Origin of the sequence: Paenibacillus tyrphae, from assembly GCF_027925525.1 — a bacterium.
Taxonomy (GTDB): Bacteria; Bacillota; Bacilli; order Paenibacillales; family NBRC-103111; genus Paenibacillus_G; species Paenibacillus_G tyrfis_B.
The window spans coordinates 1-56,977 of the sequence record NZ_BSDJ01000044.1 but is presented as its reverse complement, the minus strand read 5'-3'; the positions used below and the strand labels follow the sequence as shown (position 1 = coordinate 56,977).

44 protein-coding genes are annotated in these 56,977 nt (G+C 56.5%); 18 read left to right on the top strand and 26 right to left on the bottom strand.

The features are described from left to right. Nucleotides 1-320 precede the first annotated feature (320 nt). Together QMG93_RS32455 and QMG93_RS32450 are read right to left on the bottom strand one after the other, a co-directional pair. On the bottom strand, nucleotides 321-1,190 hold the full coding sequence (locus tag QMG93_RS32455) for a cation diffusion facilitator family transporter (RefSeq protein ID WP_281943954.1): 870 nt from the start codon (nucleotides 1,188-1,190) through the stop codon (nucleotides 321-323). Nucleotides 1,191-1,446: 256 nt separating this feature from the next. Next, the gene (locus QMG93_RS32450; protein ID WP_281943952.1) at nucleotides 1,447-1,872 is read right to left on the bottom strand and encodes a hypothetical protein; all 426 of its coding nucleotides are present in this window, start codon (nucleotides 1,870-1,872) and stop codon (nucleotides 1,447-1,449) included. 171 nt (nucleotides 1,873-2,043) lie between these two features. Between QMG93_RS32450 and QMG93_RS32445 the strand changes: the two genes are divergently transcribed. Next, the gene (locus tag QMG93_RS32445; RefSeq protein ID WP_281943950.1) at nucleotides 2,044-2,379 is read left to right on the top strand and encodes a hypothetical protein; all 336 of its coding nucleotides are present in this window, start codon (nucleotides 2,044-2,046) and stop codon (nucleotides 2,377-2,379) included. 92 nt (nucleotides 2,380-2,471) lie between these two features. Here QMG93_RS32445 and QMG93_RS32440 read toward each other — a convergent pair whose 3' ends face one another. Further along, nucleotides 2,472-2,963 (bottom strand): NUDIX hydrolase, encoded by a 492-nt coding sequence (locus QMG93_RS32440; protein WP_281943948.1) that lies wholly within the window; start codon nucleotides 2,961-2,963, stop codon nucleotides 2,472-2,474. A gap of 250 nt (nucleotides 2,964-3,213) precedes the next feature. On the opposite strand from QMG93_RS32440, the gene QMG93_RS32435 reads away from it, so the two are divergent. The 3 genes from QMG93_RS32435 (at nucleotide 3,214) to QMG93_RS32425 (ending at nucleotide 5,715) form a co-directional block, all read left to right on the top strand. After that, on the top strand, nucleotides 3,214-4,170 hold the full coding sequence (locus QMG93_RS32435; RefSeq protein WP_010500558.1) for an aldolase catalytic domain-containing protein: 957 nt from the start codon (nucleotides 3,214-3,216) through the stop codon (nucleotides 4,168-4,170). Nucleotides 4,171-4,293: 123 nt separating this feature from the next. Further along, entirely contained in the window at nucleotides 4,294-4,836 is a 543-nt protein-coding gene (locus QMG93_RS32430; protein ID WP_281943945.1) for an MOSC domain-containing protein, read from the top strand. Between the two features lie 54 nt (nucleotides 4,837-4,890). Beyond that, nucleotides 4,891-5,715 (top strand): SPL family radical SAM protein, encoded by an 825-nt coding sequence (locus QMG93_RS32425; protein WP_281943943.1) that lies wholly within the window; start codon nucleotides 4,891-4,893, stop codon nucleotides 5,713-5,715. A 70-nt stretch (nucleotides 5,716-5,785) separates the two neighbouring features. Here QMG93_RS32425 and QMG93_RS32420 read toward each other — a convergent pair whose 3' ends face one another. From QMG93_RS32420 to QMG93_RS32390, 7 genes are all read right to left on the bottom strand, one after another. Then, nucleotides 5,786-6,682, bottom strand: a complete 897-nt coding sequence (locus tag QMG93_RS32420) for a sugar phosphate isomerase/epimerase family protein (protein WP_281943941.1) — start codon at nucleotides 6,680-6,682, stop codon at nucleotides 5,786-5,788. Continuing rightward, nucleotides 6,679-7,647 carry a Gfo/Idh/MocA family protein gene (locus tag QMG93_RS32415; protein ID WP_281943939.1) on the bottom strand — a complete coding sequence of 323 codons (969 nt, stop codon included), beginning with the start codon at nucleotides 7,645-7,647 and terminating at the stop codon, nucleotides 6,679-6,681. Before QMG93_RS32415 ends, QMG93_RS32420 begins: the two co-directional genes overlap by 4 nt. Before the next feature lie 42 nt (nucleotides 7,648-7,689). Beyond that, on the bottom strand, nucleotides 7,690-10,719 hold the full coding sequence (locus QMG93_RS32410) for a DNRLRE domain-containing protein (RefSeq protein ID WP_281943936.1): 3,030 nt from the start codon (nucleotides 10,717-10,719) through the stop codon (nucleotides 7,690-7,692). A gap of 57 nt (nucleotides 10,720-10,776) precedes the next feature. Beyond that, nucleotides 10,777-11,802, bottom strand: a complete 1,026-nt coding sequence (locus QMG93_RS32405; RefSeq protein ID WP_281943934.1) for a Gfo/Idh/MocA family protein — start codon at nucleotides 11,800-11,802, stop codon at nucleotides 10,777-10,779. Nucleotides 11,803-11,830: 28 nt separating this feature from the next. Beyond that, entirely contained in the window at nucleotides 11,831-13,372 is a 1,542-nt protein-coding gene (locus QMG93_RS32400) for an extracellular solute-binding protein (protein ID WP_281943932.1), read from the bottom strand. An 88-nt stretch (nucleotides 13,373-13,460) separates the two neighbouring features. Further along, entirely contained in the window at nucleotides 13,461-14,324 is an 864-nt protein-coding gene (locus tag QMG93_RS32395; protein WP_281943930.1) for a carbohydrate ABC transporter permease, read from the bottom strand. A gap of 11 nt (nucleotides 14,325-14,335) precedes the next feature. Then, nucleotides 14,336-15,313, bottom strand: a complete 978-nt coding sequence (locus QMG93_RS32390) for an ABC transporter permease (RefSeq protein WP_281943958.1) — start codon at nucleotides 15,311-15,313, stop codon at nucleotides 14,336-14,338. A 235-nt stretch (nucleotides 15,314-15,548) separates the two neighbouring features. Here QMG93_RS32390 and QMG93_RS32385 point away from each other — a divergent pair, with 235 nt between their 5' ends. Next, nucleotides 15,549-17,795, top strand: coding sequence for a helix-turn-helix transcriptional regulator (locus tag QMG93_RS32385; RefSeq protein WP_281943928.1), 2,247 nt, complete (start codon nucleotides 15,549-15,551; stop codon nucleotides 17,793-17,795). A gap of 142 nt (nucleotides 17,796-17,937) precedes the next feature. Here the strand turns inward: QMG93_RS32385 and QMG93_RS32380 are convergent, their stop codons facing one another. Then, the gene (locus QMG93_RS32380; RefSeq protein ID WP_281943926.1) at nucleotides 17,938-19,341 is read right to left on the bottom strand and encodes an NAD-dependent malic enzyme; all 1,404 of its coding nucleotides are present in this window, start codon (nucleotides 19,339-19,341) and stop codon (nucleotides 17,938-17,940) included. 131 nt (nucleotides 19,342-19,472) lie between these two features. Then, a complete protein-coding gene (locus QMG93_RS32375) occupies nucleotides 19,473-20,519 on the bottom strand; it encodes a redoxin domain-containing protein (protein WP_281943924.1) in 1,047 nt (348 codons plus the stop codon). A gap of 159 nt (nucleotides 20,520-20,678) precedes the next feature. Here QMG93_RS32375 and QMG93_RS32370 point away from each other — a divergent pair, with 159 nt between their 5' ends. Next, nucleotides 20,679-21,512: a C40 family peptidase gene (locus QMG93_RS32370; RefSeq protein ID WP_281943922.1), complete on the top strand. Its 834-nt coding sequence runs from the start codon at nucleotides 20,679-20,681 to the stop codon at nucleotides 21,510-21,512. Between the two features lie 647 nt (nucleotides 21,513-22,159). Here QMG93_RS32370 and QMG93_RS32365 read toward each other — a convergent pair. From QMG93_RS32365 to QMG93_RS32340, 6 genes are all read right to left on the bottom strand, one after another. Then, the gene (locus QMG93_RS32365; RefSeq protein WP_281943920.1) at nucleotides 22,160-23,629 is read right to left on the bottom strand and encodes an ABC transporter substrate-binding protein; all 1,470 of its coding nucleotides are present in this window, start codon (nucleotides 23,627-23,629) and stop codon (nucleotides 22,160-22,162) included. Between the two features lie 23 nt (nucleotides 23,630-23,652). Further along, nucleotides 23,653-24,597, bottom strand: a complete 945-nt coding sequence (locus QMG93_RS32360) for a carbohydrate ABC transporter permease (protein WP_281943918.1) — start codon at nucleotides 24,595-24,597, stop codon at nucleotides 23,653-23,655. Nucleotides 24,598-24,629: 32 nt separating this feature from the next. Beyond that, the gene (locus tag QMG93_RS32355; RefSeq protein WP_413789365.1) at nucleotides 24,630-25,559 is read right to left on the bottom strand and encodes an ABC transporter permease; all 930 of its coding nucleotides are present in this window, start codon (nucleotides 25,557-25,559) and stop codon (nucleotides 24,630-24,632) included. A 155-nt stretch (nucleotides 25,560-25,714) separates the two neighbouring features. Next, complete coding sequence (locus QMG93_RS32350) at nucleotides 25,715-27,316, bottom strand: response regulator transcription factor (protein ID WP_281943914.1); 1,602 nt, start codon at nucleotides 27,314-27,316, stop codon at nucleotides 25,715-25,717. Then, on the bottom strand, nucleotides 27,294-29,147 hold the full coding sequence (locus QMG93_RS32345; protein ID WP_281943912.1) for a sensor histidine kinase: 1,854 nt from the start codon (nucleotides 29,145-29,147) through the stop codon (nucleotides 27,294-27,296). Before QMG93_RS32345 ends, QMG93_RS32350 begins: the two co-directional genes overlap by 23 nt. A gap of 170 nt (nucleotides 29,148-29,317) precedes the next feature. Then, nucleotides 29,318-31,981, bottom strand: coding sequence for an endo-beta-N-acetylglucosaminidase (locus tag QMG93_RS32340; protein ID WP_281943910.1), 2,664 nt, complete (start codon nucleotides 31,979-31,981; stop codon nucleotides 29,318-29,320). A 432-nt stretch (nucleotides 31,982-32,413) separates the two neighbouring features. Between QMG93_RS32340 and QMG93_RS32335 the strand changes: the two genes are divergently transcribed. From QMG93_RS32335 to QMG93_RS32310, 6 genes are all read left to right on the top strand, one after another. Further along, a complete protein-coding gene (locus QMG93_RS32335; protein WP_281943908.1) occupies nucleotides 32,414-34,030 on the top strand; it encodes a transporter substrate-binding domain-containing protein in 1,617 nt (538 codons plus the stop codon). Then, entirely contained in the window at nucleotides 34,023-35,381 is a 1,359-nt protein-coding gene (locus tag QMG93_RS32330) for a sigma-54-dependent transcriptional regulator (RefSeq protein ID WP_281943907.1), read from the top strand. The genes QMG93_RS32335 and QMG93_RS32330 overlap by 8 nt, the downstream gene beginning before the upstream one ends. A 411-nt stretch (nucleotides 35,382-35,792) precedes the next feature. After that, entirely contained in the window at nucleotides 35,793-36,611 is an 819-nt protein-coding gene (locus tag QMG93_RS32325; protein WP_281943906.1) for a transporter substrate-binding domain-containing protein, read from the top strand. A gap of 38 nt (nucleotides 36,612-36,649) precedes the next feature. Beyond that, the gene (locus QMG93_RS32320) at nucleotides 36,650-37,327 is read left to right on the top strand and encodes an amino acid ABC transporter permease (RefSeq protein ID WP_251598878.1); all 678 of its coding nucleotides are present in this window, start codon (nucleotides 36,650-36,652) and stop codon (nucleotides 37,325-37,327) included. After that, nucleotides 37,324-38,094 carry an amino acid ABC transporter ATP-binding protein gene (locus tag QMG93_RS32315; RefSeq protein WP_216796114.1) on the top strand — a complete coding sequence of 257 codons (771 nt, stop codon included), beginning with the start codon at nucleotides 37,324-37,326 and terminating at the stop codon, nucleotides 38,092-38,094. Before QMG93_RS32320 ends, QMG93_RS32315 begins: the two co-directional genes overlap by 4 nt. Before the next feature lie 38 nt (nucleotides 38,095-38,132). Then, nucleotides 38,133-39,113 carry an agmatinase family protein gene (locus tag QMG93_RS32310; protein WP_281943901.1) on the top strand — a complete coding sequence of 327 codons (981 nt, stop codon included), beginning with the start codon at nucleotides 38,133-38,135 and terminating at the stop codon, nucleotides 39,111-39,113. A gap of 122 nt (nucleotides 39,114-39,235) precedes the next feature. On the opposite strand, the gene QMG93_RS32305 is transcribed toward QMG93_RS32310, so the two are convergent. Beyond that, nucleotides 39,236-39,991 carry a J domain-containing protein gene (locus tag QMG93_RS32305; protein WP_281943899.1) on the bottom strand — a complete coding sequence of 252 codons (756 nt, stop codon included), beginning with the start codon at nucleotides 39,989-39,991 and terminating at the stop codon, nucleotides 39,236-39,238. Nucleotides 39,992-40,019: 28 nt separating this feature from the next. Continuing rightward, nucleotides 40,020-40,667: a helix-turn-helix transcriptional regulator gene (locus tag QMG93_RS32300; RefSeq protein ID WP_281943897.1), complete on the bottom strand. Its 648-nt coding sequence runs from the start codon at nucleotides 40,665-40,667 to the stop codon at nucleotides 40,020-40,022. A gap of 211 nt (nucleotides 40,668-40,878) precedes the next feature. Here QMG93_RS32300 and QMG93_RS32295 point away from each other — a divergent pair, with 211 nt between their 5' ends. The 4 genes from QMG93_RS32295 to QMG93_RS32280 all read left to right on the top strand — a co-directional run bounded on the left by QMG93_RS32295 (nucleotide 40,879) and on the right by QMG93_RS32280 (nucleotide 49,206). Then, nucleotides 40,879-43,455: a LuxR C-terminal-related transcriptional regulator gene (locus tag QMG93_RS32295; RefSeq protein WP_281943895.1), complete on the top strand. Its 2,577-nt coding sequence runs from the start codon at nucleotides 40,879-40,881 to the stop codon at nucleotides 43,453-43,455. A gap of 134 nt (nucleotides 43,456-43,589) precedes the next feature. Next, on the top strand, nucleotides 43,590-47,393 hold the full coding sequence (locus tag QMG93_RS32290) for an immunoglobulin-like domain-containing protein (protein ID WP_281943893.1): 3,804 nt from the start codon (nucleotides 43,590-43,592) through the stop codon (nucleotides 47,391-47,393). Nucleotides 47,394-47,523: 130 nt separating this feature from the next. Then, a complete protein-coding gene (locus tag QMG93_RS32285; protein ID WP_281943891.1) occupies nucleotides 47,524-48,435 on the top strand; it encodes a TIM barrel protein in 912 nt (303 codons plus the stop codon). An 84-nt stretch (nucleotides 48,436-48,519) separates the two neighbouring features. After that, complete coding sequence (locus QMG93_RS32280; RefSeq protein WP_281943889.1) at nucleotides 48,520-49,206, top strand: class I SAM-dependent methyltransferase; 687 nt, start codon at nucleotides 48,520-48,522, stop codon at nucleotides 49,204-49,206. 78 nt (nucleotides 49,207-49,284) lie between these two features. Here QMG93_RS32280 and QMG93_RS32275 read toward each other — a convergent pair whose 3' ends face one another. The 6 genes from QMG93_RS32275 to coxB all read right to left on the bottom strand — a co-directional run bounded on the left by QMG93_RS32275 (nucleotide 49,285) and on the right by coxB (nucleotide 54,606). After that, the gene (locus tag QMG93_RS32275) at nucleotides 49,285-49,746 is read right to left on the bottom strand and encodes a DUF420 domain-containing protein (RefSeq protein ID WP_281943887.1); all 462 of its coding nucleotides are present in this window, start codon (nucleotides 49,744-49,746) and stop codon (nucleotides 49,285-49,287) included. A gap of 46 nt (nucleotides 49,747-49,792) precedes the next feature. Continuing rightward, complete coding sequence (locus QMG93_RS32270) at nucleotides 49,793-50,662, bottom strand: cytochrome c oxidase assembly protein (RefSeq protein WP_281943885.1); 870 nt, start codon at nucleotides 50,660-50,662, stop codon at nucleotides 49,793-49,795. Nucleotides 50,663-50,782: 120 nt separating this feature from the next. Further along, nucleotides 50,783-51,097: a cytochrome C oxidase subunit IV family protein gene (locus tag QMG93_RS32265; protein ID WP_281943882.1), complete on the bottom strand. Its 315-nt coding sequence runs from the start codon at nucleotides 51,095-51,097 to the stop codon at nucleotides 50,783-50,785. Then, the gene (locus tag QMG93_RS32260) at nucleotides 51,098-51,721 is read right to left on the bottom strand and encodes a cytochrome (ubi)quinol oxidase subunit III (protein ID WP_281943879.1); all 624 of its coding nucleotides are present in this window, start codon (nucleotides 51,719-51,721) and stop codon (nucleotides 51,098-51,100) included. Then, complete coding sequence (ctaD, locus tag QMG93_RS32255) at nucleotides 51,718-53,529, bottom strand: cytochrome c oxidase subunit I (protein ID WP_174807020.1); 1,812 nt, start codon at nucleotides 53,527-53,529, stop codon at nucleotides 51,718-51,720. Before ctaD ends, QMG93_RS32260 begins: the two co-directional genes overlap by 4 nt. A gap of 69 nt (nucleotides 53,530-53,598) precedes the next feature. Next, complete coding sequence (gene coxB / locus QMG93_RS32250) at nucleotides 53,599-54,606, bottom strand: cytochrome c oxidase subunit II (protein ID WP_029191919.1); 1,008 nt, start codon at nucleotides 54,604-54,606, stop codon at nucleotides 53,599-53,601. Nucleotides 54,607-54,900: 294 nt separating this feature from the next. Here coxB and QMG93_RS32245 point away from each other — a divergent pair, with 294 nt between their 5' ends. Both QMG93_RS32245 and QMG93_RS32240 read left to right on the top strand, forming a co-directional pair. Further along, a complete protein-coding gene (locus QMG93_RS32245) occupies nucleotides 54,901-55,614 on the top strand; it encodes a YhcN/YlaJ family sporulation lipoprotein (protein WP_281943876.1) in 714 nt (237 codons plus the stop codon). A gap of 153 nt (nucleotides 55,615-55,767) precedes the next feature. After that, nucleotides 55,768-56,977: DEAD/DEAH box helicase (locus QMG93_RS32240; protein ID WP_281943874.1), on the top strand; the 1,210-nt coding region annotated here is incomplete at its 3' end.

The following is a 56,977-nucleotide window of genomic DNA, read 5'->3' as shown; positions in this document are numbered from 1 at the left end:
AAAGAAAGAGGGTGGCCCGGAGGCCATCCTCTTTCGGTTTATGATGAGCGGCTTGTCGACAGGTTACAGTTCAGTCAGCGCTTGAACCACCAAGTAAGGCACCATCCCGATGGCGATAAGACCGAACAGAAACCCTTTTGCGATGGACTTTAAAGCATGTTTCATGATGTTTTCCTCCCTACTCTCTTTTTATCTGTGTCTAATTTGTGACTTGCTTTCATTGTAATTTTCAATTGTTACGAATTTATGACGCTAACCTGAAACGAACGTAAAATTCAACAAAAAACGGGGGTCCCTTTTGTGAAAAGGAACTCCCGTGTCTATTCGACGTAAGGCTCGATATGAACGTGCACGTTTCCAATCTGATGCTCCTCCAGCATCCGCTTCTCGATCTCATCGCTGATCTCGTGACTTTCGCCGACGGACAGCTCGGCGCTGACCTCTACGACGACATCCAGCAGCACGCTGCTGCCGTGTACCCGGGCCCGGATGTCCTTGATCCGCTCTACGCCGGGCGTCTGGTGCACCGTCTGCCGGAACACCTTCAGCTTCTTGTCGTCGAACCCGTCGGTAAGCGCGTGGGCGGCATCGATGAATACGTCCCAGGCTGTCTTGCAAATGACCAAGCCGACGGCGAGCGCCGCGGCCGCATCCAGGATCGGATAGCCGAAGCTAGACCCGATGATGCCTACGGCCGCCCCGATGCTGACGAGCGCATCCGACCGGTTATCGTAGGCCGCCGCTTTCAACGACTGGCTGTTTAACCGTTTCGCCAAACGGCTGTTATATGTGTATACCCCCCACATGACGACCGCACACCCGAGGGCAATCCATGCGGCCAGCAAATCCGGAGCCTGACGGTCTGTTACGAAAAAACTCTTGCACGCCTGCAGCACGACTTGAATCCCGGCGGCGGCCATAATAAACGACGCGACGAGCGAGGCGATCGTCTCGGCCCGTCTGTGCCCGTAAGGGTGGTCCCGATCCGGCGGCTTGCGAGAGATGCGCAGTCCGATCAGCACGGCGAGCGATACGATAATATCGGTCGAGTTATTGATTCCGTCGGCGGTGAGCGCCTCGGAGCCGGTCGTATACCCCATGCCGATCTTAAAAGCGGCAAGCAGGATATACGCGACGATGCTGACCCACGCGCCCTTTTCGCCTTCTTTTAACGGATCATGCGTTTCCACGGCGGTTCCCCTCCATTGCTCTTGCCAAAATCACCTTGATTAAAGTCAGGCTCATCATATCAGACGAAAACCGTGTGGGTCTAGAGAAACAGTGTTTTACCCGCCAATAAAAATAGGTCCCGTGCAACTTTGTTTTACCGGTCAAAGGATGTGAGGAACGGCCAACAAAAAAGGACCGGACCAAAAAAAGAAACAGCGGCCCGCGTCTCGCTGGGTACCGCTGTCCGGACGCGGCGCCGAAGCCGCCGCTTGCCGCTTAGAAACGCAGGCCGGCATCGAAGCCGTTATAGTTGTCGCCCGACGGATCGAACGGCACGTCTTCGTCATTATATGCGCCGCTGGATCGGTTGACATAATCCGATGCGGACACGGCCGGTTCGCTTTCGGTCCAATCGTCGTTCACGAAATGCGCCGGAATCGGGATCAGGCTGTCTGGGTCGTAAGCCATGGCGAAAGCGGCGGTTTCGCTCAGCGAGCCTTCCGCTTCGATCAAACGGCCCCCATAGGCCTGGACAATTTCGAGCGCGGACGTCAGATCGTGCCGGTCTACGATGACATGCAGAGTCGGCTGCTTCAGGTTCGTATGCGGGCTCACACGGTACCCGAGCTCCTCCAGCATATTCTGGGCCAAAGCGGCCGCATTCTGAGAATCGAATTGAAACAAAATCGGTGTGCTGCTCATAAGGTTCCCTCCGCTTGTCGGTAATAGGTTCACGTTTGCTCCTAGTTTGCCCCGATAAAGGATGCTTATTCCAAGCGCGGCACATACTCCCTCACCCGCAGGCATAGGATGATAGCGAAACCGCTCCCTTATCCGACTTCGCCAAATTCTGACCCGAAAGAGGTGCACACCATGTATAACGGACCGCCCGAAAGCCCCGAGCCGGACGACGTACGTTCGAGCCAATGGATTGCCGCTGCGGCGTATTTGATATTTTTCGTACCGCTGCTTGCCGCTCCAAAATCGAGATTTGCCATGTACCACGCCAATCAGGGGCTGGTGCTGCTCTTGACCTCGATCGCCGCAAATCTGGTGCTCGGGCTGCTGCCGCTGATCGGGCTGCTGCTCGTGCCGCTGGCCAATCTCGGCCTGCTCGTCCTATTCATTATGGGCATTCTGAACGCTGTGAACGGGTGGATGAAGCCGCTGCCGCTCATCGGCGGCCTGAGCTTGATCAGGACGCCTTAGCGCGCGGGCACGCCAAAAAGACGTTCCGCCTCCTTCTTTTGAAGTAAGGAAGCGGAACGTCTTTACTTTTGTCAAAAATCGGCGCGTCATTGTTAGCGCACAACCTCTTGCAGCGGCCGCCGTTCGACGGTCAGCAGCTTTCCCTCGCGGAAAAAGCAGCGGTGCTCCGCACAAGGCTCTCCGGCCAGCATCGCCGGAAGAAAATGCCGGACATGCTGCACCACGCCGTTATTTTCCGGGTCGATCACCCATTCGACCGGTTTCCATGCCAGGATACCCTCGGGCGTCTCCATCGGCAAATCCGGCAGCGCATCACCCGGAGCCTCTCCGATAAAAGCGTACATCCCCCCGACATCACGGCCGTCCACCTCCCACGTCACGGTCCCGCCGAAGCGCACGGCCTCCACTTCGAGCCGGAGCCCGGTCTCTTCTTCAATTTCTCGCATGACGCTCGCCAGCGGCGTTTCTCCCGGCTCCAGCTTTCCGCCGACCCCATTCCACAGCCCGAGCAGCGGCGCTTTCCCACGGTTCAGCATGAGCAAACGATCGCCGCTGCGAATAAAAGCAATATTGAATTTCAGCATGTCTCACCCTCCTGTCCCGCAAAATCCGCAAGTTTATCTCCATTATAATGCAAGTTTCCACAAAAGCCCGGAAAATCCTGCAACTTTTGCTTATTTTCGGCGAAAACGAGATTGCCAACAGTACGGGGAATTTGTTATCATTGACAAGTGGCGAGCCATATGTAATATTAATTATAAAAACGTATGCTTTACTGCTTAAAAGCTTAAAAGCCACGAAGCGTTCGCCTATTTTGGAGAGGAGTCAATCATTATGGTCAGGGAAAACCACAATATTTTGGACTGCACCATCCGCGACGGCGGTTTGGTCAACAACTGGGATTTTAGCGTCGAGTTTGTCAAAGACATGTATTACGGTCTGAGCGAAGCCGGCGTCGAATATATGGAGATCGGTTATAAAAACTCGGCTAAGCTGCTGAAAGGCGCTGAAGCGGGGCCTTGGCGCTTTTTGAACGAGGATTTCCTGAAGGAAGTCATCCCGCAAAAGACCGACACCAAGCTGTCTGCGCTGGTCGATATCGGACGCGTTGACGAGAAGGACATTCTCCCCCGGGAAAACAGTCTGCTCGACCTGATCCGCGTAGCAACCTACATTAAAGATGTGGATAAAGCGCTCGATCTGGTGCAAAAATTCCACGACTACGGCTATGAAACGACGATCAACATTATGGCGCTCTCCCACGTGATGGAGAACGATCTGAACGAAGCGTTCGAAGAAATCGCCAAGAGTCCGGTCGATGTCGTGTACATCGTCGATTCGTACGGCAGCATGGACTACCGGGACGTCGAATATCTCGTCTCCAAATTCCAGCGTCTTCTGCCCAATAAGAAGCTCGGCCTGCATATGCACAACAACATGCAGCTCGCCTTCTCCAATACGATCATGGGCGCCACCAAAGGCGTCGAGTTCCTTGACACATCCGTATACGGCATGGGACGAGCTGCCGGCAACTGCCCGACGGAGCTGATCGTCAGCCATTTGAAAAATCCGAAGTACGACGTTCGTCCGATCCTCGGCATCATTGAGAAGCATATGATCACCATGCGCGAGAAGTGGGAGTGGGGCTACATTATTCCTTACATGATCGCCGGCGTATTGAACGATCATCCGCGTTCGGCCATGGCGGTCCGCACCAGCGACAAAAAGGACAAGTTCGTGGAATTCTACGACAAAATGACATCCCCTGAAGCGATGCCGGCCGGCGAGTAATTCGGCACCGCTTGCGGTTCACACAGCAAAACCCGGTTTCCCTTGGCGGAAGCCGGGTTTCTTGTCTGTTCGCACGCCATTCTGGTAAGCTTAACCATGTACGGAAAGGGGAAATACGCTATTATGAAAACTTTTGAAGCCCGGGTCAAAGCCGTGCTGGCCGCCCGCGATCCGCATACGTTCGTCACCGCGCGGGAAAGCTCCGTCACCGTGGATCTTGCCGGCATTCCCGGCGACCGGCATTACGGACTCACGCGGCCTGCCGACAGCCGGCAGCGGTTTTATCCGCGCGGCACCGACATTGCCAACCGGAGACAGATCAGCATCGTCTCCGTCGAGGAATTGGCCCAGATCGCCGAGCGGCTTGGGCTGCCCGAAGTGCTCCCGGAGTGGCTCGGCGCCAATCTGCTGTTGGAGGGATATCCCTCCCTCACGCTGCTGCCGCAGGGCGCACGCCTGCTGTTCCCTGCCGGAACGGGCTTGATCGGCGAAGGCGAGAACCTGCCCTGCACGGGGCCGGGCGAAATGATCGCCGAAGCGACAGGCCATGCTGCGGCAGCTACCCGCTTCACGGCTGCCGCGAAGAAGCGGCGCGGCATCGTCTGCTCCGTCGAGCGCATAGGCACGATCGCAGAAGGCGATACCGTGCGGATTATGATCGAGTAACCGGGGCAGGACCCGGTCGATTTCACATTTTACAAGCGAAGCGAGGTGCGGGAGGTGCTTCCGACCGTTACGATCAAAGCCCCCAAGCAGCTGCTTAATCCAGCCACCGGTTACTTGACGGGCTATACGCATACGCTCAATCCTTACTCCGGCTGTGCCTTCGCCTGCACCTACTGCTACGTGCGCGAGATGCCGGTGGCGAAGTTTCGCCCGGAGCCTTGGGGAAGCTGGGTCGACGTAAAATCGTCGGCTGCGGAGCTGCTCGCCAAAGAACTCGTCCGGGCGAAGCGCAAGGGCCCTGTCTCCATCTTTATGTCTTCCAGCACGGACCCATACCAGCCGGTCGAATACCGGACCGGGCTGACCCGTTCGCTGCTCGAAACGATGGCGGAAGGAGACGCGCCCGACTTTGTGCTGCTGCAAACGCGCAGCCCGCTCGTCACCCGGGATATCGATCTGCTCCAGCGGCTCGGATCGCGCGTGCGTATCAGCCTCACGATCGAGACCGACCTGGAATCGGTCCGCAAGGCGTTCTCGCCCGCCGCGCCGCCGATCCCCGCCCGGCTGCGGGCACTGCGCAAGCTCGTCGAAGCGGGCGTTCCCGCGCAAGCGGCCGTTTCGCCCGTGCTGCCGAGCAGCGACGGCTTTGCGCAAGCGCTGCGGGATACCGGCGTGACGCGGCTCGTCGTCGACGATTTCTTCATGGGCGACGGCAGTCTCGGACGGCGCACGGAGCGCCTCGGCATCCGGCGCATTTACGAGTCGCTCGGTCTGGAGGCTTGGTATGACCGTGACGCTTACCGGCAAGTACTGGAGCAGCTGAAACGGCATTTTTCGGAAGAGCGGATTTTGGTCAGTCAAGCGGGCTTTTTGCCGTAAGAAGCAGGAGTCCGTTTATGGAAAAAAGGGAGGCATCGATTAACCCGATGCCTCCCTTTTATAATGCGGTTTACGATCTCCGCTTCTCCGCTGCCGGACGAATACTCTCCATTAAACGGAGCAAGCTGTCCATGCACTCCCGCGACGCCTCTTCTCCGCCTTCCGAGAAGGCGCTGCCGGAAGGACGCTTGAGCTGCTCCTCCGTAAGCTGCGAGCGCAAGCGGTAATGCGTCTCGACGACCAGATAGCCGTCGTAGCCGTCCGCCAGCAAGCGCAGCAGCAGCGCCCGGTAATCCACTTCGCCCTCCCCGATTGCGACACTTTGAACGCCATCCGCCGTCCGCACCGCATCCTTCAAATGAATATGACAGATCTGCCCGCGCAAATGCTCGTAGCCGTCCGGATAAGGTACTTCGCCGTCCGGGTCCCATAAGTCGTTGCCCGGGTCGTACAGCGCCCGAAGGTGCGGGGAGGCCACCGCATCGAGCAGCCGCCGCACTTTGGCGCCGTTCGTCGCATAGACGGCGGGGTCGAATTCGAGCGCGTAGACAAGCCCTGCCGCTTCCATCAACCCGACGATTCCTTGCAGCCGTTCCGCGATACGCGGGAGCGCTTCATCGAACGGGCCATGCGCCCAGAAGCTGAAGCCCCGGACATAACGGCAGCCGAAGCGGCGGGCCAGTTCCGCATATCGCTGCAGAATGCCGAGATGCTCCTCGATCTGCGCCTCGTCGTCCAGCTCGCATTTGAACACCGGCGAAGACAAGCCGCATACGGTGAGACCCACTTCCCGCAGCCTCGTCGCGAGCGCATCGATTCGCTCGTCCGGCAGCTTGTAAAGCGGCTGATCGTCGACGGAGCGCAGCTCGACGGCTTCCAGCTTATAGTCGCGGCAAAAGCGGATCACCGCCTCGATATCCTGCGACACCTCGTCGGTCAACACAGCCAACCGAAACGGCCATGTCATGACGGGGTGCCCCCTTCCCGAGCAACGGCCGTTTGACCGGATGCCGGGGAAACGCCGAGCGACACCGCCCGGCCCGTGACGCGGCTTTCGTTGGCGGCTTCCATGAAGCGGACGACCTCCAGCGTCTCGCGCAGATCGATCGCCGGACGGCCGCCGGTAAACCAGCGGACGATGCTTTCGAGCAGGAGCGCATAGTACGGCTTGTCGGACGCATAGACGTCGGCGTACAGCGTCTGCTTCTCGCGATGCACCCACGCGCCGAACCTCCGGTTGCCCCGGCGATTCCCGCGGATCGTGCCGATGCGGCCGTCCGCCCAGGTGCCAACGATGAGATCGTGGTCGTCGTTCGTATACGCCTGGACCCGGATGCAGCCCGTCCCCATGACGGCGTACAGCATATCGGCCGTATGCACGCCATACCAGAACAGCCCCGGCTGGGTCGACTGCAGGTCCATCGGGCCGTAGCAGTCCGCGCCGATGATGGCACCGCCCTCCTCCGAAGCGACCGCCTCCGTCAACGTTTGCGCGAAGCGGACGGCGGAGCAGCTCATGACCTCGACACCGTGCTGCTCGGCAACGCGCGCGATTTCTTCGGCATCCCGCGAGCTAACCGCTAACGGCTTATCGATAAACACGGGCTTGCCATAGGGCGCAATGTGGCGAAACTGCTCCAGATGCACCCGCCCGTCCACGGATTCGAGCAGAATCGCATCGCAGCGCTCCGCGACCGCTTCCGGCGTATCCGCGATCTCCACGCCGTACTTGCTCCGCAGCGTCTCCGTGAAGCCTTCCACCCGGCCGGCGCTCAGCTCGAAATCGGGCGAGCCGCCCGGAAATGCCACCGTTACCCGGGCTCCCGGGACGTGATGCTGATGATTCGGGTCGTTTAGCAATTCCGTAAAATCGACAGCATGCGACGTATCCAAGCCGATCATGCCGATGCGAAGTACAGAGTTCATTTGCATATGCCTCCTGTTCTTGGGCTTGCGAGCCTTGCACGGTATAGGTTAAGGATTAATAATGACATACGGCTGATGCTCCATATGCTCTTTCGAGTGAAGCTGCACCAGCGAGTTCTTCGTATTCATGTCTGCCAAGCGGAATGTCGCTATCCCGTCCGTCCGGCTCTGAAGGAACGAGGTGACATCGATGCCATACCAGCCGCTTTGCACGACCTGCAATGTGCCTATGCTTACCGCAGTACCGCCCGGACGATTGTTCCAATTCACCGCCTCCTTGCTCCAGCCGTCCGCTGTCAGCCCCTGTACCGTGACCGGCACGGCAACAGCCGGAGCCGCATGAACGTACACATACAGCTTGGCGGAATGCACAGGCTCCGGGTACGCCCCGAAATTGAATTTCATCAGCGCCAACCTGTCGCCTCCCCCAGCCGCCCTCGGGGCATCGATGATATCCAGCAGCTCGGTGGACCCGTAATTTTCGGCCGGAGCGTTCTCAAAGACATATGCGTCAGCAACCGGACGTAACATGTTGCTGCCAACTGCCGCGCGGTTGACCGTTATCGTATAGCTGTCCGTCGTTCCGTCAGGTCCGGCGGTCCGGACCGTGATGCGATTCGCGCCAGGCTGCAAAGCCACCTCTGCGGGAGCCCCCGGAGTCACCAGCGCTCCGTTCACGAGCACGGCGGTGTTCGCCGCTTCCGGACGGGCCGTCACGGCAAGCCGGTACGTATCGGCAGACACCGTGACGGTATATTGGAGCCGATCCGGCGTAAAGGCTGGCTCCAGCGCGCCCGCGCTGAGGCTTAGACCCTGCAGGCGGACCCGTGGGTACAGCGCCGCCGTATGCGGCGCATCGTACGCCTGCGCCCAGTAGTAGCCGGCTGCCGTGATGCGGCGAGGCTCGAACCCAACCTGCGCGGCCTGCGGCAGCGCCTCGGAGGCAAGCGTGATGGCGCCGCCGGTCGCAAGGCCGCCCGTATACTTGCCACCGGCATAGGTGAAGCGGCCGTACACCTCCGCCGTCACGGGCTGTCCCGTCGCCTTATCGACGACTTGCAGCGCTGCGCTGGCGCCGTTCCCGCTGCGCACGATCTGCAGCTCCGAGACGATCATCGGCTTAAGCGCCGTCGTTCTGGTCGTCGCCTGCGTCTCCGCCGAAGCCGGGCCGATGTTGCCCCGGACATCCATAGCTGCGACTTTATAATAGTACGTCGTATTCGGCAGCAGCCCGGTATCCTTGAAGGATAAGCTTCTTGCAGTGCCGACCGCGGTCGCGGCTCCGGCCGTAAAGCCCGGCTGCTTGCTCCGGTAAACGACGTATTTGTCCACCTCGGTATTGTCGAACGCCATCCCGTAGGATAGTTGAACGGTGCTGTAGTCCGTCGCAGTCGCCACAGGATTGCGGGAGACGGCGGTCGGCGGCTCCGTATCAGCAGGCGGCTGCCAGAACACGGCTCCCGGCCCCCAATGCGACGGCAGGGCGCGCAGCGAGTCATAATGGTGCATCGCGATGCCGCCAAAGCCCGGCTTGTTTTCGAACGCCGCATACACTTTGTCGAGCTCCGCTTCCATCGCCGTCCGGCCTTCCTCACGGAACGTGATCGTCTCCGGATCGCCGCTATTGGCGATATCGAGCGTCTCGACGCCGATGACGACGGAGTTCGGCTTGCCGATTTTCGCGGCGTAGGCAATTTCGCCTTCTGCGCCTGCAATGATGCCTGCGGTCCCGTCGGCCGTATCGCGGTAATCCATGATCGAGATATAATCGGAAATGTCCTGAATATGCTCAGACAGCCATTTCGTTGCGCCGTTCCATTCGATATTCTTGGACTCGTTCGACGAGTCGTACCACTTCGGTATGGCCGGACCGATCGGCAGATCGATTCCTGCGGCATTGCGCCGGTCCGCCATCTTTTTCGACAGGTCCAAATATTGCTTCTGAAGCGAAGGATACTGTTCTTTGAAATCCGGCGAGATGTACGGCTCGATGTCGGCGTTCACGCCATCGAAGCGCGCGCCTGCCGGGGAAGCGATGTTGTAGTTGATAATCTTCTCCAACTGGCGCAGCGCCAACGGATGATATTCGGTATAAGCGCCCATATATGCCGGTGACGTGCCTCCTGCGATACAAGCGAATACCTGGTATCCCCGGGCATGCGCCCAAGTCAGAAAATCGCGGACCGCTTCCCGGTTATCCTCCAGTATGTCGATCCCGCCATAAGAGCCTACCGCGATATAAAATACGGTTACCGGATCGGAGCCGAACGTCGCCGTATCCTTGGCCATCGCGTCGAGCACGGTGCGCGAGCCCGGATTCAGCAGCAGATTGTACGAAGCCGGCTCCCAGATCCATATGGCGCGATCCTGCTTTTCTACCGTGACTGGCTCGCGCGTCCCCGCGCCCACCTGCGCGTAGGTCGTCATGCTGAAGCCCGTATTGCCGCGGTCGTCCACCGCTTTCGCCTCGATGCTGCTCGTCCGTTCGCCGATGTCCTGCGTCTGCCACATATATTGATAATGGTCCCCTTTACGATCCGCCGCCTGCCACGGTCCGCCGTTCATGCGGACATCAACGCGCTGCACCGCGTTTGGAGAATCCACGGATATTTGGACCGGCACCTCCCCCGTGAGCCCCTTCCCTTCCTTCGGATTGACGATCCGGACAACCGGAGCGGTCCGAGCCGGATTGCTCGCTTGCAGCGTTAGCGTTCGGCTCCAAACCCCGTAGCGTGTATTCACGTCAAGTCCTTTGGCGATGATCCGAACCGGACCGTTAAACGCCGACGTATCCAGATCGTAATACCAGCTGCCGCTGTCGTCCCCGTCCGGGTCTTCCTTGCGTACCTCGGCCTGCCTCTTCCCATCAATCAATAGAACAAGATCGTACACGTCCTGATACGTGCCTGAAATCCGTATCGTCCCCGAGCCGACCGGCGTGCCGTCGACAGGCGAGTCGATGGTGACGGCCGCTGCCGCAAGCGCCCGGGGAACGGTCCCCGGCGCGCCGAAGACGGACCACAGCCCCAAGAGCAGCAGCCAAACCGCAAAATGCAAGCGAATACGACGTTTCCACATCCCGATCACCAGCTCCTATATGTGAAGTCGCCTTCCCGAAACAAAAGAAACGAAAAGCTACAGCTTTACTTCCTGCCTTGTTCGTGCAGATTCATAGATTGCCAGAATCAGGTCGACCGCCTTACGGCCCTCCTCGCCCGGAATAAGCGGATCGCGGTCTTCCCGGATCGCGCCGATCATGTCGTCCACGAGAATATAGTGGCCGTCGCCTGAAATCGCTCTCGGATCGCTGCTGCCTTCCGCCTTTCCCGCCGTCTGTGGAGCTTCTTCGTCGCTTCCAGCGAATTTCCATACCTTAAACCCGCTGTCGGCAAAAACGATTGAGCCCAGCTCGCCGTGAATTTCCGCCCGCATCTCCGTGCCCGGATAGACGGACGTCGTGCCTTGAATGACGCCGAACGCGCCGTTTTTATATTTGACTGTAGCGACTGCCGTATCTTCCACTTCGATATCGCGCACCAGCGGAGCGGCGTAGGCGAAAACGGATTCAACGTCGCCCATCAGCGACAGCAGCAGGTCGATGCCGTGCACCCCCTGGTTCATCAGCGCGCCTCCGCCGTCGACCGCCCAAGTGCCCCGCCAATCGGCGCTGCGGTAGTATTCGGGGCTCCGGTAATATTTCATGTATACGTCGCCAAGCACCAGCTTGCCGAGCTTTCCTTCGCGGATCGCGCGCCCGACGATCGCCGCCTGCTGCGTCGTCCGCTTCTGGAAGACGGTGCCCAGCTTGACGCCGTGCTTGCGGCACGCAGCGATCATCTCGTCCATTTTCTCCCGCCGGATTTCGAGCGGCTTCTCGCAGAGCACGTGCTTGCCCGCCTGCGCGGCCGCAATCGTCACGTCGCCATGCAGCCCGCTCGGCACGCAGACGCAGATGACGTCAATGTCGTCCTGCTTCAGCATCCGCTCGTAATCGCCGAACACTTGCCCGATGCCATGCTCGGCGGCGAACGCCCTGCCGCGGTCGGCATCTTTTTCAGCGATGGCGACGAGCTCCGCTTCGGGATGCGCGGCAATCGCTTTCGCGTGATTCACGGCGATAACGCCCGTGCCCACCAGAGCAAATCGAATATTTCGTTTCATCGGATACTCCTCCATCGTTTAAACCGGATTATTTTTTGGGCGCAGCCGCATCGAGCCGCTGGTATGCTTGCTTGTACAGATCGACCAGCTTTTGCGTCCCGAGCCCGTTCAGCTCCTGCACATATTTATCCCACTCGGCCAAATTCCGGGAGCCGGTCACAAATTTGGCGAAGCTTTCCTCGCGATATTTCTTGACCGCTTCTCCGGTCACCGACAGCGTTTCCAGCTCTTTCTCCGTGAAGGCCGGTCTAGGCTGCATCGCCGGAGGATCGTACTGCCGCGCCTCCTGATACGCTTTCTGCAGATCGGGGGTGAACAGCGACAGATGCGAGTCGAAATCGATCCACGTGTACGTACCGCTCGTGGCGAGCCCCGTCTTCTTGCGCATTTCGGTCAGGTCGGTGAATTCCGGCTTGAACTTCTTTTTGCCGCCGTCCGTCATATACGTTTCGCCTTCCTTCCCCCAGCTGGCCAACGTGCGCCCTTCTTCGCTGTAGAAGAAATCCATATACTTCATGACGTCTTTCACTTTCTTAGAGGTGGACGATACGGTCAGACCGCCTTCCAGAAAATGCATGTACGGGTTGTACTGTTTGCCACCTGCAATCCCCGTCGGCGGAGCCATAAACTGCAGGTTGTACTGCGGGTTCTCCTTACGCATCGCGTTGTTGAAAAAGTCGATCCGGCTGATGTAGTCGATCGTAATAAACGACTTGTTCGTCGACATCATGTCTTGCCACTGCTTCGTCTGCACCGTCAGAAAATCAGGCTGGATCAAGCCTTCCTTGTTGAATTTATGGAACGTTTCGAGCATTTTCTTGTAGTTATCTTCGGCCGGCCCGTATTTCCACGCTTTGGCGTCGAAATCGTAATAGACGTCTTCGCCGGTCTGGAAATTAGCCGTGAAGTGCGCCATCATCTCGTCGGGAATTTGCCCGAACCGGAACGACAGCGGATAGCTGTCCGGGTACGCTTCCTTCAGCTTCTTGAGCACCGTATACAGCTCGTCGTACGTTTTCGGCGGCGTCAAATTGTGCTTTTTGAACACGTCCTCCCGGTACATCCAAATCATCCGGTTCGTTTCCCCAAAGCCTTGGTTCGGGAACATGTACATCTTCCCGTCCGCCGCCACGGCTGCCTTCGCCTCCTCCGGGTATTTCTCCATCCATTTCTTGAGGTTCGGCATGACGTCCAGATGATCCAAAATGTTGACAAGCGCGCCCTGCTGGCCGTATTTGTTCGATTCCTTCTTCCGGTTCGGCATATAGAGCAGGTCGGGCATATTGCCGGAGGCGACGACCAGGCTGAGCGAATCGCTCAATTTGCCGGAGGGCAGTTGCACCTCCAGGCGGGCGCCCGTCTTCTCTTCGATCATGTTCCAGATCGGCCAGTCCTTGCTGTATGGGAACGTCGCGTTATTGTCCAGCAGCGCGGTGAACGTTTTTTTACCAGGCGGCTGTTGGCCCCCTTCGGCGTCCGCCGCCGGCGGTTTTCCCGATTCCGAACCGCTGCAGCCGGCGGCCGTGACCGCAAGGATCGCAGCGAGCGTGAGAAGCGCACTTTTTTTCATGGAAAAGCTTCCTCCCCTTTGTGTGCGTATAATGTCTTGCCGTGCTATTTGGGCTTTCTTGGCCTAACCATTCGCCGCACGATGGCCGTTACCCTTTTACCGCCCCGATCATGACGCCCTTGACGAAATACTTCTGGATGAACGGATAGATGAGCAGAATCGGCACGGTCGATACCATAATAGTGGCGAATTTAAGCGAATCCTCGACGATCAGGTTATCACCTCCAATGCTGGTGACTTCGCCGGAATTGACCGCCCCTGCGAGGATCAGATTGCGCAGCAGCACCTGCAGCGGGAACAAGTCGGGCTGGCGCAGGTACAGCAGCGGCAAGTAAAAGTTGTTCCACAGCGCCACCGCGTAGAACAAGCCGATGGTCGCGAACACCGCTTTGGACAGCGGCAGCACGATCCGCACGAAGACGCCAATATCGGTCAGACCGTCCATCCGGCCCGACTCCTCAAGCTCCTTCGGCATACCGCTGAAAAACGTCCGCATGATGATCAGGTTCCACGTGTTGACCGCCCCCGGCAGCACCATCGCCCAGATCGTATCGACGAGCCCGAGCTCGCGGACGACAAGAAACGTCGGAATCATCCCGCCACTGAAAAACATCGTGAACACGATCATGAGCGTAAAGCCCCGTTGGAACACCATATCCTTGCGGGACAGCGCATAAGCGCCCATGGACGTGACGACGAGCGATACGGCCGTTCCCAAGGTTACGTACAAAATCGTATTTCTGTACGCGCTCCAAATCTGCTTGTCGCGGAAGACGACCTCGTACATGTTGAGATTGAGCCCTTTGGGCCAAAGGAACACTTCGTTTTTCATCACGTAAATGTCCTTGCTCAGCGATACGGCCGCCATGTATACGAACGGATACAGCGTGGCCGCCGCCACCCCGAGCAGCAGAACGATATTGACCGCGTCGAACCAGCCCCACCTGCGCATGCTTCCCCCTCCTACCATAAGCTGTGCTCGCTGATTTTGCGGCTGATGTAATTCGCCGAGCAGATGAAGATCAAGCTGATGACCCCCATGAACAGGTCGATGGCCGAAGCATAGCTGAAGTTGCCTTGAACGAGCCCGACCCGGTATACATAAGTGCCGATAATGTCCGCCGTCTCGTATACCGCGGGATTATACATAAGGAACACTTTCTCAAAGCCGATCTCCAGCACTTTCCCTACGTTCAGAATGAATACGATTACAATCGCCGGTGCGATGCCGGGCAGCGTGACGTGCCACATTTTGCTCCAGCGTCCCGCTCCGTCGATGCCGGCAGCCTCATACAGCCCCGGGTCCACGGAAGTCAACGCGGCGAGATAGATGATCGTCTCCCACCCGATATGCTGCCAAATTTCCGACAGCACGTAGATCGAGCGGAACATGCCGGGCTCCATCATGAAGTTGACCGGCTCGAAGCCGAGCGCGCGAATCCAGTGATTGATCACGCCGCCTGTCGGCGACAGAAACATAATGACCATGCTAGCTACGATGACGTTCGAGATGAAATGCGGCAAATAGCTGACGGTCTGTACGAACCGTTTGAATACGGCATTTTTCAGCTCGTGCAGCATGAGGGCGAGAACGATCGGCGCCGGAAATCCGAATACCAGCTTATACAGCCCGAGCAAAAACGTATTGCGCAGCAGTTTGAAAAAATCGGGGTTGCTCAAAAACATCTCGTAGTATTTGAAGCCGACCCATTCGCTCGCCCAAATGCCTTTGAACACGTTATAATTTTGAAACGTGATGATTAAACCGAACATCGGAGCGTAGCGGAACACCAGAAAATAAATCAAGCACGGTAAAAACAGCAGCCATAAATATTTGGTCCGGTGCCACGTCCGGATCGCGCGGCTGCTTAACCTTTTATTCGCATTCGTCGCCGGCTGCCGGACCGTCAGCTTCATTCCCGCCGTCTCCTCCATTCCCATACTCATCCCCTCTGTCTCGGTAGTTTGCCGGCTTGCCCTGCCCGAGCTCCGGTGTCAGCGTTAGCATAGCAAAGCGGCAGGCCGCTGCGAAATCCTCCAGATTGCCGGGGGATCGACTTTTGTTCGGAAATGTGACAGGATGCATACGAACCTGAAAAAATGAGTATTGGGATCGGATCAACCGAGCCTTTATAATTGAGACATAGTTCCGCAGCACGAAAAAGGAGGGCCATCCATGCGCATCGCCTGGCCGGAGAAGTGGAGGACGAATTCCTTGTTTGCCCGGCTGCTTGTGAGTTTTCTTGCTATCATCCTGCTACTGGCCGCCTTCAACTTCGGGTCGTTTCTTTATCTCAAGGGCAAAATCCACGACGAAATCGTCAAATACAACAGCTTGAATATGAAGCACACGATGGAAAGCTACGAAACGCATTTCAAGCTGACGATCGATATGCTGCTCAGCCTGAACCAGAACAACGAGCTGACCGCCAACCTGAACGTGCTCCGCCAGCTGCCGCAAACGGCAGGGTCTGAGAAGACGGTCAACCTGCACGCGGAAATTAAGGCGCTGATGGCCAATCCGCTCATGTTTTATGAGAATATCGTGTTTTATTTCAAAAACGGAGACTTCGTACTGGAAAAAGAAGGGACAAGCCGCGTGGAGGACATGTTCGGTAAGTTTTACCGATCGCCCGCCTACCCGCCCGATTATTGGAGGGGACAGTTCGCAGAGCCGTATTTTTACCGCATTCATCCGGCAGCCGTATTTTCGCAGAAATATATGAATCTGGAGCAGAGCCTCGGGCGGCTCATCCCGGTCTCGGTCAAAAATGCGCTGTACCGTGACGTGCTCTTTCTCGTCTTCCTGGATGGCGATAAGATGGCGCGGACGCTCCATTACTCGCTGGATAACCCGTTCTTCATTCTGGACGAGCAGCAGAAGCTGATTTACGCCTCCGATCCGGACGCGGCTGCTGCGGCCAAGCTGCTGACGTTTACGGAAGACGCGAGCGAGATGAAGCTGGGAGATCATTACTTGTTCCAGCAAAAAGGAAAGCACACCGGGTTCCGGTACGTCACGATGGTGCCGATCGAAAGCATCTCGTCCGAGCTGCTGCGGCTCAATCTGATTCTGATCTCGCTGCTCGCCGTCACGATCGGGATTAGTGTCGTCACGTCGGTGCTGTTCAGCGTGCGCTTGAACTATCCGGTTCAGCGTCTGCTCCGCACGGTCCATCAATACAACGATCCGGGAGCGTCCGCCGATTTCCGTATCCGTGAATTCGAGCTGATCGGCGAACAGATCGGCAGGATGCGCCGCGACTTGTCGGACAAAAATTCGCTGCTGCGATACTACGCATTTACCGACAAGCTGAAGCGGATTCATACGAAGCATCCGGATTTGAACGATACATCGTTTATTCAAAAGCCGTTTACGCTGATCTTGTTCCAGCTTCGTTTCTTGCCGCGGTTTATGGAGGAGACGAGCCTCGAACGCGAGCGAGCGACCTACTTTATCCGGGAATATATCGAGTCTTATGTAAAGCGCTCTCATTCGGATGCGCTGACGTTCCAGATCGACAAGGATCAAATCTTGACGCTGGCGTTCAGCGAGCACGGACAGCCGGTCGCAGACGATTGTCTGGCCGGCTTGAAGGAAGTGTTCGACTACGACAAGGATTGGTGTCATTTTACGATTGCGGTCAGCGGCCCCTCCCTGCCGGCGTCGGAGTTCGCCGCCGCTTACGAGCGGGCGCTGATGCTGGCAGGAGAGCGCCAGCCGCTGGAGGAGACGCAGATCATCCGCCAATCGGCCGTTCGTCCGCCGTATCGGCTGACGGCGATGCAGGAGCAGGAGCTGCAGACGAAGGTGCGCTCCGGCAGCTTCGAGCCGCTGCGTCAGTGGACTTTACAGCAGCTTGAGGCGCTGCGCGGGCGTGAAGCGACAGTCCCGGAGCTGCGGCGGCTTCTGCAGCAGACCGCAGGGCTAGCGCTGAAGGCCGTCGAAGCGGCGGGGCTGCCACTGCAGGCGATGCCCGCCGAGCGGGAGCTGCTCGCGGACATCGAGCAGTGCTTCACGTACGCGGAGGCGCAGTCGCTGCTGGAACGCCTGCTCGGCCAAGCAGCCGAGGCGATCGCCGCCTCTAGCGAGAATAAAGACCCGGTGATCGAGTTCGTTAAGCGATATACGGAGGAGCATTTGAGCGAGGACGTCTCGCTCGATCTGATCGCCGACAAACTGAATCTTTCCCGGGGATATGTATCGACGTATTTCAAGGAGAAGACCGGCATGAATTTCAGCGATTACCTGCACCATGTGCGCATCCGTCACGCGCAAGAGCTGCTGCTCGATCTCGAGCTGAAAATCCAGGATATCGCGCTGCGGCTCGGCTACCAGAACGTCAATTCGTTCATCCGCATGTTCAAGCGCTACTCCGGCATGACGCCGGGAGAATACCGCAAGAAGCAGTGCGGAGCGTAAGCTGTGAGACGTAAGCAGGCTGTAGTCGGCGCGAACGCAGCGAACGAGCAGTAAAAAAAGAAGCGAGTCCCCGCATAGAGGAACTCGCTTCTTTTGCTATGATCAGCTATCTTGCTATCCTGCCGTTCGCGTCTACCCGCTCTTACCGGAAATCCGGCGGAATCCGGCGGGCGGTGCCGGTCAAGATCGCCGCTTCGATAATCGCGTGGCGAACTTTCTTCACGACATGCTCGTTGAAAATACTCGGGATAATGTACTGCTCGTTCAGCTCCGCATCCGTGACGACGGAAGCGATGGCGCGTGCCGCGGCAAGCTTCATCGGCTCGTTGATGTTGCGGGCCCGGCAATCGAGCGCCCCGCGGAAAATGCCCGGAAATACCAGGACGTTGTTGATCTGGTTCGGATAGTCGCTCCGACCTGTAGCAAATACGCGCACATGCGGCAGCGCTTCTTCCGGAGCGATCTCCGGCGTCGGATTCGCCATCGCGAAGACGATGCTGTCCGGCGCCATGGTTTGGACGTCTTGTCCGTTCAAGAGGCCGCCGCGGGATACGCCGATGAAGACGTCCGCGCCGCGGATCACTTCTTTCAATGTGCCCGGCTCGGCTTCCACCTGCGGCTGGTCGGCCAGCCACTGCCACATCGGATACTCGTAGGTGCCGCCGCGGACAATCGCGCCCTCGCGGTCGACCGGCACCAGCTTCGTAACGCCTGCGGCCAGCAGCATTTTGCAGATGGATACGCCTGCGGCGCCGATGCCGTTCACGACGACGCGCACGTTCTCGATCCGCTTGCCGACGACCTTCAGCGCGTTGAGCAGTCCCGCGATAACGACGACGGCCGTGCCGTGCTGATCGTCATGGAATACCGGGATGTCGAGCTCTTCGTTAAGCCGGCTCTCGATCTCGAAGCAGCGCGGCGAGCTGATGTCTTCCAGGTTAATGCCGCCGAAGATCGGGCTGATCGCCTTGATCGTGCGGATAATTTCTTCCGTGTCCTTCGTATCGAGACAGATCGGGAAAGCGTCGACGCCAGCGAGCTGCTTGAACAGCATCGCTTTTCCTTCCATGACCGGCGCGGCCGCATGCGGACCGATATCGCCCAGACCGAGCACGGCGGTCCCGTCGGTGATGACCGCTACGGTATTCCGTTTGATCGTCAGCGAATACGCTTTCCTCGGATTTTCATGAATTGCCGTACATACCCGTGCAACTCCCGGCGTGTAAACCCGGGACAAGTCGTCACGGTTTTTGATCGGAAGGTTCGGTTGAACGGATACTTTACCGCCCAAATGCACAAGGAACGTGCGGTCGGAGACGTTGATCAGCTTGATGCCTTCGTGCTGCTTTAGCGCTTCCACCACTTGCGATTCCACGGATTCCGCAACATCCACAGTGATGTCCCGGATTGAGGAATCCTTACCCGGCCGAATCACGTCGATCGAAGTGATGTCTCCTCCGGATTTGCTGATTGCGGCGGCTACATCCCCGAACGTGACCTTCTCGTGGTCTAATTCCACACGCAAGATAATACTCGTCTGTGCCATGCTGTTATCCTTCCTTTTATATAAAATGATGTATCGAACCTAGTAATATGACCTGCAATAATCACATGTTATCACGACATTTATTTTTCGCGCAAATGAAAAACTCTATAATCCCCTATTAAATTCTTTTTTCACCCGCCCCTCTTCGCTTTCCCGATGGCTTGCTCCAGCATCTCCTTATTCATAGGCCCGGGATGCTTCTCCCGGATCGTTCCTTGCGCGTCGATGACGAACGTGGCCGGATAAGCGTTCACGCGGTATGCCTTGCCGACTTCGCCTTGACGGTCCAGCACGATCGGGAACGTAAGGGCCCATTCCTTGACCCATGCGCGCACGACCGGCTCGCTGACCTCCGTCGATGTAGCATTAACGCCGAGAATCGTCACGCCATTGCTTTCCTGCTCCGTATGCACCTGCTGCATATGCGGCATTTCCGCCTGGCACGGCGGACACCACGTCGCCCAGAAATTAAGCACGACCGTCCGCCCCCGGTAATCGGACAGTTTGACCGTTTGGCCGTCAAGCAATGGCAGCTCGAAGTCCGGCGCCTGCTGACCGATTTTGAGACCGATGTTCGCCCCCGCTTCAACCGTACCTGTCGAAGGCTTGTCCCACACATTGGCGGCCAGCGACGCGATCAGCGCATACCCGACGACGAAGACGACCGTCCGCTGGAGGAGCGGCTGCCACTCCCTCTTCGTTTTGGACACGAACCAGAAGACCGTTAGGCCCGCCGCGAGCAATGCTTTGAGTCCCCAAGTGATGCGGCTCTCCTCTTCCGTAAAAAAAATCAGCGCCGCGTAGACGGCGTACCCCCCCATAACCGAGACAAGCACCGAATCCATATAAACGGCTGCATTCAATTTGGCCTTTTTGGCGCTCCACCATACATAGACGCCGGACAGCAGCGTCGCCAGCCAGACGCCTTTGTCGCCGCCGCTGAAATAGAGCAGCGACATCGGGCTTGCCAGCACGCTCCCCGGATCGAAGACAAGGATACTCAGCTTCCAGCTGACCACCCATATAAGAAGCGCGTTCGATACGATCGCGCCGAACGTTCCTCCGATGGAAGAACCTTTTAACCGCAGCCTCGAAATGACGTAACCCGCCGCAACTGCCGCAATGACGACCAGCATGCTTTTTTGCAGGATGAATGGCCCCCATGTCCACGTTTCCATTGTTTGCTCACCGTTCTCTCGTCAAATGTCCTGCTTTCATTGTGGGGCGGCGGCCGGACGTTGTCAAATGGTGTCCCAGCTTGTGGAACCGGGCGATTTCCGTCCATGGATTCCCAGGCTTGTACATAAAACAACTAGAACTGCAGGAGGGATTTCCACTTGAAAAAGCAACTTACCGCACTGTTACTCGCCACTACCGTCACGTTCAGCGTTGGAGCTTTGACAGCCGAACAAGCCCTTGCCGCGTCGAATGCCACTATTGTCAGCGGCGTGAATTTCCGCAAGGCGCCGAATACGGGTTCAGCCACCTACGGCCTTCTAAAAACAGGTGAAAAAGTAGACATTCTCGATAAGGTTAATAATTATTGGTATAAAGTTCGCGACGATCAAGGCAGAGTCGGCTACATCTCCACAAGCAGCAAATACGTCCGCACCGACGGTTCCGGCGGAAGCTCGTCCAACGGAGGCGGCACGTCTAATGGCGGCAGCACGTCCAATACCGGAGGCTCGTCCAATAGCGGCAGTACATCCAAGCCGAGTACGGGCAATAACAGTGAGCTCGTTAACAAGGTTATTGCCGCAGGCAAAAAATATATGGGCACTCCCTACGAATTCGGCTCAAGCCGTTCGAACACCAGTACGTTCGATTGCTCCGACTTCACCCGCCAGGCGTTCAAGGAAGGCGCAGGCATCACGCTGCCCAGCGACTCGCGCGGACAAGCCTCTTACGTCAAGTCTCTCGGCGGCACGACAACGGACTGGCACAATCTGAAGCCGGGCGATCTGATGTTCTTCATGGATTATAAAGGAACGAAAGCGTCGGCCTACCCGTCGGATAAGTCAAACCAGCGCATCTCCCATGTGGGCATTTACCTCGGCGACGGTAAAATACTGCATACGTTTTCGAAAGCATCGGGCGGCGTACGCATCGACTCGATTGCGGGCAAGCACTGGGAACACCGCTTCGTCTTCGGCGGAAGCGCGTTGAAATAAGCGTTTATGTAAAGCTCCGGTCCTCCTTATCAAGGGTGGCCGGAGCTTTTTTTATGCCGAGCCATTGCGGGGCCCGTCGGAGCCCTTCCATGAGCCGAATCAGAAATTAGAGGAACTGTAATGCCCTATCGCCAAGAATTTACCAGTCTGTACAGGAATAGCGCATCCCTAGTGCTCTAAAGCTCCCATTTGGGTAGGTACGAACATTTTTCGACACACTTAAATGATCTCAGTTCCTCTATACTTCGAAAATTGCACCAACATTAAGCTTAGCTCATCGTAGTTCCTTTATTTTTCAAGCTTGGTCCGGTCACGGCTTATCTGTTCCGAGTCTGATCGGAGCCTCGTCCGAGTTCACGCATGTCGGCACCGGATCTCATGTCCGGGTTCGTGCCTGATCCGCGCCGGATGCTGCGTCCGAGTTCACACCTGGTTCGAGCTAGATGTCATGTCCAGGTCTGGGCCTGTCCGCACCAGATGAGTCCATGTCTGGTCCGCGCCTGTCCGCACTGGATACCATGTTCAAATCTGCCACATTCCCCCTGTCGCCTCGGCTGCGGGATACGTCTCCCCTCTTCCCTCACGGCAGCTCATAACAAAGCCGCCCCCGCGCAATGCCTGCGTCAGAGACGGCCGTTTCTCTACATTTATTTCTTCGCTCTCCACGCGTCGAGCTGCTTCTGCGCCTCGTCCATCACTTTGTTGATACCGGCGGCTTTCAACTTGTCGATCGCTTTGGGCAGCACCTCTGACGGCTCGACGGAGCCGGTCTCCAGCGCTTTCTTGAACTCCTCCGATACGCTCTTGACGGCGGCAAGCTCGTTCTCCACCTTCGAGGAGTCGAACTGGAAGCCGAGCAGCGGCGCGTTCTTGGCCGATTTGTTGAACTTGTCGTACTGCTCCCACTTGTCGGCCGGGTCTTTCGGGAACCGGTTCAGCAGGAACATGTTGCCGAGCGTAAACGACGGCATGGAGTAACCGGAATCCGGGGTCAGCTCGATGACGCCTTCGGAAACTTTTTTATAGTGCGTGCCTTCGAGGCCGTAGTTTACCAAATTCCGCAAATACGCGTCCGAGTTCAGCAGGTTCAAAAACTCCATCGCTTTCTCAGGATGCTTGGAATTCGCAGAGATTGCCATCATGGAGCCGGTCACCGACCAGTTGAACACAATCGGCTCGTGAATCGGCTTCGAGACGATCTCGTATTTAAAGCCTTCCGACCATAAATTGTCCGCGAACGGGACCGTATGCGCTTTGTCGACGAGCCATTTGCCGGTTTTCTCGTGATCGTTGCCTGTTTTGGTCGCGACGTCGGGCGGCAAATAGCCCGCCTTGTAGTATTTGCGCATCGTTTCGCTCATTTGACGGTACTCGGGCGTCTCGAATACGTTGACGATCTTGTAATCCTGCGTATCGAGCCGTACTCCGAACGGGATGCCCTGTACGACGGAATCGAACGGAACGAACGGGTCAACGTTGCTTGGAATCGGGTATACGCCCGGTTCGTTTTCCTTCATCGTCTTGAGCAGCGGCTCCAAACTTTCCAGCGAACTTACGTTCGATAGGTCCATTTTGTATTTGTCGATGTACTGCTTATTGAACCGCCATACCGCCTGCGCAGGCAGCTCCTTGTTCGTCGGCACCCCGTAGTTGTGTCCGTTCACCTTGGAGCCTTCGAGGAACGAAGGGTGTACGGCCTTCTTGATGCCCTGCCCGTATTTGTCCAGCAGGCCGTCCATCTCGTAAAATGCCCCTTTGCGGGCGTTCTGCACGTAGTCGAAGGCCCACGAGCTCGTAAACGCGATGTCGTAAGGCTCGCCGGATACGGAGATGACCTGCATCTTCTGCGAGTAGTCGCCCCAATCGATCATCTTCATTTTCACAGTGGCGTTGATCTTCTCTTTCGTATATTTGCTGACAGCCTCCATCACTTTGTCGGCATCCTTTTGCGGTCCGCCGATCGTGTACCAGATCAGCTCGACAGGCTGGCCGTCTGCTTTTCCGGCGCCTGCTCCTTCTTGGGCAGGGTTGCCTGCACCGCCGGAGCACCCAGCGGCCAGCGCGGACAGCATCAGCACCGAGGCGAGCCCGGCGGCGAGTCGTTTCCGTTTGAACATGCAGCATTCCTCCTTGTACGATGTTATTCTTTGACCGCTCCGATCGTCAGCCCCTGCACGAAATACCGTTGAAAGAACGGATAAGCGAGCACGATCGGACCGGTGGCCAGGACGACCATGGCCATTCTCGAAGACTCCTGCGGCAGCGACTTGGCGATTTCGAAGCGCTGGGTGGCGTCGCTGAGATTGGAGTTTTGCACGATAAACTGAATGTTGCTCTCGATCTTCATCAGCAGCGACTGCAGCGGAAGCAGATTCGGGCTGTCGATGTACAGCAGCGCGTTGAACCAATCGTTCCAGTAACCGAGCGTGCTGAACAGGCCGATCGTCGCCAATCCCGGCAGCGAGATGGGCAGCACCAAATGCGTGAACACCTTCCATTCGCCCGCCCCGTCGATTCGGCCGGATTCAATGATCGCATCGGGAATCATCTGCTTGAAAAATGTGCGCATGATCAAGATCGAGAAAGCGCTGACGCACGTAGGCAAAATAAGCGCCCACACCGTATCCTTCAAATGCAGCACCTGTGTCGTCACGATGTAGGAAGGCACCAGCCCGCCGTTAAACAGCATCGTAAAGAAGGCGAAAAACGCAAAGGCGTTCCGGTACGCGAAATTGTTTCTGGACAGTGCATAAGCGTACAACGCAACGGTCAGCACGCTGAGCAGCGTTCCGACGACGGTAACGAAGAGCGTCACCCCATAGGACCGGAACAGCTGACCTCCGGTTCGAAAAAGGTACCGGTACGCCTCGAAGCTCCACATCTCCGGAAACACCTGATAGCCGTTGTTCGCCAACGCTTGCTCATCCGTCAGCGAGATGATGACGACGAAGACGAACGGAAATACGCAGGCAATGGCAAACCCGCCGGCGATTGCGTGGCATACGCCGTTCCAGAACGGCGACAGCTTCGTAAAGTCCCGGCTCTTCTTCCGCACGGCAGCGGTAGGCGCATTCGGACTTGGCAAGCCGACTCCCCCTTTCCTTTTCGTCGAAGTGGTTAAAATAAAGCGTTCTCTTTGTTGATCCGCTTCACGACAGCGTTGGTCACTAGCACCAAAACGAGTCCGACCACCGATTGATACAACCCGGCCGCCGTGCTCATGCCGATATTGCCCGTCACCTTCAGTCCCCGGTACACGTATGTATCGATAACGTTGGTCACAGGGAACAGCGCGCCCGTATTGCGCGGCACCTGATAGAACAAGCCGAAGTCCGCGCGGAAAATGCCGCCGATCGCCAGCACCGTCAGGATGATGATCATCGGCCGGATAAAGGGCAAGGTAATGCTCCAAATCTGCTGCCATTTGCCTGCGCCGTCGATCATCGCGGCTTCGTAATACGACTTGTCGATGCCGATGATGGCCGCCAGGTAGACGACGCTGGAATAACCGACACCCTTCCACAGGTTGACAAGCACGAGAATGTAAGGCCAATAGGCCGGCTCCGCGTACCAAGAGACGCGCTCCATGCCGAGCGCCGTCAGCGCCTGATTCAGCACCCCGCGATCCACGCTCAGGAAGCTGAACAAGAAATAGCTGACGATGACCCAGGACAAAAAGTAAGGCAGGAACATGCCGGTCTGGTAAATTTTCGCCCACCGGCGGCTGACGATTTCATGCAAAATAACGGCCATAATCACCGATAAAACCGTGCCCAGCACGATAAACGCAAAATTGTACAGCAACGTATTGCGCACGATGATGTAAGCGTCTTCGGATTGAAATAAAAATTCGAAGTTTTTGAAGCCGGTCCACTTGCTCCGCCATATGCTCGCCAGAAAGCCGTCCCGGTCGAAACGGTATTCCTTGAAGGCTATGATCGCCCCCGGCATCGGCAAATAGCTGAACAGCAGGAAATAGACGGCTCCCGGCAGCACCATGAGCAAAAAGGTTTTGTTGCGGTTAAGCTTCTTGAGTGTACGTCCAATGGTTCCCACAGCTTTTCACCCCCGTTCTTTTGCGTCCGCAAGCTCCATTTCAGAAAACGCATACATCTCTTTCTTTTCTAACTTTACCCAATGCGGAGCGCGGCAGAAAGTTAAGAAACTATAGAACGGGTGGAGAAACTATAGAAACGTTTTCATCAGTCTCCCAGCTTGCTCCAATTGCGGTATTCCGTCGGCGAGAAGCCGTAATATTTGCGGAACTGCTTGTAAAAATAGCTCGTATCCGTATACCCGACCCGGGCGGAAATATCGCTCGTTTTCAGATTCGATTCGACGAGCAGCGCCTTCGCTTGGGCAAGCCGGTACTTGTTCACGTAATCGGAGAATGTCTCCCCCGTCTCCTTATGGAAAAGCTGGCCCAAATAAACCGGGTTCATGTGAAAGGCCTGGCTTAACGTCTTCAAAGACAGCTCATCCCCATAGCGGCGCTCGACCTCGCGCAGCACCTGCCGGATGACGGGGCTGTACTCCCGCTCCGCCGCATCGGACGCGAAAAGCACACGGTCGACGAAGCGTTCGACCAGTTCCTCCAGCTCCTGCATCGTCTGCGGCTTGACGACCTGCGAGAACAAATGCTTGTAATCGCCGATGGCGCCTTCATGCTCCTGCCGCATCAGATTCGCATGATGCACGGCGGCCGCAAGCACGGCCATCGCCGTGTTCTGGACATCGGACGGTGCGAGCCCTTCCGTCTCCCGGAGACGCGCGAACGCTTCCCCGACCCAAGCGAGCGCCTCGTCCTTCTTCCCGGCCGACAGCAGCTTGCAGAAATGGGCCAGCTCCGCCTGCGCAGGCGCCGCAGGTTCCGCCGCTGCGGGTAGAGTGGGCGCTTCGTAGACAAGTGGCCCGTCGTGCGGCGCGAGCACATAGTAGTCCTGCATCCGCTTGGCGGTGCGGTAGCTGCGATGGGCCGACGCCTCGCCCTTGGACGCTTCGCCGACCGTCACCAGCAGCGGCAGGCCCCACCGCTCGCGGATGGCGGCTTGAAGCTCCGTCATGAAGCGGACGAAGCCGGTCCGGTCCGCATCGACATCATTCAGCCCCGCGAGCAGCACAAGATCCCCTTCGAGATCGGCGAACACGGCCTGCTCCGGGCCGTAAGACTGCGCAGTCCGCTGGCAATACGTCCTTACGGCGGCAATCGTCTCCGCGCGGGACGACACCTCGGCGGTCTCCGCCTGCTCCTGATCGAATAACAGCTTGACGATGCCTGCTACATACCCCGGCAGGCCCAGCCGGATGCCGAGCAGTTCCTCGCGGTTTCTCAGCTCCTCCGGCTCGATGGCCGCCGTGACCCAGCGGTACAAGAGATTGTCGCGGATAATTTCCAGATGCCGCTTAATGCTTTCTTCCTTGTAGACGGACTGCTCGATTTTGGCAACGGTGGCGGTCAGTGTCCGGATCAATTCTTCCGTATTGACCGGCTTCAGCAAATAATTTTCGATGCCGAGCGTGACGCCTTCTTTCACATAGTCGAAATCGTTGTACCCGCTTAAAATAATGAATTTCACGTCCGGCTGCAGCTCTCTTACGCTGCGAATCAGATCCAGGCCGTTCATATAGGGCATCTGGATGTCGGTAATCAAAATATCGATCGGCTCGCCGGTCAAAGCTTCGAGCGCTTCCGCCCCGTCCCCAGCCTTGCCGACAATCTGCAGCCCGTGCCGCTCCCAGTCGATCAAATAAGCGAGTCCCTCCATGATAAACGGCTCGTCGTCAACCAGAAATACGCGATACATACTCGTTCCCCCTTACGCTTCCCGGAATCGTGATCGTCACCGTCGACCCTTCGCCGGAACGACTGTCGACCCGCAAGCCGTATACTTGCCCGAAGCTGTGCTTCAGCCGCTCGTTCACGTTCGTCAGACCGATGGACGCGCCGGACGGTTGCGGCGGATGCGCCAAATCTCGCTGCAGCTGCGCCAGCCGCTCCGGCACGATGCCCGAGCCGTTGTCGGCAACGGCGATGCGGACGTCGGAGCCTTCGGTCCAGCCGCGGATGAGAATCCGGCGCTCCCGGCCGTCCGGAGCAGCGCCATGGAAGGCATGGCGGATGCAGTTTTCGACGATCGGCTGGAGTGTCAGCTTCAGAATCGTACAACGGCCCACGGCTTCGTCGACCGCAATCTCATAGTCAAACCGGTTCGGATAGCGAGCCCGCAGCAGGTTCAAATACAGCCGGCACAGCTGGACCTCGTCCTGAACGGTGACCATCGTCTCGTGCTTGATCAGATTCTGGAACAGCGCGCCCAAGCTGTAGATCATATCCCCGACATCCCGGTTGCCGTCCATCACCGCTTTGAGCCGGATCGCCTCCAGTGTGTTATACAGAAAATGAGGCTGGATCTGCGCCTGCAACGCCAGCAGCTCCGCCTGCCGCTGCTTGATCTCGGACAAGTATACCCGCTGGATGTGCTCTTGCAGCGTTTCGCACATTTTGTTGAAGCTGGTGGCGATGTGGAACAGCTCGTCTTCCTTCTGCACGGTTACGCGAACCGAGAGGTCCCCATCCTGCAGCTTGCGCATGGCGCGAATGACCGTCTGCGTGCGGCGCGAGAAATTGATCATCAGCAAATACGACAGCAGCACGGCGGCGGCTACACACAAGCCTGTACCTGCGATCACCGTTCGCTTCATCCCCTGAAGCCCTTCGCTTACCTTCGCTACCGGCACGATGCTCGCGAGTACGACGCCGCCTTGGTTCAACGTCTTCATCTGCACATAGGCCGGCTCGTCCAGCGCAATCGGGTCCGATTGGTCCCGCAGGGCGTGCATGTATGGGTAGCTCTGTCCCGTATAGCGCCGGGAGGAGTCGTACAGCACGGTCCCGTCCGCCGTCAGCAGAAGCAGCTCCCCCTTGAAATCGCTCCGATCGTTCTGCACGATCCGGTCCATGCCGGTCCATTTCCAATCGACAAGCAGGGTGCCGTGATTCTGCAAGGTAATCGGATCGTTAATGTCGTTAGCCATCGTAAACATGCGGTTGCGGTCCCCGTCCGCTCCCGGCTCGAACGACGGCGGCGGCGCAAAGGACCTGGTCTGACGGATACGGCGGATCGGATCGGCAACTTTCGGATTTTCCGGTCCCGGATAGACGAAGCCCTGTTCCTCCAGCCCGCGGTACGCGTACAGGAAGCCCTTGACGCTGCTGTATAACCAGATCGTCTGAATTTCCCGGTCGAAGGTCAGCGATTGGAAATACGAATCCATGTTTTTGTCGACAAAACCGGCATTGTCCGCAAAACGGTCCAGCCGGTAACGAAGATAATCGGAAAAATCGTTGTTGAGAAAAAACAGCACGTCCCGAAGCAGCCGCTCGTCCTTGTACAATTGGAACACCATCTGCTGACCGGCCTCATACCTGCGCTCCACCTCGTGCGTCGCCCGCTCCAGCACCTGCTTTGCCGCTTCCAGCTCCTTGCGCGTCGATTGCTCGGCGGTGTTGCGGTAAATCAGAACGGCGAGCGCCGTCAAGGAGACGACGATAATGAGTGAATACAGCAGCAAAATTTTGTTGAACAGCTTCTTCTCGATATGATTTTTGTAAAACGTTCGGACCCCCGAAACCATAACTGCTCCTCCTTCCGCATCCGATTTTCCCCATAGGTCATATGTATTCGCAGCCGTCTGGAATTATCGTTTTCGGCCTTCGCGGCTACGAACGCCAACGTGCTTCGGAAAGGGGCAAAAAGACCGCCTGTCTCCTTATCCGCAGATAAGGTAGACAAGCGGCCTCCGTGCTATTTTGCCAATCCGTTCACTTCGAACTCGTAAATACGAGCGGCCGTATCGCCGCCTTGCGTGGCCTTATCGATGGTCAGCTTCACGTATCTCGCCTTCGTCAGCGCGATTGGATGCTTGCTCTCCGCGGCCGTATTGCCTTGAACCTGAACGACGTCGCTCCAAGTGCTGCCGTCATTGCTGACTTGGATGTGGAAATCACGGGTATTGAACGCAGCCGCTTCGCTGCCCGCTTCCGCATGCTTCACGACGAACTCGCTGATCGTGTAGCTCGCGCCCAGATCGACCGACAGCCAGTGCGGTCCGCTGCCGAGCGCGCACCACTTGCTGTTGCCCGTCACCTTGCCGTCGAAGGCGTAGGCTGCCGCTTCGTTCGGTCCGCAAGCGCCGTCCGCCGTCGCCGGCTTGTTCAGGGCGAGATTTTTCACCCCGCCGGCAGCGTCCTTGGTCACGGTGATGAACGCTTCTTTGGTTACGATGCTGTCGCCAACCGAGTTCTTCGCTGTCAGCGTCACGCTATACGTTCCTTCGGCGGCATAGGTGACGACCGGCTGCTTCTCGGTGCTTGTGGACGGCGTTCCGCCCGGGAACGACCATACCCGCTGCTCCGTCACCTCGGACGATTGGTCGATGAACGTCACCGGCTGTCCCGGTGCGACGAGCGTCTTATCCGCCGCGAACGCCGCTACCGGTTTCGGGTATGCCGGCCAGGTCACCACGGTCTGCGCCGCTTTGCCGCGCCGTCCGTCCGCGCTGAGCGCGACGACTTCCAGCTTCGTCTGCGCTTCCGGCCCGATCCGGCGCAGCATCGGCACGTAGTACACCCGGTTCGGAGTGACGCCGAGCAGCTCCTTGCTGCCGTCCGGCTTCACCCGGTACACCTCGAAGTAGCGGACCGGACGATCCGTCGCCGACCATTCCAAACGGGCATCGCCGTAGATGCCGTCCTTGAACTCCGCTTCCCTCACATTCAAACCGCGTACCTCGGGTACCGGGTTCGGATCGTCTTTGGTGTTATAGACGGAGAGCTGCCCGATGTTGACCGAGAAATCCGAAATCGTCTGCTTCGCGTCCGCATACAGAGAGATAGCGGCGATCCGCTTGCCGCGGTACGGATTCAGATTGAACGTCTGCGTATCCCACGTTCCGGGATGCAGGCCGCCCGCGTCAAGGAATACGAACTTGTCGGGCTGATCGGTGAACGACAGCCCCACCTTCAGGTCCGCGTGCTTCGTCTGCGTCTTGAAAGTAAGCGACAGCTTCGTATTCTGCTCTACGAGCAGGTCCGTCTTGTACAGCTTAAGATTTGTAGCGTTCTGCGGACTGAGCGTTCCCGCCAGCTTCAAGGAGCTGCCGCCATAATAAGCGGTCGTGAAGTCGAAGCTCGGCTTCAACGCTTCCCCTTTGCTTTCCGCAATCCAGCGCCACGTCGGTAGCACATCCTGCAAGCTCCGGTTATTCCACGGCGTCGTCCGTACGACTTCCCCGTTCACGGCGAACAGCTGCCCGTTGCCCGTATTGAAGTTCGTCGTAAACGGCAGGTCGTTCACCGGCGACTGTTCTACGACATAGTGCGCGATGCCCTTCCAATCGGCCGTGCCGGACGTATTGGCCGGGTTGCCGGTCGGGCCGACCCAGAATTTATTTTCCTTCGCGTAAAATTGCTCTTGATTTTCCGACGAGTTGAATGCCCAGTCCGGGCGGTAAATGCCGAGCGATGTAACCGCTTTCTTGCCCTCGGGAAAAATCGCGTTCCAGCTAATTTTCGTATCGTAGCCCTTCGCTTCGACATCGATGCCCGTGAACAGCTCGTACGGGCTGCGGCCCAAACTCTTGGCCTTGCTCGCGGACGGTTCCAGCGAACGCCACCAGAAATTCAGGAACATGCTGTCGGAGCGGCGTTCGCTGCCCTGCTGCAGGAACATTTGGTTGCGGTCCGTCAGCGCGTTCTGCCAATCGATCGATCCGCTGGATGTCATCGAGTCGTACCACATGATCTGCATCCCTGCCGGCTTCTTCGCTTGCAGGTAAGCAAGGAACTTCTGCATCGTCGCGGCATCTTCCGGCGTAGCGCCTTCCGTCTCCTGGTTAATAAACCAGCCGTCGAAGCCATAATAGTTCGCCACTTCGAGCAGCTTATCCGCTACAGGGAACGAACCGTCCGGGTTTTGCCGGATCGTCTGCTTCACCCATTCGAACTTGCCCCCGTATACGCTTGGCGGGAAAAAGACGGTGCCCAGCACCGGAACGCCGTTCTTATGGGCCGCATCCGTTACGTCCGCGCTCGGCGGCACGATGATGCCTTCGCCCGACGATCCGCCCCAATAGACCAGCTTGTCGACGTACGCCCAGTAACCGAACGTATTCGCATCGAATTTCTCCGACCCTTGCGACGGCACGCCGCTGGTTTGCCGGTTCATCGCCGAAAGCGCTGCCACTTTAGGCTCGACCGTAGCGTGCTTGTTAACCTGATATCCTGTGAAGCGGTCCTGCAAAGCAATCGTGCTGCGGTTGAACTCCGCGTCCTTATCTCCCTGCGGCGTCCAGCGGAGCAGATCCTCCGGGAACCAGTAGGACGAGTGCGGCTGCGCCGCTTGAGCGCCCGCGGCAAACACCAGGCATGAGAACATGAACAGTAGAAGACCGGTCCATCGTTTTTTCATCGTGTTTCCTCCCGTTTGGTTAAATTTCGGACTGTCCGGCATCCGTTCCGGGCATCCCCCTCCACCCTTCAGAGGATACGGACACGCTCCATATTCCATGAAAGCGCATCCTTCCATCCCATTGTATGGAAAAACATAGCGCTTCCAAAAGTGGAATTATTAAAGATCCAGTGGACGAAATGAAGAAACTTGATCGATGAGCCGCTTTTGGAGATATAATACTAGGTAAAAGTCCGGCGAATAACAGCGGAGCGAGCGGAATCGTTCTGGAGAAGCGTAAGCGGTCGCCTTTGTCCCCGGATTCTAACCGCTGAAGGTATTATCCAATTTAAGAATCCGGGGACAAGAGCGATCGGAAGAATGATCCGCTCGCGCAGCGGCCTTTTATTCGCCGCACTTTGACCCCCTCTCGGCAGAAAGGATCGAACATCTATGAAGCTTGTCAGACTTGCCGCCTTTATTCCGATACTCTCCGTTCTGCTCCTATCCGTCATGCTCCCCGGAGCCGCCGCCGTCGATATCGTTCCTTCGGAGCCGCGCAAGGTGATGCGTGTTGCCGGAGACAACAATTTTCCGCCATTCGAATTTGTCGCCAACGGCACGTTTCAGGGATTTAACGTGGATATGTTGAATGCGCTCTCGCTCGAAACCGGCATTTCGTTCGAATTTTATCCTATGCCCTGGAGCGAAGCGATTAAAGCGCTGGAAAGCGGCAAGGTGGATGCCATTCAAGGCATGAAGTACAGCCAGGAGCGGGCCCAGAGCTACCGCTTCTCCGAGCCGTATTTTACAAGCTCGCAGGGTATCTTCGTGCGCAAGGACTCGTATTCCGTCCATTCGCTGACCGACCTGCAGAACCGCAAAATCGCCGTGCAGGAAGGCGACATCAGCAGCGAAGCGATGCAGCGCATTCCGAACGCCACCGTGCTCGCGGCGGAAAATCAGGAGGAAGCGATCCGGCTTCTGCTCGGCGGTCAAGTGGACGCTTTTATCGGCAACCAGATCACCGGCCAGTACGTGCTGCAAAAAAACCGCCAGCAGGACCAGGTGAAGCTGGTCGGCGATCCGATTGCTCCGACGGACTACGGCCTTGTCGTGCTTAAGAAGAACGAAACATTGCTCGGCGAAATCAATCACGGGCTGCGCGAGCTGAAATCGAACGGCACCTATGCCAAAATCGAACGAAAATGGTTCGGCGAATATATTTATCCGTCCGCTCCGCGGCTGAAGGAGCTTCTGTCCTACGTCGTGGCGGGACTTGTCATTACGGCAGCCGTCCTGCTGCTGATCCTATGGTGGAACTTCACGCTCAAGCGGGAATTGAAGAAACGGCTGGACGCCTACAAGAAGACGCTGGACGAGCTGGCCCGGCGGGACCGGCTGCAATCGCTCGGCCAACTGGTCGCGGGCATCGCCCATGAAATCCGCAATCCGATCACTTCGATTTTATCGTATTCCCAGGCGCTGCCCTTCAAGTACGACAACAAGGAGTACCGCGAATTTTTCACGATGCACGTCACCGAGGAAGTGATGCGGCTGAACCGGATCGTGACGGAGCTGCTGGACTTCGCCCGCGAGAAGCCGCCAGAGAAAACGCTGTTCAAGCTGGAGGAACAGGTGCGGGCCGTCGCTTTGTTTTTTCATAACCTTTTCGAGGAAAGACACATTGTCGTGCAGCTTGATGTGCCGGATTCCGCATACGTGTGGGCGGATGCCCAGCAAATCAAGCAGGTGCTGATCAACTTGATCCGCAACGCCATCGACGCGATGCCGGGCGGCGGAACGCTCCGCATCGCCGCGCAGGTGCAGCAGCCGTTCGTCATTCTAGAGATCGAGGATACCGGGGAAGGGATCGATGCGGACGATTTGCCGAAAATTTTCGAGCCGTTCTTCACCAAAAAAGCGGGCGGCGTCGGTCTCGGGCTGTCGATCAGCTATCAGTTGGTGCGGGATAACCGCGGGGAAATCGAAGTGACGAGCGAGAAAGGAGCCGGGACCCGAATCGTATTGAAACTACCGAGCCAACTGGAGGAAGACGAGCATGCCTAAACCGAACCTGCTTATACTGGACGATGAAATTGCGATCTGCAAGTCGCTTTCGTTTATTTTGGAAGACGATTACGAGGTTTATGCGTCCACCGACCCCGACGAGGCCATCGCCCTGTTCTCCCACGTCGCCTTCTCGATCGCCCTGCTCGACCTGAGGCTCGGGATGCGCGACGGCATCGAGGTGCTGAAGCAAATCCGCAGCATCTCCCCCCGGACGATCGTGATCATCATGACGGCGTACGGCAGCATCCCGTCGGCGGTGGAAGCGATGCGGCAAGGCGCGTTCTACTATGCTGCCAAGCCGATCGATATTCATGAGTTGAAAGTGCTGCTGGAAAAAGCGATGGAGCAGTTTCAGCTGCAATCGCGAGTCGAATGGCTGAACGAAGAGATTCAAAAAGCGTACGACGTGCACGGCTTGATCGGGCACAGCTCGCAGATGCAAAACGTCTTCTCGCTGATCGACAAGGTCAAGAACATCGATTCTAGCGTCCTGATCATGGGGGAAAGCGGTACAGGGAAAGAGCTGGTGGCGCGCGCGATTCATTTTGCCGGCGACCGGCAGAAGCAGGTGTTCTCGACGATCAACTGCGCCGCCATCCCCGCCAACTTGATCGAATCGGAGCTGTTCGGCTATGAGAAGGGTGCCTTTACCGGCGCCGTGGCGCGGAAAACGGGCATTTTCGAAACAGCCAACGGCGGCACGCTGTTTCTGGACGAGATCGGCGAGCTCGATATCGGGCTGCAGAGCAAGCTGCTCCGCGTGCTTCAGGAGAAAGCGATCATGCGGATCGGCGGGCAGAAGGAAATCGCGATCGATGTGCGGATTATTGCAGCCACCAACCGGGACTTGAAGAAGGAAATTCAGCAGGGCAAGTTCCGGGAGGACCTGTATTACCGGCTGAACGTCATTCCGATCCTGCTGCCGCCGCTGCGCGAGCGGCAAGAAGACATCCCGTCGCTAATTCAGCACTTCATCAACAAAATCAACGAGCGCATGTCCAAGCAAATCAAAGGCATCGAGCCGGACGCGGTTCAGCTGCTGCTGGACTACCCGTTTCCCGGCAACGTGCGGGAGCTGCAGAACATCATCGAGCGCTCGATTGCACTAGCGGACGGCGACCGGGTGACGGTTGGTGACCTCCCCGGAGACCTGCAGACGAAGCCGACGCAGCCCGCCGATAGCAAGCTTGTGCCTGTTTATGTCGGAGAAACGATGGACGCGATCGAGCGAAAGGTCATTCTGTCTACGCTCCAAGCGATGGACGGCAACCGGCGCAAGACAGCGGAGACGCTCGGCATCGGAGAGCGCACGCTGCGCGACAAGCTGGCCCGCTATCGGGCCGAATAAGGACCGGGCGGCAAAAACCGCCCGGCAGATTTCGCCGCCCCGGCAATTTCCGCCGCTTTTTTCGCTCTATCGGCACCTTCTCCTGCCCGTCGACTCTTGTCTGCTTCCGCTTTTTCGGCTTGCTCGCCACCTTTCCTCCTACCTCACCGTTTTCACCTGCCCACCGGCCTTCCGTCTTCCCGCTCTGCTTCACCGCTTGTCGCTATCCGCCATCATTCCGCCACGTTCCCTTCTCTCCGCTTTTTTCCGTTCCATGGCTTACCTTATCCTATCCGCTCCTCATCCTATCCCGCTCCTCCCCCTAATCCAAGCCAAACCCTCCTGCCGTTCGCTCTGTTAAAGATCTATTGGCACGATATTTGCTTATAGAAAAAGCGTAACGACAAAACGATATGCAGGGGGAATTATACAATGATGTTCAAACCAAAAAAGCAGGCTTTTCTGGCAGTATTCTGTATGTTAACGCTCATGGTTTCGGCGTGCGGCAGCAAGCCCGACGCTTCGGCAGGTCAGCAAGCTCCGGCGGCAGCTGCCAGCAGCAACGAAATCCTTTCTAAAATCGCTAAGACGAAAACGCTTACGGTCGGAACGGACGCCACTTTCAAACCGTTCGAATACAAATCCGGCGACCAATTCGAAGGCTTCGACATCGAGCTGATCCGTGCGGTGGCCAAAGAGCTCGGCGCCGACAAAGTCGAATTCGTGGACACCGAATTCAAAGGACTCATTCCGGGGCTGCAGGCGAAGAAGTTCGATCTTATCGTCTCGGCCATGTATATTACCGACGAGCGCAAGAAGACGATTGACTTCTCCGATTCGTATTTTCCGGGCGGCCTTTCCATCATGGTGAAGAAAGACAACGACACGATAAAAGGCTTCGACGATCTGGTCGGAAAGAAAGCAGCGGTGCAGATCGGCACGAAATCGGTCAAATTCGTGGAAGAAAGCCGTAAAAACATTGAGCTTGTCCAAGTGGAGAAAAACACGGAAATGTTCCTGGAGCTGGAAACCGGCAAGACCGATGCCGTCATCACCGGATTCCCGGCCGCCAAAGCTTACGCCAAAGAAAAAGGCACGGTCAAAGTACTGCCCCAAACGCTCACGGAAGAGTACTACGGCTATGGCGTCCGCAAGGATAACCCGGAATTCGTGAAGGCTGTCAACGATGCGGTCAAGAAGGTTAAAGACAGCGGCAAATACAACGAAATTGTTAAAAAGTGGTTCGAATAATTGGCCAGGCAGCTTAACTCGCGATTAGGAGGGAAACTATGCAGCATTTTGACTTCAGCGTCCTTGGCGAGTGGCAGAATATCCGGCTGCTGCTGCAATCGTTATGGTATACGGTCATTTATACGCTGGGCGGGTTTGTGCTCAGCCTGATCATCGGGACGTTCATTTCGTTCGGACAAATGTCCAAATTCAAGCCGTGGAAATATGTATCGCTCGCTTATCTGTCCTGGTTCCGGGGGACCCCGCTGCTCGTGCAGCTGTTCCTGCTCTATTACGGACTGCCGATCGTGTTCGGCATCGATACGGTCCCGTGGGTATCCGGCGTCGTCGCCTTGGGCATGTACAGCGGCGCGTATGCTTCCCAGGTCATCCGCGGAGCCGTTCAGTCGATCGACAAAGGGCAGATGGAAGCCGGGCGTTCCCTCGGCTTCTCCTATGCGCAGACGATGCGCAAGATCGTAATCCCGCAGGCGACGATCCGCATGCTGGCGCCGATGACCAACGAGTTCATCTCGCTCACGAAAAACTCCTCCCTGCTGTCGACGATTACGGTCGTCGAGCTGTTCCGGCAGGCGAATCTGCTGATTGCCGACACGTACAAAACGATCGAATTTTTGCTGGCTATCGCGATTCTGTACTATTTGGTCAACAACCTGATCGGGTTTATCGGCCTAGTGTTGGAAAGACGTCTCGGAACGGGGGATGATATGCGATGATACAAATAAACGGGATTCACAAGTCGTTCGGCAGCAACCACGTACTGCGCGGCGTCGATCTTCAGGTGCAGCAAGGAGAGGTCGTCGTCATTCTCGGGCCGTCGGGCTCGGGCAAAAGCACGCTGCTGCGCTGCATCAACTATCTGGAAACGTACGACAAAGGCAGCGTCGTCATCGAAGGAAAGCCGATCGGCCGCATTCCCGCGCAAGGACAGGCCGGCCAGTCCGTGGAAATGCCCCAGAAGGACCTGAATGCCGTCCGTCAGGATGTCGGCATGGTGTTCCAATCGTTCAACCTGTTCCCGCACAAGTCGGTGCTGCACAACATTACGATGGCTCCGATCTCGCTGCGGGGCATGAGCCAGGAAGACGCCGAGCAATTGGCGCGCGAGCTGCTGCGCAAGGTCGGCCTGCAGGACAAGGCGGAAGCCCGTCCATCCAGCCTGTCCGGCGGGCAAAAGCAGCGGGTCGCCATCGCCCGCGCGCTGGCGATGAAGCCGAAGGTGATGCTGTTCGACGAGCCGACCTCCGCGCTGGACCCGGAGACGGTCGGTGAGGTGCTCCAGGTCATGCGCACCTTGGCGAAGGAAGGCATGACCATGGTCATCGTCACGCATGAGATGGGCTTCGCCCGGGACGTCGCGGATCGCGTCGTCGTGATGGACGGCGGCGTCATTATCGAGGAAGGCAAGCCGTCCGAAATTTTCACGAAGCCCTCGCATCCGCGCACCCAAATGTTCCTGAGCCAAGTGCTCGAAAGCAAGTAAGGAAGCGCATAAAATCGCACGAAGGAGAAAAAAACGTCATGCACAAATTCACTCATCTGCAGCGGCCCGGTGTAGTTTTTACCCCGGGTGCAGGCGACCCGTATGTGACCCGGCTCTGCGACTGGATTACGGAATGGGACGGGCAGCGGCCGCTCGACGCCGCAATCGTCGGGGCGCCCCTGTCGAAAAGCTCGATCAGCTTCTCGGGCGCCCATTTGCATCCCGCTACGCTAAGACAGCTGTTTAGCGCCTTTACGACGTATAACTTCGAAGCGGATCTGGACCTGAGCAGCTTGCAAGTCAGCGATCTCGGAGATGTCGGCATGCACGTCACCGACATCCCGCAGTGCCATCGCAATATTGAACAGGCGTTTCAAGAAATTTCGCAGCAGCTCCCCTCCACGATTCCGTGTCTGGTGGGCGGCGACCACTCGATTACATTCCCGGCGCTGACGGGCATTCAGAGCGTTCGTCAAGAGCGCATCGGGCTGATCCAATTCGATGCGCACCTTGACGTCCGGGATACGGCCTACGGCGGCAGATCGAACGGAACCCCTATCCGCAGTCTGGTGGAAAACAGCGTCATCCGAGGTGAAGATATCGTGAATATCGGCCTGCGCAGCTTCGCCAATTCCAAAGCATACCGCGACTTCGCCGAGCAGCAGGGTATTACGCTTTATACGGCTAGGCAAGTCCGGGAGGAAGGCATCAAGCCGATTCTGGAACGGACGATCCGCGAGCTCGCCGCCAAAACGGATTCCGTCTACGTCACGTTCGATATCGATGTACTGGACCAAGCAGACGTCCCCGGTGTGCCGGCGATCGGGCCGGGCGGCCTCTCGCCGATCGACTTGTTCATTTGCGCCGAGCTGCTCGGGGAGTGGAACCGCGTCATCGGCATGGACATGGTCTGTGTGGACCCGAGCCGGGATACGCGCGACCGAACGTCGCGCATAAGCCTGCACGTTCTGTTGTACTTCTTGACCGGACTCGCCAGACGACGGCTCGCGTTTGCTTAAAGTGATAAATTAAGGAAATACAAATGTACGAGGGGGTGGGATGTCCACTGCCATATGTATTTTTTATTAAAACCACTTTCTCAACAGCCTAGGACCTGCTGCCGTAACAGCAGGTCTTTTTGTCACAAGCTGGATTTGCCCTGCATGTAGTTGTCGTGCGCCTGCTTGACCCAATCGAACAAATAAGCGCTGCCGCCGTGATCCGGGTGAAGCTTTTTCATTAATGTCCGGTAGCGCTGTTTCAGCTCTTTAGGCGAAGCGTCGTCCGCAGCGCCGATTAGCGCCGGAAAGGACACCGGTCCCCTGCTTGGCCCCGCCGTTCTTGCGGAATCCCTCGCAGAGTCCGACGAGCTGTCCCCGTAATGCCGGTTATACGACTTTTTCTCGTCCGATGCTTGCCGGTACAGCTCTTGAAATTCGGCTTCCAGCCTGTCGAGATACGGCTCCAGCTCCTCTTCCGCCCCGGGCCATTCCCCTTCCCAGAATTCGTGCTCAAACTGCTCATAGAGCGAATCGAAGCGCTCCATCCAATCGTTCAGCATAACCATCGAAGCTTTGATCTTCTCCGCTAGGCGGAAAATACGGATCACCTGGTGCACCGCCCACTCGGGCATATTCCGGGCGAAGGCGTGCAGCACCCTGCTCATATATTTGTCGGGCAAGCGGGCATCCTCCCAAAACTCCAGCAAGGCCCGCTGCTGCTCACGGTTTAGCCTCTTTCCGATCTGTACGGCCATCGGAAGACTGACGGCGCTTTTGTTTAGCTGGACCTTCCAGCTTTCCGTCAAATTCGTCAGCGCAGCCACGACCGGAATCAACCGGTCATCCGTCACCGTAATCATCTCCGGGTCAGAGCGGTCCTTCATCGTCTCATCCATTCGCTGCCCTCCTCTTCCGCTTCCAAGTCTAGACCCGACCCGAGTTGATTCTATACTGGCACTTCCGCCCGCCTTCGGCCATGCATTCCGTGCGCACAACGGGTACGGCAAGCAAAGCCTGAAACAGCGACAGCTCGCATTGGCAAGCCTGCCGGTAGCGGACGGCCACCTGATAGATCGGGCAGTTTGCTTCCTCGAAGACGATCGTTCCTTCCCCTCTCTTTTCCACCTTAACCATATACCCTTCCTGCTCTTGCAACCGGGCCAGCCGCTCCACCCGTTTCTCCAGACTCAGGCCTTGAAACGATTCCTCATGCTTCCGCAGCCATTTCTCTTTCCGCCGGTCGAACAAGCGGCTGACTTGGCCAACCCCGAATTTATCCTTCACTTCGTCGATCAAATCGTTGACTAGCGCGTCGTAGCCGTTCGCAAACAAAGCGCCCGCCTTTTCCGTAAGGCTGTATAAATAAGTCGGTCTCCCGGCGCTTTGGCGTTGAATATTCGTCTGCACATATTGATCCTTCTGCAGTTCGTGAATATGGCGCCGAACGGCTACCCCCGAGATGCCGAGCTGCTCGGCGGCTTCCTGAATGCTGATTTTGCCCCGCTTCTTTAACAAGATGAGAAGCTCTCTGCGGGTCGAGCGATCCTCTTGATGCAAGCTTTGAATGTTCACGGTTCGTTTACACCTGCCTGTCTTCATCATTTTGATCACCGGATGATTCCATTATTCACCATTATATACTTAACGGAATAGTTTTGTACACGGAAAACTTTTTTGCCCACAGGAAAATTTCAATATTCCATTGTCGCCTGGAAATACACCTCGCTATAATAGAAACAACGCTTAATAAAGAAACGGGTGATTGCTGTTGGAACCGGTCCTCTTGAACACGAAACTGCATAGACCTCCCCTTCCGGCAGCCCTTGTGCCGCGTCCCCGCTTGACGATGCGGCTTCAAGAAGGCTTGCAGCGCAAAGCAACCTTCATTACGGCCCCTGCAGGCTACGGAAAGTCCACGCTGGCGGGCGTGTGGGTTCAGCAGACCGGATTGCCTGTCGGATGGCTGTCGTTGGATGCGGGAGACAACGACATTTTCCGGTTCTGGCATTACGCCGCTTGGGCGATCGACCGGGTCTGCCAAGGCTTCGCGCAGCGGGTCACACCGGCCTTGGAGTCGCTGACTCCGGGAAGCTGCGAGCCCTTCCTTGTGCCGTTTCTCAATGAGCTGAACGGAATGCAGGGCAAGCTGGCATTCGTCCTGGACGATTATCACGTCATTCGCGATCCGAACATCCACGCTTCGCTGGCTTTTCTCCTCGACTATTTGCCTGCTCATGTTCATCTGTATGTCACGAGCCGGGAGGAGGTGCCCTTCGCCAAAGCACGACAGTTCAGCCGTGGGTGGGCCGTGCAGCTCGATACCGACGACCTGCGGTTCGATGCGCAGGAGGCGGCGGAGCTGCTCCGTTTGCAGGAGGGCATGACCTTCTGCCCGCAAGAGCAGCTCGAGCTGCTTGTCCGGCGGACGGAGGGCTGGGCGACAGGCTTGAAGCTGGCGGCTCTCTCTATGGGCAAAATGAAGCCGGGGCTTTTGATGCAAGACTTGTCGGGAGACAGCAGCCGGATCGGGCAATATTTGCTTGAGGAAGTGTTCGAAGCGCTGGAGCCTTCCGCACAAGCTTTCTTGAGCAAATGCTCCATTCTCCAGCGGCTGTGCGGGCCGCTATGCCAAGCGGTTTCGGGGGACGCCGACAGCCGGACCAAGCTGGAGCAATTTGCCCGCGCGGGACTGTTTTTAATGCCGCTGGACACACACAAGGAGTGGTTTCGTTTCCATCATCTGTTCGCCGATTTTCTCCAGCGGCGGTGGCTTGAGCGGGAGCCCGGCAAAGTCCGGGAAGCGTACAAGGCGGCGGGCGCCTGGTGCGCGGAGCACGGCTTCCAAGAGGATGCCGTGGACTATTATTTGGCGGGGCGGCATTTTTCCGAAGCGGTCGGGCTGCTGGAACAAATGAAAGCGATCATGGTCAAGAGAGAATTTTCGACCCTGCGCCACTGGCTGTCGCTCATTCCGGAAGCTATCCTGTGGGAGCACCGCTATTTGTATTTTTCGTATATTTTATCGCTGCTATGGGATAATGAGCCTTTGCTGGCCGAGAGCTATTTGCAGTCCGCGGAAGAGCGGTTCCAGGCTTCCTCCGGGACTTGGACGCAAGAGGAGCGGCATCGTTTTCTGGGGAACCTGTACTATTTGAGAAATTCGAAGGCCACGCAATACGATATCGATGTCGTCAAAGGGCTGGAATACATCCGCTTGTCTCTCCGGTACAGTCCGGAGGGTCCGGACCTGCTGCTTGCCCCGCCCCATATGCCGCTATCCCCCTCGATCTTCCGATCGTACAACGGCAAGCGCGGAAAGCATTTGCCACGAGAGGTGGCGGACCCTTTTTTCCGGAGTATGATCGAATTTCTAACGCCGACGGGCGTGCACGATACCGCGCTCGTCTGCTACGGCGAGCTGCTTTACGAGCGCAATGAGCTGGAGGAAGCGGAGGAGCATTTTAAGCTGGGGCTGCAGGAGAACGTGCACAGCCGGCACCAGCCGGAAAAAGTGTACTTGCCCGCTTATCTGTATTTGTCGCGGATTTCCAGGGCCAAAGGAGACTGGCAAGGCGCGGAGCAATGGCTTGAAGCCGCCGGCAAAAAGGCAGCCGACGACCGGGCCGCCGGCGTGCCGCTATTCATCGAGGCGGAGCTGGCTGGGCTGCGGCTGGAACTGGGCGATGCTTCCGCGGCGATAAAGTGGAAGAACAAGTACGCGCTCGGGGCGCACGACCCGGTCTCTATTTTTCAACTGTTTCCTTATACGTTCCTAGTCCGGGTCTTGATGGGCGAAGAGCATTATGAGGAGGCGTGGGCGCTGTCGGATAGGCTGCTTGCGATAGCCGTTAAGGGGCATCGGCCTATGGATGCCTTAGAGCTTCAAGTGCTGCAGGCGCTGCTTGGGCACAAGCTCGGCAAGACGGAAATGGCCGTCTTAACGTTGGAACAGGCTCTGAAATACGCCGAGCCGGACGAATATATCCGCGTGTTCGCAGACCGTGGCAATCCGGTCGCCGAGCTGCTGATGACGTATATCCGCATGCGGCGCAAGGGTCATGTGCGGGAAAACGAGGGGCCGTCCCTCCATTTCGTCCAGCGGGTGCTTTCCTGCTTCGGCGAAACGGCACCGGGAATCGGCAAATCTGCGGACGGATTGGACCGGCTGGAACGGCTGCTGACGAAGCGGGAGCTGGCCATTTTTCGCTGTATGATGGAGGGCATGGATAATCAAGCGATTGCGGATGCGTTAACGATCGGGATGGGCACGCTGAAGACGCATGTTAACCATATTTACGGCAAGCTTCAAGTCAAAAACCGGATCGAAGCGATCCGCCGTGGCAAGGAAATGCTGGAATAAATCCACCCGTAAAATCTAACCTCGTCTATAACCGGGGTTAGATTTTATTTTGGGCTGAATCCGCTATGCTTTAACGTGGATAAGAAGCTAACGGAAGGAGCACCAAGGTGATGCAAAGCTCAGGAGTTGGCCGGATGGCAGAGGCAGCAGCCGAAGAAAAAAAACGTTTCGCTGCGGCACGGAGAGGAGAGTTCATGCGAACGATGAAATGGCAGAAGACGCTTCGCACGGCTCTGCTTTTTGTCGTGCTGCTGACTTCCGTTCCCGGCGGGCAAACGAACGCGTCTGCGGGCTTGGCAGTTTCCCCGGTTAAAGGGAAGCATGTCGCCGCCGGATTGTTCCATTCGTTCGCCATAAAATCGGACAGAACCGCGGTCGCTTGGGGAAATAACGGGATGAGCTATTCGCGGGTACCCGAAGGCCTGAATGACGTCGTGGCGATCGACGGCGGGGCGGTGCATTCGCTGGCGTTGAAAGCCGACGGGACCGTCATCGCTTGGGGTGAAAATTCTCACGGGCAAGCCAGCGTACCGCCCGGACTTAATAAAGCGACGGCGATCGCAGCGGGAGTATCCCATTCGATGGCCGTGAAACCGGACCGGACCGTCATCGCCTGGGGGGATAACGAAAAAGGACAAGCGAATGTACCGGCCGGGCTAAACGATGTGATTGCGGTTGCGGGAGGGCTGTATCATTCGCTGGCCTTGAAGGGAGACGGCACGGTCGTCGCCTGGGGAAACAACGATTCCGGGCAAACCGACGTGCCGACCGGGTTAAACCAGGTGACGGCGATTGCCACGAAATTTTATCATTCGCTGGCACTGAAGGCAGACGGTACCGTCATCGCTTGGGGAATGAACGACAGCCGCCAAACGGACGTACCGCCCGGGCTGAATGGGGTCTTGGCGATTGCAGCCGGAAGGACACATTCGCTGGCGCTCAAGTCGGATGGGACCGTCGTCGCTTGGGGAGGGAACGTGTTTGGACAAAGCGACGTACCGCCGGGACTGAACGGAGTCGTAGCGATCGCGGCGGGCCAATATCATTCGCTCGCTTTGAAATCGGACGGCACGGTCGTCGGCTGGGGATGGAATTCGGAGGGGCAGACGAAAGCGCCGGGCAGCGCGGACCTGAGGGGGTTAACTTTGCAGGAGGGACCCATCAACCCACCGTTCCAGCCTTCGGTCACGGAATATACGTATGCCTATGTCGGGCCATCCGTTTCCAAGGTCCATCTGACGGCGACGCTCGCCGATTCGACCAACGGAGCCTTATATATCAATGATGAATTGCAATCCAACGGCGGTGAGACGGCCGTTCCCGTAACCGGGGCATCGACCGACATACCGGTTCGTGTCGAGCCTTTTCTTTTGCCGGGAAAAATCTACACAATCCGGATTCTGAAAGATGCCACGGCCCCCGTTGTAACATTCAGCCCGAACGGTAACAATTCATCGGCGAAGTCGGCTACCGCCATGGTGACGGTTGAAGATACGGAGAGCGGTGTCGCTCCCGCTTCTCTTCAATACGCTTGGACGCCGTCCTTGGCCGTGCCTGCCGACGGCTGGGCGCCTTTCACAACCGGAGATACGCTGAAGCAAGCAGGCGGGGACGGCAAATGGTATTTGCACGTTCGCGTCGCCGATCGGGCCGGGAATACGACCGATCGGATCGCGGGTCCTTTCCTTCTCGATAACACGGCCCCAGAGATCGTGATGAACGGCAGCAATCCGATGTATGTCCCGGTAGGTAAGCCTTATATGGAACCGGGCGCGACGGCAAGGGACGCGATCGACGGCGATCTCCCGGCTGCTACTATTGTGACCTCGGGAGATGTGGATACCGCCAGTCCGGGAGCTTACGAGGTTCGCTATCGCGTCACCGACCATGCAGGGAACGCCTCCACCGTTACCCGCAGCGTGTATGTCAAAAACGGACCTGCCATTTATTTGAAGGGGCCCGGCACGATGACTGTCGAAGCAAAAGGTACGTTTACGGACCCCGGCGCAACGGCTATAGACGTGCTGGATAACGACATTACCCCGTCGATTACCGTAACGGGAACCGTAGATACCAGCCGCCTGGGCGTCTATCGGCTCGATTATAACGCAATGGACCGTTTCCAACATGCAGCGCCAACCGTGACGCGCACCGTCTACGTGAAGGACACGCAGCCACCCGTGTTAACGCTGCTGGGTAACAATCCGCTGATCGTTGGAGTCGGTGGTTCCTTCAACGATCCCGGTGCAAAGGCGCAGGACGGCTATGACGGCGACGTTTCTTCCTCGATCACCGCTAAGGGAAGCGTGGATACGAGCCGTCCGGGCTCCTATACGTTAGAGTACCACGCAACGGACCGCTCGCTTAATGACGCTGTGCCGGTAACCCGGGCGGTAGTTGTCATCGCCCCCCCGGTGATTACTCTGCTGGGCCCGTCTGCGATGAGTACGAAAGCTGGCGAATCCTTCACCGATCCCGGAGCACAGGCGAAGGATACTTACTATGGAGACCTTTCCGGTCAAATAACGGTAACCGGAGCCGTGAACACGCAGACGCCCGGCGTCTATACACTGCGTTACAACGTCCAAAACCCGACCGGCCTTGCCGCAGCCGAGGTGACTCGAACCGTCACGGTCGTTGGCGCAAGCGAATCCGGACACTCGGGAGATTCCGGCAGCTCCGGAGATTCCGGCGGTTCTGCTTCACCTGTACCGCCTGAACCCAAGGACAAGACGACGATAACGGTGAGCGTCAGAATCAATGGCAAAGAGACGGATGCAAAAGCGGCAAAAGAAACGTCCAGCGAAGGCCAATCCGTTCTGCGAGTCGCCTTGCCTGGAGAGCCATTGACAGCAGCTTTCGCAGCCAGGCCGGAGGTCGTCATTGAGATCATGAACGGCGAGCCGGTCATCAAGACGGAATTGCCAGCGGCGCCGCTTCTGGAGACGTTAGCCAAACAACCGGGTGCATTCGTGCAAATCAAGGCTGCAGGAGCAAGCTACAGACTTCCGCTCAGCCTGTTGGCGAATGAACCGAAGGATGCAATCATCACCATCGCGATAGCCAAAGCATCTAATGCGACAAGCGCCGCCGTCAATGCCGCAGTACAAAGGCAAGGCGCGCAGCCGCTGCTTGATAACCCGGTTCGTTTCTCAGTACTTTCCAACGGGAAAGAAATCACGGATTTCAATGGAAGCTACACGGCCCGGACATTGTCCCTGCACTCCACCGCGGACTCGGGCAAAGCAACGGCAGTTTGGGTAGATGCGATCAACCAGGTACATTTTATCCCGTCCATATTTACAAGTCATGGCGGAGAGAACATGGCAACCATCTTCTCTCCGCGTAACGGCATGGTGACGGTTATTCAATCGAATCAATCGTTCGCGGACTTGAGAGGCCATTGGGCGCAAGCGGATATCGAGCGGCTGGCGAACAAACGCATTGCCGAAGGGGTGACTGTGGATGCGTTTGTCCCGGACGTTCCAATTACCCGTGCCGAATTCGCGTCTCTGCTGGTGCGTTCGCTCGGGCTCGCCGAAGAAAAGAAATCCCTCCCGTTTACGGATATCGAGACCACTGATTGGTATGCCGGAACAGTAGGAACAGCGCAGAAAGCGGGATGGATCAACGGATACGAAGACGGAACCTTCCGGCCGAACGAAACCATTACCCGCGTGGAAATGGCGGCCATGATTGCGCGGGCCCTGAAATTCGCCGGGAAAGCTCCTCAAACGAACTTGGTCGTACTTGATCGGTTCGACGACGCTACAGGCATTGCGGACTGGGCCAAGCAAGCTGCTGCTCAGCTTTATGCGGCAGGTATAATCCAAGGAACGACCGAAACAACCTTCGGTCCCCAGGAGCGGGCAACCCGCGCTCAAAGCGCCGTCATGCTGAAACGAATGCTGCAATATTTGCATTTTATTAACGAATAACGTTCCACGAATGGCTTTCGCCGCCCTCTCGACGGTGAAGGCCATTTTTATCTGGCGATTGGGAAACAACCTTGAAAAATGGTAAAATATGCAGAACCTATCATTCTACCAATCATAAGGAGATCGGGGCATGAGCCGAAGAAGATTGCAGATTGGCATGTGGCATGCATTCAGCGAAGAGGATATGGAACGTTTCGGTTCCGATGCGATTGGCGGTATTGAAATTTGCCAATATCGCGATAACGAAAGCTTATTGTATACAACGAAAGTCTGTAAAGAGAAGGGTCTTTCCTTTGGCATTCATACGCCGGTTTTCGGCGGACAGTCGTACAGGCTGCCGCGGGTTACTTCCATAGACCGCGAGGAGCGAGAAGAAGCCTTGCGCCGCGTAGAACGTGAAGTCCGTACAGCAGCACAATATGGTGCCGATTATATTTTGTTTCATTATCCTTTCGTGCCGATATTCCCATTGGAAACGAAGCAGGTTTACACCAACATGCCGAGGCCGGACGAACGTTATGAGACCGATCAGATTGATGCGGCTCAGCTTAGGGACATCTCCCTCCGATTGTTTGATGCGCTTTGCGGCCTTCAATACAGGTATGGGCAGCGTATCGTATTGGAGCATGATTTTTGGGGAGAGCATGAGGAGCTGCTTACGACGATGTTCCGGGAGCATCCGGAGATTGGGCTGGTCGTGGATACGTCCCGGCTGGATATTTCCGCAAGAGCATTTCACAATGTCGAGCCGATGCGCTGGCTCGAAGCCGTGGCGCCGTATGTTTATTTGGTCCATTACAGCAACGTCCGGTACGAAGCAGACCGGTTCATTCATCACCTTCCCGTTCTGCCGGAGCAAGACGATGACGACCGCTTCGGGAACGCCTACGCCTATCTCGCCTACCTAGCGCAGCGGAACGAACGGTTTCACGTAACCTTTGAGCATCACGCAAATCTCATTGACCGCAATCGGCTGCTTGAGCTTTATGCCCGAACGAAACGGTTGTTACAAACCTCTCTGAAGAAATCCGACCCGGCCTAAGCGAAATGAATGCCCCCTTGACCTTCACGTAACGGAAAGGTGTACGCTATCGGTGCACCGACATACGATGAAGGAGAGGTACTTATGCCAAATCATGATCAAATTTATGCCGAGCAAGCGGGGCGCTACGACCGCTTAATCAGCAAGCAACCCGAATTAACGCATATCGTGCATTCCATCAAGCCGTTCGCAGGTCTCGACATCGTCGATCTGGGCGCCGGAAGCGGCAGGTTAACGTCCGCCTTGATCGGACAAGCGCGGTCGCTGACGGCAACCGATGCATCCGCCGCGATGCTGGACGTCTTGAAGGAGCGCATCCCTGAAGCGGACCGTCCCCGCCTGCACACAGTCGTCGCGGATCACCGCGAGCTGCCCTTGCCGGACGCCAGCGCGGACTTGATCGTTTCCGGTTGGAGCCTGTGCTACTTGACGAACAGCAACGATCCGCTGTGGACGTCCAACCTGGAGCGCATTCAGCAGGAAATAAACCGGGTGCTTCGTCCCGGCGGAACCGTGATCATCTTCGAAACGATGGGCACAGGCTTCGAAACGCCGAATCCGCCCGATTTTCTCTTGGAATATTATGCGGCTTTGGAGCGGCAGTATGGCTTTACCCACCAATGGATTCGCTCGGATTATACATTCGAGAGCCTGAGTGAAGCGGAAGAACTAACCCGCTTTTTCTTCGGCGATGAACTGGCTTCCCAAGTCGTCGCAAAAGGCTCGACGTCCGTTCCTGAATGCGCTGGCATCTGGTTCAAGCATTATTAAGCGCTCCCTGCATAGCAAAGAGGCTGTTCACCCGAGCATCACCACTCGGCAAACAGCCTCTTCTTAGTCAACAACGGCCTAGAGCCCTAAAATCGCATCAATCATCGGCTTCGTATCCCCGCCCGGGTACAATAGATAGAGCAAAATGTACACGGCCACACCCGTCGGCGCCGTCAGCAGCCACATGACTGCCGTCCAACGGCCGATTTTGCGGTGCTTGGCAAACCTCTTATTGAACGCATACAGCAACGTGACGATACCGAAAACACCTGCGAGCGTCGCGAGCGTAATATGGAAAAACAAAAACAGATGATAAGCCAGCTTCAAATTCTCCGGTCCGCCGAAGGACGTGTTGCCGATAAAGATCGTCCGGCTAGCATAAATCAGAAAGAACGCCAGCGCAAATCCCGAGCCCCAAAGCATCAGCTTTTGGTGCGTTTCCCGGTTCCCCTTCACAATATGGTACCAGCCGAACGCGACAAAGACGGCGCTAATTACAATAAAAGACGTACTGATCGTTGGCAAAATCGCTATTTTCACGTGTACCCCACCCGTTCACTTTGCAATAAACATTCAACCATGCCCATTAGGCCCGATTGGCGCTCCCTGCCGGAAAATAAGGCTCATCGGGCAGCTCGTCATCCTGCTTGCGCTCCCTCCGATACCAACGGAAAAAGGTAAAGCCCAATGCCATGCCATATACAATCTCCTGGACGATCTTCATGATGACGCCGCCAAGCTGCTGATCGTCGAGCATCGGCAGCAGCAAGAGCTGCTCCGGAACGGCCGAGTACATCGCATACATCGGATCTCTGGCGAAAATAATCAACGCACAGGCCGGTGTCAGCAAAATCCCGTTCACGAAAATGTACGCCATCCGTTTCATCTCGGACATGCTGTTGTATTCCGGCAACGGGCAAAACACCGGGAACCACATTTGGAAGGCGGCCAACAGGAAAAAGATTTTATAAACGAACAGCGCTGCGGCATTGGCCATCAAAGCATCCATGATCATCGGAATGTGATACATAGAGAAGATGAAGTTAAATACAAATAGCGACAGCAGCGGATTCGTCAAGAAACGCATAATCCGTTTGGCCATTTGACCTTTCAACGCGGGACGCAGCAGCCACCCCGGCAGCCCAAGCAGCAAACACGGCGGCATGACCAGATACAAAATCGACTGCTGGAACATATGAACGCTGAAAAAGTAGTGATGGCCGTAATAGGAAAGCGGGCTGCCTTCCGCCGCGTACCATAAAGCCAGTCCGAGCCAGAACCACAGCTTTTGTTTCAATGTGACGGGCTCACTATCCGCAAAATCTTTACGCCAACGGCCTACCGCGAGCGTATATAATACACCGACAACAATCAACAGCAGCAAGAAACCGGGGCTCCATAATGCAGCAAACGTAGGGCCGGTTTCATGCCCTCCATGGGACATCGTAGGGTCCAAGACGATTATGCTCCTTTCCCAACCCGGTTCTTGTGCCGGGAATTGTGTCGAAACGGTGAAAATGTCTGCCGTTACGCAAAAGAGAGGGGCTTACGTACGCAGCCTCCTCTCTCCTCTATCCTACCACCAAACCCAATATACGGCCATGATAACCGCGGTTAATGCGATAAACGCGCCGAATGCCAATCCGACAATCGGGAAGAAATGTCCCCGGTCTTTCATATGCATCCAGTAAGCCAATTGGATTATAATCTGTACAATCGCCAATCCGACGATAAAGAACAAGATAAACGAACGGTCCAACCCGCCGTACAGCACGACGGCAAATGCCAGCATCGTGAGCACGATGGAGATAATGTACGAGATGTAGTGATTCTTCGGACCTTCCAAACGATGACGATCACCGGCAGACGACGAATGGTGTTGGTTGCTCATTTATGGACCCACCTTCCCCATCAGGTATACGACCGTAAAGATGAATACCCAAATGACGTCGATAAAGTGCCAGTATAAGCCGGCGACGTAATATTTGGGCGCCGTAACTACAGTCAAGCCTTTTTTGAAGCCGTTGATGATCAAAAGCGAGATCCACAGGACACCGAAAGCCACGTGAGCGCCATGGAAGCCTACCAACGTATAGAAGGAGGTAGCGAACGCGCTTTTCGAGAACGTATGACCTTCGTTGACATAGTGTACGAACTCGTAAATTTCAAGGCCCAGGAAGGCGAGACCGAGCAATACGGTAACGGCCATCCAGGCTTGAAGCTTTTGGAACTGATTGCGGTGCAGCGCCATGGTGGCGAACACGCTGGTCAAAGAACTGGTAAGCAAAATGAATGTCGACAGTGCGACCAAATCAAGCGTGAACAAATGCTGAGCCGTCGGGCCGTCCGGCACTTGGTTGCGAAGTGCGATGAAGGAGGCGAAGAGCGAACCGAAGAGTACGCACTCGCCGCCAAGGAACAGCCAGAAGCCCAAAACTTTATTTTTGCCTTCTAAAGTTGCCGTTTCTGCGTGAGGTGGCAAAGCGCCGCCTGCTTCATGATGTGCTGCACTCATGCCTTCGCCCCCTTATCGTTTAATTCCTCCGGCTCGATATGGAATCCATGATCATCGTAGACGGAACGGAAGAACATGCAGATTAACGTCATGCCGATACCGAGGATACTAACAATATACGTATGGTACATAAAGCCGTACCCTGCAATAAACAAACCGATAGACATCAGAATTGGCAGAATCGATGGCGACGGCATATGAATCGAACCGATCGGTTCGGCCGGCGTCATTTCTTTGTTGCCTGCCATTTTCTCTTTCCAGAATGCATCGTATCCGCGAACCAGAGGCGTTTGCTTGAAGTTGTACTCCGGCGGCGGCGAAGGAATCGTCCACTCCAGCGTACGTCCGTCCCACGGATCTGCAGGAGCCGTAACCGGTTTTCTCAGCGAAGAGAAGCAGTTGATCAGGAAGACGATCGTCCCGATTCCCATCAGGAATGCGCCGATGGTACTGATAAAGTTCCCTTGTTCAAGCCCGACGCCCGGCTGATACGTAAACACGCGGCGTGGCATCCCCATCAAGCCCAAGAAGTGCTGCGGGAAGAACGTCATATGGAACCCGATAAAGAAAGTCCAGAAATGAATTTTACCAAGCGTTTCGTTCAGCATGCGGCCGAACATTTTCGGCCACCAGTAGTACGAAGCTGCGAACAACGCGAGGACAAGACCACCGACGATAACGTAGTGGAAGTGAGCTACGACGAAGTACGTATCGTGATATTGGAAGTCAGCTGCCGGTACGGCAAGCATAACCCCGGTTACACCACCCATAACGAACGTCGGAATAAATGCCGTTGCGAAAATGTTAGCCGTCGTAAAGCGGATTTGACCGCCCCACAGCGTAAACAGCCAGTTGAAGATTTTAACCCCGGTCGGTACCGCGATCGCCATCGTAGCAACCCCGAAGATCGCATCCCCGACAGGACCGATCCCTGTCGTAAACATATGGTGAGCCCATACCATGAAGCCCAAAAATCCGATAAGAGCCGTAGCGAATACCATGGAGCTATATCCGAACAAACGCTTTTTCGAGAACGTCGACACGATATCCGAAATGATACCGAACGCTGGCAAAATCAAGATGTAAACTTCGGGGTGCCCGAAAATCCAGAAAAGGTGTTCCCACAGTACCGGGTTACCGCCCTTCGCCACATCGAAGAAAGCGCCGCTAAAAATCCGGTCGAACATCAATTCGACAAGGCCTACCGTAATGGCCGGGAAAGCGAAAAGAATGAGCAAAGAAGTAATGAACGCGGCCCAAGTAAACATTGGCATTCTCATGTAAGTCATGCCTGGCGCACGCATGTTGATGATCGTAACGAGGAAGTTAATCCCCCCGATCAGCGTACCGAGACCTGCGATCTGCAAGCCGAGAACGTAGAAGTCTACGCCCTTGAATACCCCGGTTGGGTCAATGATGCCTGCAAGCGGCGGGTAAGCCGTCCAGCCCGCTGCCGGCGCGCCGCCAAGAAACCACGAGGTGTTCAGCAGCAAGCCGCCGAAGAAGAACAACCAGAAGCCCAGTGCGTTCACGAACGGGAACGCTACGTCGCGAGCTCCGATCTGAAGCGGTACGATCGCATTCATAAAACAGAAGATGACCGGCATCGCCGCAAGGAAGATCATCGTCGTACCGTGCATGGTTGTTAATTGGTTAAACGTATCTCCGAAGAAGATTTTCTGATCGGGGTAAAGCAGCTGAATCCGGATCAAGATGGCCTCAATGCCGCCCATCAGGAAGAAGATCCCGCCCGCGATCAAATATAAAATTCCGATCTTTTTATGGTCCACCGTGGTAAGCCAATCCATCAGCCCAGTGTACCGTTTTGCCGTGTGTCCGTGAGCCACCGTATAAACCTCCTTTTTCCGCGATGCTCGTTACTTTAACTTCAACGAATTCAAGTATTTGATTACATCATTGATTTGGTCGTCCTTCAATCCGACTTGAGGCATTTTGTTGCCCGGTTTCACCGATTGAGGATCGGAAATCCACTGCTTCAAACTTTCATCGTTGTGCGGCAAAATGCCAGCAACGAGCTCACGGGAAGCAAAGCCGTTCAAGTTAGGACCCGCGCCGAGTCCCTGTGCGTTAACCGCGTGACAGGACAAACAGTTGTCTTTGAAGATCTGTTCGCCTTTTTGAGCATCGGCCGGAACGGAAGCAGGCGTTTTCATTTTGGCGACCCATTGATCGAAATCGGCTTGATCCATCGATTTCACTTTAAAGTCCATCAAGGAGTGAGAGGCGCCGCAGAGCTCCGCGCACTTTCCTTTGAAGACATCTACTTCGTCTGCTTGCAAGTAGTATACGTTGGTGTTACCCGGGTTCGTGTCCATTTTACCGCCGAGCGACGGAACCCAGAAGGAGTGCTTCACATCGGAAGCGGTTAATTCGAAGGCGATCTTTTTGTTTGTCGGAATGACTAAGTCTTGGGCTGTTGCGATCCCCAACTCCGGATATTCGAATTGCCACCAGAAGGCGTGAGCCGTCACTTTAACATGCAGCGCTTCTTTGTTGTCTCTGTGGTCTTCCAAAAGTTTGAATGTGTACTGTACGGTAGGAACGGCCAAAATGAGGAGCAATATGATCGGAATAACCGTCCAAATAATCTCCAGCGTATGGCTTCCTTCCACCTGTTTCGGAATGATGTCTTTGTCGCCTTTTTTCTTTCTGAAGCGGACCAAGACGTACAAATAAAGTACAAAAACGACCACGACAACCAGAAGCATGATCCCGAAGCTGAGCTTCATGAGGAACAGCTGATCTCTGGCGACCGGCCCCCTTGGCTTTAAGGCGGAAATCGTCTGGTCTCCACACCCCGTTAACAGCAACATCATCAACCCAAAAAGAGGGATGAACCGCCACAGATTTTGCCATCGAATCATCTTAATCAATCCCACCTTATAAAGCAAATATTTTTCGATCAACATAGGTCATAACTTGTCAATGAACCTAATCACCATATTAACTATAAATTCGGACCCGTTTTTTGTCAATGAATCTGAAGAAGTTCACAAATTGTTCGGAACTCTTTATTTGCTAGGGATTAAGCGTTTTCGCCTCTACTTGGTTATTTCCATATAGCGGTGTTTTTATGCATCATTTGGACCTCGCTTTCCTGCGCATAATTCGTCCCCGATAATCAATCCTAAGAAGGAGATTTTCAAAGGAGGGCACTCATGATGCGTTATTTCCGATGGATCGGATCGGCGGCCGCCTTGGGCCTCGCGATGACGATGACCGGCTGCTTTTCATGGTACGATTACAACAGCGCCCAGAATTACGGCAGCAAGCGGGATATGCCAAGGCAAGATACGTCGCGCGCTTATCAAACTCAGCAGCAGTATGCCCCCGTTTCCCACAAAGTAACCAAACTGGAGATGAATCAACATTTGTCCGATCAAGTGGCCGCGATGGACGGGGTCAGCAGCGCGATCGTCATGATGGGCGATAGCACCGCCTATGTCGCCATCACGATGGACAGCACCGCCAGCGGGACGCGGGGAGGCGACGTCGCGGGAACGGAAACCAATAATTACGGTTTGGTCAAAGGGTTGTACAGCACGTACGGAGATCAAAACGATTATGCCCCGCCGGACCAATTGATCAGCGGTGGCAGCGGCGGCGAGACGGAAATGCACCATGAGCATTTGTCGCATTTGTTCAAGCAGAAGATCGCGGAAAAAATTCGCCTGAATCAGCCGACGGTACATGACGTCTATATTTCGGCCAACCGCGTTGTCGTCAACGCGTTCAACCGGATGGCGCAGGACAGTTGGAGCGGAAGAAGCCTGGAGCCGTACCGCGCCCAATTCGCGGAAATGATGGAACAGACGTTCGGTACGGGCGTTACGGTCCCGAATCAAGCGGAAGGGAACGGCCGGGAATATTGAGACCCAGTCCCGTCATCGCTTCAGCGGAAAGCAGGCTGCACCCGGCTTATTTCAGCCCCGTGCAGTTTCTTTTTGCCGTCGGTTCCTGTAGAATTGCATTTATAATTGAAGGTTCTCTTAGAAGAATAATTCGAATTACGAGGAGATAATATAATGAAGAAAAATAATTTTGCCCTGCTCGGGATCGGGAGCGACTTGGCCGAGGCCATGCAAAAACATGGATATAACGAGCCGACGCCGATCCAAAGCGAGGCGATTCCGGTTGCGCTTGCCGGCCACGACATCATCGCTCAAGCACAGACCGGCACGGGCAAAACGCTGGCTTTTGCGCTGCCGATTCTGGAAAACGTCAATCCCGGCAACCCGAACGTGCAGGCGCTGATCGTTACTCCGACCCGTGAGCTTGCCATTCAAATTACGGAAGAAATCAAGCGCTGGGCTCCGCTCAAAGGCTTGCGCGTGCTGTCCGCTTACGGGGGGCAGGATGTCGAACGCCAGATCCGCAAGCTGGAAGGAAATATACATATTATTGTAGCGACGCCAGGACGGCTCCTCGATCATTTGCGCCGGGAAACGGTGCAGCTTCACAAGCTGTCCGTTCTTGTGCTGGACGAAGCGGATCAAATGCTGCACATGGGCTTCCTGCCGGAGGTCGTGGAAATTATTTCGGTGACCCCAAGCCGCAGACAGACGCTGCTGTTCTCGGCTACGATGCCTCCGCGCATCCGTCAGCTGGCCAAAGAGTACATGCGGCAGCCGGTTGAAATCGAAGTGAAATCGAAACGCGTGACGCTGGACGAAATCGAGCAGGTCGTGATTCAGACTACCGACCGTGGAAAGCTGGAAACGCTCTGTAAATTGATCGACGAGGAGAATCCGTATCTGGCGATGATTTTTTGCCGTACGAAGCTTCGAGCGAGCAAGCTGATGAACGAGCTGGCGGAACGCGGGTATTCCTGCGACGAGCTACACGGAGACTTGACGCAGGCGAAGCGCGAGCAGGTCATGAAGCGGTTTCGCGAGGCCAAAATCCAGCTGCTCGTAGCGACCGATATCGCGGCTCGCGGCCTCGACGTCGAAGGCATCACGCACGTGTTCAACTACGACATCCCACACGATGCCGAAAGCTACATTCACCGCATCGGGCGGACGGGACGCGCAGGGCAGACGGGAAAAGCCTTTACGTTTGCCGCGCAGCGGGATGCGATGTATCTGGAGCAGATCGAGCGGGGCATTAAAGCGACGATCGCGAAGCGGTCGGGCAAAGCGGCGGCGGAGCGCGGCGACACGGGTGAAGGCGCGGTACGCGGGCGCAGAGGCGACGCGGATGCGGCAGTGGGCGCGGCACGCGGGCGGCGCGGCG

Coding starts and splice junctions, on each gene's coding strand:
- QMG93_RS32450 (WP_281943952.1), bottom strand. CDS start 1,872: ATGAGCAGCACACCGATTTTGTTTCAATTCGATTCTCAGAATGCGGCC.
- QMG93_RS32390 (WP_281943958.1), bottom strand. CDS start 15,313: ATGGGAATGGAGGAGACGGCGGGAATGAAGCTGACGGTCCGGCAGCCG.
- QMG93_RS32395 (WP_281943930.1), bottom strand. CDS start 14,324: ATGCGCAGGTGGGGCTGGTTCGACGCGGTCAATATCGTTCTGCTGCTC.
- QMG93_RS32445 (WP_281943950.1), top strand. CDS start 2,044: ATGTATAACGGACCGCCCGAAAGCCCCGAGCCGGACGACGTACGTTCG.
- QMG93_RS32340 (WP_281943910.1), bottom strand. CDS start 31,981: ATGAAAAAACGATGGACCGGTCTTCTACTGTTCATGTTCTCATGCCTG.
- QMG93_RS32430 (WP_281943945.1), top strand. CDS start 4,294: ATGAAAACTTTTGAAGCCCGGGTCAAAGCCGTGCTGGCCGCCCGCGAT.
- QMG93_RS32440 (WP_281943948.1), bottom strand. CDS start 2,963: ATGCTGAAATTCAATATTGCTTTTATTCGCAGCGGCGATCGTTTGCTC.
- QMG93_RS32310 (WP_281943901.1), top strand. CDS start 38,133: ATGCACAAATTCACTCATCTGCAGCGGCCCGGTGTAGTTTTTACCCCG.
- QMG93_RS32280 (WP_281943889.1), top strand. CDS start 48,520: ATGCCAAATCATGATCAAATTTATGCCGAGCAAGCGGGGCGCTACGAC.
- coxB (WP_029191919.1), bottom strand. CDS start 54,606: ATGATTCGATGGCAAAATCTGTGGCGGTTCATCCCTCTTTTTGGGTTG.
- QMG93_RS32325 (WP_281943906.1), top strand. CDS start 35,793: ATGATGTTCAAACCAAAAAAGCAGGCTTTTCTGGCAGTATTCTGTATG.
- QMG93_RS32350 (WP_281943914.1), bottom strand. CDS start 27,316: ATGTATCGCGTATTTCTGGTTGACGACGAGCCGTTTATCATGGAGGGA.
- QMG93_RS32345 (WP_281943912.1), bottom strand. CDS start 29,147: ATGGTTTCGGGGGTCCGAACGTTTTACAAAAATCATATCGAGAAGAAG.
- QMG93_RS32420 (WP_281943941.1), bottom strand. CDS start 6,682: ATGACATGGCCGTTTCGGTTGGCTGTGTTGACCGACGAGGTGTCGCAG.
- QMG93_RS32410 (WP_281943936.1), bottom strand. CDS start 10,719: ATGTGGAAACGTCGTATTCGCTTGCATTTTGCGGTTTGGCTGCTGCTC.
- QMG93_RS32245 (WP_281943876.1), top strand. CDS start 54,901: ATGATGCGTTATTTCCGATGGATCGGATCGGCGGCCGCCTTGGGCCTC.
- QMG93_RS32320 (WP_251598878.1), top strand. CDS start 36,650: ATGCAGCATTTTGACTTCAGCGTCCTTGGCGAGTGGCAGAATATCCGG.
- QMG93_RS32405 (WP_281943934.1), bottom strand. CDS start 11,802: ATGAAACGAAATATTCGATTTGCTCTGGTGGGCACGGGCGTTATCGCC.
- QMG93_RS32335 (WP_281943908.1), top strand. CDS start 32,414: ATGAAGCTTGTCAGACTTGCCGCCTTTATTCCGATACTCTCCGTTCTG.
- QMG93_RS32365 (WP_281943920.1), bottom strand. CDS start 23,629: ATGTTCAAACGGAAACGACTCGCCGCCGGGCTCGCCTCGGTGCTGATG.
- QMG93_RS32400 (WP_281943932.1), bottom strand. CDS start 13,372: ATGAAAAAAAGTGCGCTTCTCACGCTCGCTGCGATCCTTGCGGTCACG.
- QMG93_RS32305 (WP_281943899.1), bottom strand. CDS start 39,991: ATGGATGAGACGATGAAGGACCGCTCTGACCCGGAGATGATTACGGTG.
- QMG93_RS32290 (WP_281943893.1), top strand. CDS start 43,590: ATGGCAGAGGCAGCAGCCGAAGAAAAAAAACGTTTCGCTGCGGCACGG.
- QMG93_RS32435 (WP_010500558.1), top strand. CDS start 3,214: ATGGTCAGGGAAAACCACAATATTTTGGACTGCACCATCCGCGACGGC.
- QMG93_RS32330 (WP_281943907.1), top strand. CDS start 34,023: ATGCCTAAACCGAACCTGCTTATACTGGACGATGAAATTGCGATCTGC.
- QMG93_RS32380 (WP_281943926.1), bottom strand. CDS start 19,341: ATGGCACAGACGAGTATTATCTTGCGTGTGGAATTAGACCACGAGAAG.
- QMG93_RS32415 (WP_281943939.1), bottom strand. CDS start 7,647: ATGCAAATGAACTCTGTACTTCGCATCGGCATGATCGGCTTGGATACG.
- QMG93_RS32260 (WP_281943879.1), bottom strand. CDS start 51,721: ATGAGTGCAGCACATCATGAAGCAGGCGGCGCTTTGCCACCTCACGCA.
- QMG93_RS32375 (WP_281943924.1), bottom strand. CDS start 20,519: ATGGAAACGTGGACATGGGGGCCATTCATCCTGCAAAAAAGCATGCTG.
- QMG93_RS32265 (WP_281943882.1), bottom strand. CDS start 51,097: ATGAGCAACCAACACCATTCGTCGTCTGCCGGTGATCGTCATCGTTTG.
- QMG93_RS32385 (WP_281943928.1), top strand. CDS start 15,549: ATGCGCATCGCCTGGCCGGAGAAGTGGAGGACGAATTCCTTGTTTGCC.
- ctaD (WP_174807020.1), bottom strand. CDS start 53,529: ATGGATTGGCTTACCACGGTGGACCATAAAAAGATCGGAATTTTATAT.
- QMG93_RS32315 (WP_216796114.1), top strand. CDS start 37,324: ATGATACAAATAAACGGGATTCACAAGTCGTTCGGCAGCAACCACGTA.
- QMG93_RS32285 (WP_281943891.1), top strand. CDS start 47,524: ATGAGCCGAAGAAGATTGCAGATTGGCATGTGGCATGCATTCAGCGAA.